The 49,282-nt window shown below is 52.5% G+C and carries 43 protein-coding genes and 1 riboswitch; of the genes, 30 read left to right on the top strand and 13 right to left on the bottom strand.

Annotated elements, in window-relative coordinates; translation table 11 throughout:
• Positions 1–933: 933 nt before the first annotated feature.
• From AN477_RS15360 to AN477_RS25505, 3 genes are all read left to right on the top strand, one after another.
• The gene (locus AN477_RS15360; protein ID WP_054970049.1) at positions 934–2,004 is read left to right on the top strand and encodes a M24 family metallopeptidase; all 1,071 of its coding nucleotides are present in this window, start codon (positions 934–936) and stop codon (positions 2,002–2,004) included.
• Positions 2,005–2,234: 230 nt separating this feature from the next.
• Entirely contained in the window at positions 2,235–3,152 is a 918-nt protein-coding gene (locus AN477_RS15355) for an acetamidase/formamidase family protein (RefSeq protein WP_054970048.1), read from the top strand.
• Positions 3,153–3,490: 338 nt separating this feature from the next.
• Positions 3,491–4,711: an SEC-C metal-binding domain-containing protein gene (locus AN477_RS25505; protein WP_054970047.1), complete on the top strand. Its 1,221-nt coding sequence runs from the start codon at positions 3,491–3,493 to the stop codon at positions 4,709–4,711.
• A gap of 172 nt (positions 4,712–4,883) precedes the next feature.
• Here AN477_RS25505 and AN477_RS15345 read toward each other — a convergent pair whose 3' ends face one another.
• Entirely contained in the window at positions 4,884–5,810 is a 927-nt protein-coding gene (locus tag AN477_RS15345; RefSeq protein ID WP_054970046.1) for an SDR family oxidoreductase, read from the bottom strand.
• Positions 5,811–6,109: 299 nt separating this feature from the next.
• Between AN477_RS15345 and AN477_RS15340 the strand changes: the two genes are divergently transcribed.
• From AN477_RS15340 to AN477_RS15330, 3 genes are all read left to right on the top strand, one after another.
• A complete protein-coding gene (locus AN477_RS15340; RefSeq protein ID WP_054970045.1) occupies positions 6,110–6,712 on the top strand; it encodes an FMN-binding protein in 603 nt (200 codons plus the stop codon).
• A gap of 147 nt (positions 6,713–6,859) precedes the next feature.
• The gene (locus AN477_RS15335) at positions 6,860–7,855 is read left to right on the top strand and encodes an RnfABCDGE type electron transport complex subunit D (protein ID WP_054970044.1); all 996 of its coding nucleotides are present in this window, start codon (positions 6,860–6,862) and stop codon (positions 7,853–7,855) included.
• 129 nt (positions 7,856–7,984) lie between these two features.
• On the top strand, positions 7,985–8,944 hold the full coding sequence (locus AN477_RS15330; protein ID WP_054970043.1) for a COX15/CtaA family protein: 960 nt from the start codon (positions 7,985–7,987) through the stop codon (positions 8,942–8,944).
• A 5-nt stretch (positions 8,945–8,949) separates the two neighbouring features.
• Here the strand turns inward: AN477_RS15330 and AN477_RS15325 are convergent, their stop codons facing one another.
• Positions 8,950–9,486, bottom strand: a complete 537-nt coding sequence (locus AN477_RS15325) for an NADPH-dependent FMN reductase (RefSeq protein WP_054970042.1) — start codon at positions 9,484–9,486, stop codon at positions 8,950–8,952.
• Positions 9,487–9,679: 193 nt separating this feature from the next.
• Here AN477_RS15325 and AN477_RS15320 point away from each other — a divergent pair, with 193 nt between their 5' ends.
• The 5 genes from AN477_RS15320 (at position 9,680) to AN477_RS15300 (ending at position 14,801) form a co-directional block, all read left to right on the top strand.
• Positions 9,680–10,423, top strand: a complete 744-nt coding sequence (locus tag AN477_RS15320) for a FadR/GntR family transcriptional regulator (RefSeq protein WP_054970041.1) — start codon at positions 9,680–9,682, stop codon at positions 10,421–10,423.
• Entirely contained in the window at positions 10,398–11,363 is a 966-nt protein-coding gene (locus tag AN477_RS15315; protein WP_054970040.1) for a fumarylacetoacetate hydrolase family protein, read from the top strand. Before AN477_RS15320 ends, AN477_RS15315 begins: the two co-directional genes overlap by 26 nt.
• Positions 11,364–11,502: 139 nt before the next feature.
• Positions 11,503–12,378: a VOC family protein gene (locus tag AN477_RS15310; protein WP_054970039.1), complete on the top strand. Its 876-nt coding sequence runs from the start codon at positions 11,503–11,505 to the stop codon at positions 12,376–12,378.
• A 54-nt stretch (positions 12,379–12,432) separates the two neighbouring features.
• Entirely contained in the window at positions 12,433–13,836 is a 1,404-nt protein-coding gene (locus AN477_RS15305; RefSeq protein WP_054970038.1) for an amidohydrolase family protein, read from the top strand.
• A gap of 239 nt (positions 13,837–14,075) precedes the next feature.
• Positions 14,076–14,801: an alpha/beta fold hydrolase gene (locus tag AN477_RS15300; protein WP_054970037.1), complete on the top strand. Its 726-nt coding sequence runs from the start codon at positions 14,076–14,078 to the stop codon at positions 14,799–14,801.
• Position 14,802: 1 nt separating this feature from the next.
• Here AN477_RS15300 and AN477_RS15295 read toward each other — a convergent pair whose 3' ends face one another.
• Both AN477_RS15295 and AN477_RS15290 read right to left on the bottom strand, forming a co-directional pair.
• Complete coding sequence (locus AN477_RS15295; RefSeq protein WP_054970036.1) at positions 14,803–15,306, bottom strand: CBO0543 family protein; 504 nt, start codon at positions 15,304–15,306, stop codon at positions 14,803–14,805.
• Between the two features lie 34 nt (positions 15,307–15,340).
• Positions 15,341–15,694: an SPW repeat domain-containing protein gene (locus tag AN477_RS15290; RefSeq protein WP_054970035.1), complete on the bottom strand. Its 354-nt coding sequence runs from the start codon at positions 15,692–15,694 to the stop codon at positions 15,341–15,343.
• A gap of 316 nt (positions 15,695–16,010) precedes the next feature.
• Here AN477_RS15290 and AN477_RS15285 point away from each other — a divergent pair, with 316 nt between their 5' ends.
• The 4 genes from AN477_RS15285 to AN477_RS15270 are packed head-to-tail and all read left to right on the top strand — an operon-like array spanning position 16,011 to position 20,645.
• On the top strand, positions 16,011–17,414 hold the full coding sequence (locus AN477_RS15285) for an APC family permease (protein WP_054970034.1): 1,404 nt from the start codon (positions 16,011–16,013) through the stop codon (positions 17,412–17,414).
• Positions 17,415–17,439: 25 nt separating this feature from the next.
• Positions 17,440–18,792 (top strand): glutamine synthetase family protein, encoded by a 1,353-nt coding sequence (locus AN477_RS15280; RefSeq protein WP_054970033.1) that lies wholly within the window; start codon positions 17,440–17,442, stop codon positions 18,790–18,792.
• A gap of 12 nt (positions 18,793–18,804) precedes the next feature.
• Positions 18,805–19,926 carry an amidohydrolase family protein gene (locus AN477_RS15275; RefSeq protein WP_054970032.1) on the top strand — a complete coding sequence of 374 codons (1,122 nt, stop codon included), beginning with the start codon at positions 18,805–18,807 and terminating at the stop codon, positions 19,924–19,926.
• Between the two features lie 2 nt (positions 19,927–19,928).
• Positions 19,929–20,645: an SDR family NAD(P)-dependent oxidoreductase gene (locus AN477_RS15270; protein WP_054970031.1), complete on the top strand. Its 717-nt coding sequence runs from the start codon at positions 19,929–19,931 to the stop codon at positions 20,643–20,645.
• A gap of 5 nt (positions 20,646–20,650) precedes the next feature.
• On the opposite strand, the gene AN477_RS15265 is transcribed toward AN477_RS15270, so the two are convergent.
• The 3 genes from AN477_RS15265 to AN477_RS25270 all read right to left on the bottom strand — a co-directional run bounded on the left by AN477_RS15265 (position 20,651) and on the right by AN477_RS25270 (position 24,645).
• Entirely contained in the window at positions 20,651–22,078 is a 1,428-nt protein-coding gene (locus AN477_RS15265; RefSeq protein ID WP_054970030.1) for a cryptochrome/photolyase family protein, read from the bottom strand.
• Positions 22,079–22,102: 24 nt separating this feature from the next.
• The gene (locus AN477_RS15260) at positions 22,103–23,167 is read right to left on the bottom strand and encodes an AI-2E family transporter (protein ID WP_054970029.1); all 1,065 of its coding nucleotides are present in this window, start codon (positions 23,165–23,167) and stop codon (positions 22,103–22,105) included.
• A gap of 443 nt (positions 23,168–23,610) precedes the next feature.
• Positions 23,611–24,645 carry a lytic transglycosylase domain-containing protein gene (locus AN477_RS25270; RefSeq protein WP_054970028.1) on the bottom strand — a complete coding sequence of 345 codons (1,035 nt, stop codon included), beginning with the start codon at positions 24,643–24,645 and terminating at the stop codon, positions 23,611–23,613.
• Between the two features lie 4 nt (positions 24,646–24,649).
• Positions 24,650–24,777: riboswitch (cyclic di-AMP (ydaO/yuaA leader) on the bottom strand.
• Between the two features lie 198 nt (positions 24,778–24,975).
• Here AN477_RS25270 and AN477_RS15250 point away from each other — a divergent pair.
• Positions 24,976–25,653 (top strand): hypothetical protein, encoded by a 678-nt coding sequence (locus AN477_RS15250; protein ID WP_054970027.1) that lies wholly within the window; start codon positions 24,976–24,978, stop codon positions 25,651–25,653.
• Positions 25,654–25,862: 209 nt separating this feature from the next.
• Here the strand turns inward: AN477_RS15250 and AN477_RS15245 are convergent, their stop codons facing one another.
• Entirely contained in the window at positions 25,863–26,144 is a 282-nt protein-coding gene (locus AN477_RS15245) for a hypothetical protein (RefSeq protein WP_054970026.1), read from the bottom strand.
• 711 nt (positions 26,145–26,855) lie between these two features.
• Here AN477_RS15245 and AN477_RS15235 point away from each other — a divergent pair.
• The 4 genes from AN477_RS15235 (at position 26,856) to moeB (ending at position 31,822) form a co-directional block, all read left to right on the top strand.
• The gene (locus tag AN477_RS15235; RefSeq protein ID WP_054970024.1) at positions 26,856–28,850 is read left to right on the top strand and encodes an acyltransferase family protein; all 1,995 of its coding nucleotides are present in this window, start codon (positions 26,856–26,858) and stop codon (positions 28,848–28,850) included.
• Positions 28,851–29,078: 228 nt separating this feature from the next.
• Positions 29,079–30,143, top strand: a complete 1,065-nt coding sequence (locus AN477_RS15230) for a WD40/YVTN/BNR-like repeat-containing protein (protein WP_054970023.1) — start codon at positions 29,079–29,081, stop codon at positions 30,141–30,143.
• Complete coding sequence (locus AN477_RS15225; protein ID WP_054970022.1) at positions 30,140–30,412, top strand: MoaD/ThiS family protein; 273 nt, start codon at positions 30,140–30,142, stop codon at positions 30,410–30,412. Before AN477_RS15230 ends, AN477_RS15225 begins: the two co-directional genes overlap by 4 nt.
• Before the next feature lie 93 nt (positions 30,413–30,505).
• Positions 30,506–31,822, top strand: coding sequence for a molybdopterin-synthase adenylyltransferase MoeB (moeB, locus tag AN477_RS15220; RefSeq protein ID WP_054970021.1), 1,317 nt, complete (start codon positions 30,506–30,508; stop codon positions 31,820–31,822).
• Between the two features lie 86 nt (positions 31,823–31,908).
• Here the strand turns inward: moeB and AN477_RS15215 are convergent, their stop codons facing one another.
• On the bottom strand, positions 31,909–32,649 hold the full coding sequence (locus AN477_RS15215) for a hypothetical protein (RefSeq protein ID WP_054970020.1): 741 nt from the start codon (positions 32,647–32,649) through the stop codon (positions 31,909–31,911).
• 264 nt (positions 32,650–32,913) lie between these two features.
• On the opposite strand from AN477_RS15215, the gene AN477_RS15210 reads away from it, so the two are divergent.
• The 8 genes from AN477_RS15210 to AN477_RS15170 all read left to right on the top strand — a co-directional run bounded on the left by AN477_RS15210 (position 32,914) and on the right by AN477_RS15170 (position 43,185).
• A complete protein-coding gene (locus AN477_RS15210) occupies positions 32,914–33,867 on the top strand; it encodes a helix-turn-helix domain-containing protein (protein WP_054970019.1) in 954 nt (317 codons plus the stop codon).
• 236 nt (positions 33,868–34,103) lie between these two features.
• Complete coding sequence (locus AN477_RS15205) at positions 34,104–35,174, top strand: FAD binding domain-containing protein (RefSeq protein WP_054970018.1); 1,071 nt, start codon at positions 34,104–34,106, stop codon at positions 35,172–35,174.
• Positions 35,168–37,522 carry a xanthine dehydrogenase subunit D gene (pucD, locus tag AN477_RS15200; protein WP_054970017.1) on the top strand — a complete coding sequence of 785 codons (2,355 nt, stop codon included), beginning with the start codon at positions 35,168–35,170 and terminating at the stop codon, positions 37,520–37,522. Before AN477_RS15205 ends, pucD begins: the two co-directional genes overlap by 7 nt.
• 116 nt (positions 37,523–37,638) lie before the next feature.
• The gene (locus AN477_RS15195) at positions 37,639–38,316 is read left to right on the top strand and encodes a (2Fe-2S)-binding protein (protein ID WP_054970016.1); all 678 of its coding nucleotides are present in this window, start codon (positions 37,639–37,641) and stop codon (positions 38,314–38,316) included.
• Positions 38,313–38,783 carry a nucleoside deaminase gene (locus AN477_RS15190; protein WP_083486326.1) on the top strand — a complete coding sequence of 157 codons (471 nt, stop codon included), beginning with the start codon at positions 38,313–38,315 and terminating at the stop codon, positions 38,781–38,783. The genes AN477_RS15195 and AN477_RS15190 overlap by 4 nt, the downstream gene beginning before the upstream one ends.
• Before the next feature lie 66 nt (positions 38,784–38,849).
• The gene (locus AN477_RS15185; RefSeq protein ID WP_054970015.1) at positions 38,850–39,758 is read left to right on the top strand and encodes a DMT family transporter; all 909 of its coding nucleotides are present in this window, start codon (positions 38,850–38,852) and stop codon (positions 39,756–39,758) included.
• A gap of 92 nt (positions 39,759–39,850) precedes the next feature.
• Complete coding sequence (larA, locus tag AN477_RS15180) at positions 39,851–41,122, top strand: nickel-dependent lactate racemase (protein WP_054970014.1); 1,272 nt, start codon at positions 39,851–39,853, stop codon at positions 41,120–41,122.
• A gap of 830 nt (positions 41,123–41,952) precedes the next feature.
• A complete protein-coding gene (locus AN477_RS15170; protein ID WP_054970012.1) occupies positions 41,953–43,185 on the top strand; it encodes an argininosuccinate synthase in 1,233 nt (410 codons plus the stop codon).
• Here AN477_RS15170 and AN477_RS24590 read toward each other — a convergent pair.
• The 3 genes from AN477_RS24590 to AN477_RS15155 all read right to left on the bottom strand — a co-directional run bounded on the left by AN477_RS24590 (position 43,182) and on the right by AN477_RS15155 (position 46,273).
• Positions 43,182–43,823: a hypothetical protein gene (locus tag AN477_RS24590; RefSeq protein ID WP_157061996.1), complete on the bottom strand. Its 642-nt coding sequence runs from the start codon at positions 43,821–43,823 to the stop codon at positions 43,182–43,184. The two genes, AN477_RS15170 and AN477_RS24590, sit on opposite strands and share 4 nt — an antisense overlap.
• The gene (locus tag AN477_RS15160; protein ID WP_054970010.1) at positions 43,792–44,397 is read right to left on the bottom strand and encodes a lytic transglycosylase domain-containing protein; all 606 of its coding nucleotides are present in this window, start codon (positions 44,395–44,397) and stop codon (positions 43,792–43,794) included. The genes AN477_RS24590 and AN477_RS15160 overlap by 32 nt, the downstream gene beginning before the upstream one ends.
• 343 nt (positions 44,398–44,740) lie before the next feature.
• Positions 44,741–46,273 carry a glycosyltransferase gene (locus tag AN477_RS15155; protein ID WP_054970009.1) on the bottom strand — a complete coding sequence of 511 codons (1,533 nt, stop codon included), beginning with the start codon at positions 46,271–46,273 and terminating at the stop codon, positions 44,741–44,743.
• Between the two features lie 233 nt (positions 46,274–46,506).
• Between AN477_RS15155 and AN477_RS15150 the strand changes: the two genes are divergently transcribed.
• On the top strand, positions 46,507–47,241 hold the full coding sequence (locus AN477_RS15150; protein ID WP_054970008.1) for a sugar phosphate nucleotidyltransferase: 735 nt from the start codon (positions 46,507–46,509) through the stop codon (positions 47,239–47,241).
• Positions 47,242–47,259: 18 nt separating this feature from the next.
• Here the strand turns inward: AN477_RS15150 and AN477_RS15145 are convergent, their stop codons facing one another.
• Complete coding sequence (locus AN477_RS15145) at positions 47,260–48,297, bottom strand: YheC/YheD family endospore coat-associated protein (protein WP_054970007.1); 1,038 nt, start codon at positions 48,295–48,297, stop codon at positions 47,260–47,262.
• Positions 48,298–48,619: 322 nt separating this feature from the next.
• On the opposite strand from AN477_RS15145, the gene AN477_RS15140 reads away from it, so the two are divergent.
• Positions 48,620–49,282, top strand: a 663-nt coding sequence (locus AN477_RS15140; RefSeq protein ID WP_281176356.1) for a hypothetical protein, incomplete at its 3' end; no start/stop codon positions are given.

The raw sequence follows: 49,282 nt of genomic DNA, 5'->3' as shown, positions 1-49,282 counted from the left end.
TATTTCTACGCTGCTTAAACAGACCACCGAGCCGCAGTTCGCCTGGGCGGAAAAAGATGAAACACGCACAAATCTTCTCCCAGACGCTGCAGCAGTACGTAGACGGAGATATTGAACACTTGGATGATCTGGAGTACGACCCAGTCTAAATACGCCAAAATATGGAATGTGGGCTATCTGCCTAAGGGGTGTTATCCTTTTAGCCCATACACATCCAGCTAACAAACCGAACATTCCGACTACGTACTGTTGCCATGCAGTGTGATGCTCTTGACACCCCAACGACTATTTAATGCAACGTTAGTGGCTGCGACCGACTTAGGTGGGGGGGGGGGATCCGTTAAGTCGCTCCGAGCGACTTAACTCCTCATAATTTGCGGTTTAAGTCGGTGTCGCCGACTAAGCGCAGGCGACGCGGGCCCATCAGGCAGGCTAAGTCGCTTTGACCGACTTAGGTGGGGGCTTGGCATCCGTTAAGTCGCTCCCACCGACTTCGCTGCGGTAGAAATCGTGTATTACAGCACCAGGTCTGCTCACGAAAGTCAAATCGACAGACCCATCATCGTTAAATCGACATTCCCAGGGCCCCGTGTAAAAACGGGGCCTGTTAAGAACAAAAAGGTGGCCGCCACGAATCGTGGCGGCCCAAGTGTATATACAACAGGGGGGTCAAAGATGAGCAGTCGTTCAAGCTGCTAAAGTCATAGTAACGCCTAAGTGTTGTACATGTGTTGAGTGCCTGTTGACGATTTATGGTGATCTTGTTGCTTTGTCTCCACAACTCGAGTCTTCAGCGTGAACGCCGGAACAGGGAGATAGATGGTCATTTGCACGGTAATTTGCATGACTATTCTTATAACACTTTCAATTTTATCCCTTAGTTGATACGCTGACGATAGAGTGAATTGCACAAGAAACTAGGGGGACTGTGCTGTGAATGAAGCAACCAAAAATCTGCTTGGAAAATTGCCGAATCCCCATATTGCTGTGCTTATTGAGAAGCCGGAGAATCGGCGTTATCTCTCCGGTTTCACTGGTACAGCAGGTGTTCTTGTGGTGACACAGGGAGGCTGTTCTCTCATTACCGACGGGAGATATGCAGATCAGGCGAGAGCACAGGCCGAGGGCTGGAACATCGTCGTAAACAGGGGAGACGTGGTTCCAGCCATTGTCGATCTTCTACAAAGACAACAGATCCGCGAAGTATGGTTCGACGCTCTTTTTACCTCTTTTGATTTTCACCAGAGACTGACTAATGCCCTCGTCGAAAACCACGTACAGTTAACCCCCACATACGAACTTGTTGAGGGTCTTCGACAAATTAAATCGTCCGACGAACTTGGCCAGATTGATCAGGCGTTTGCCATTACAAACCGCGCCTTCGAGTACATCTTCGGGGAGTTACATGAAGGACTAAGTGAACATGAGGTTGCCTGGATGCTTGAGAGATTCATGCGGGAAGCGGGTGCGGAAAAAATCAAGGAAAACCATGTCATCGCGTCTGGGCCGCGCAGCGCGTTGCCACATGGTCGTGCAACGGATCGGATCATCCAAAAGGGCGATCTGCTGACAATGGACATTGGGGCCGTCGTAAACGGGTATTACGCAGACATGACACGCACCGTGGTGATCGGCAAGCCGGACGAGAGACAGAGGGAGGTGTACCACTTAGTTCTCGAGGCTCAGTTGATGGCCTTGGAGATGATGCGGCCCGGAACCGTCTGCGGCAACGCAGATGACACAATTCGGCAGTTCTTCGCAGCACATGGGTACTCAGACAACTTTGCCCATACGCTGGGCCATGCGGTGGGGCTCGAAATCCATGAAAAACCTGGACTGCGGGGCGGTGACACTACTGAGCTTCGGGAAGGTCACGTGATCACCGTAGAACCAGGTCTGTATTTTCCCGGATGGGGTGGTGTTCGTATCGAAGACCCCGTCGTCATCACGGCCTCTGGGTATCGAAACCTCGCCACTGTAACCAAGGAACTTTTGAGTTTGTAGTGCATGGACGTGTGGCATTTCCTATCGAGCATCCGTCGATCCGTTGCCGGAGTTCATGCCCGGGGCAGTCGATCCGTTGCTGGAGTTCATGCCCGGCAGCAGTCGATCCGTTGTCCTTGTTCATGCCCGGGGCAGTCCATGTCTTGGGAGAGTTCTTACCCGGTAGCAGTCCGTGCCAGCAGCAGCCCATTCCAGTGGTCGTCACATCAAATCCTAAAGGAGCGCTGAAAATGAATTACGTCATTGAAAAACAAAATGCCATCTTTTCCATGTCCCCGAAGCATGAGCCGACCCTCCATGTGCAAAGCGGGGATACTGTCGTGTTTGAGACCTATGACTGTTTCGAGGACCAAATCCAGAATGAACAGCAGGACTTTGGAGAGCTTGACTGGAACCACATTAATCCCGCTACGGGTCCTGTGTACGTTGAGGGGGCTGAGCCTGGAGATCACCTGATAGTCCGCATCCAGAATATGGAACTCGATAGTCGCGGTGTGATGACAACGGGTCCAAATCTCGGCGTGCTCGGTGACGAGTTGACCCAGAATGTCATCCGAATGATTCCAATTCGCGATAACAAGGTGGTTTTTTCCGACGATATCGAGTTACCCCTCAGCCCTATGATTGGGGTCATCGGGACGGCTCCAAAAGAAGGAGAAATCGCTTGTGGAACGCCAGGCGATCACGGTGGGAATATGGACTGCAAGCGGATCACGGTCGGAGCGTACGTGGTGTTCCCTGTGAATGTCCCCGGTGCGCTGTTCTCCCTCGGGGATTTACACGCAAGCATGGGAGACGGCGAGGTCGCTGTCTGCGGTGTCGAGGTGAGTGGCAAGGTTACCGTGCAGTTGCACGTTGTGAAAGGGAAATCCTGGCCGGCACCGATGATTTTCGATGACAGCAGAATCATCACGATCGCTGCACAAGAAGACCTTGATTCCGCCTCTGTGAAAGCCGTCAAGAACATGGTCCGATTCCTCGAGAGCGAGTGCGGGATGGATAAGGCAGAGGCAGTGTTTCTGCTGAGTGCAGGGTCAGACCTTCGCGTGTGCCAGATTGTCGATCCGATGATCACCGCACGAGTTGAACTGCCACGCTGGGTTGCGGAGAAGAAGGGCTTTGACTTCAAGTCGGTACTTGCGGATTAGCCTTCAAGGGAGCGACCATAAAGGAACCGTGTTCCTCGGCCGCATCCGAGAGTCTCCAAGGGAGCGGCTTTAGAAGAACTCGGTTCCTCTGGTGCAGCCGGGAGTCACCATTCGCTTGACTGTACAGGAGCACCCCACCAGCCCAAAACGGCGGGGTGCTTATTTCGTACTCCGAAAGAAATAACCATAGATAACCAGCGACCAATCCTGGCATCAGTGCTAAAATCCTATAGGCGACACCCCTTGGAGCAATTTAAGTGATAAACAGTGGCCAATAAGTGACATGATTGAGGTCGAGAGGCCGGGTACATAGCAGAATGCATTACGAGGTGATTTAGATGAGCAGGCAGTGGAACAATCATGACGAAATGATCTTCGAACAGGCGATTGAAGGTGCCAAAGAGGCACGGCGCCAAATGGAAGACAAAGCGGAGGCAAAGCTCTGGCGCGAAATGACATACCCCGTGAGCCTTGCGGACGCACTTTCACAACTGACTAAAAACGACCTTACGGAGATTCGCTCCAACTGGAATATTCGGAATGCCAGTTCACTGAACAAGCAGGACCTCATTGACCTGCTTTCACGGCAGATTCCGGAGCTGCTGCACGTTCTCCTAGAAAAATTAGACGAGACAAGGTATGCGATTTTAAAGCGGATGGCAAATGGTGGTGGACAAGCCTTTGTTTCTCTTGAACCCCACGAGTACAGGTACTTTAAGCTGAGAGGACTTGCGTTCACAGGAACCGTTGACGGAAACCGTACACTCGTCATGCCCGAGGAAATTCTGCAGACGTTTCAGAGCCAGGATATTCCCTCGTTGCACTCGGCGGTCCAGAGGCACACGGAATGGCTGCAGCTCACTCAAGGACTTCTATACTATTATGGATTTCTGCCGAGGGCCGATCACTTTCGAATGGTTGAGCAGTACTTGGGTTCAGGAGTGGATGTGGAGCACTACCTTAATGTGATGTTTGAGGGGATTGCGTACGGCTGGGCCATAAGGTCTTCCACGGATGGATTTATGCACGAAGAGGTGTTTGATGAAACAGAGGTCATACAGGAACAGCAGTCACGACCAAATGTCCCTTTCTACCCGTTTACGAAGGCGCAACTGCTCCGGGCAGGGAAGCCTGGTTTTGTCGATAAAGGACAAGCTTACAAAGCGTTTGCGGACTTTTTGAGACGCAGCTACGAAATCGATTTTGCCGAAGCAGAAGAAGCGGTTGACTTGTGTGTTTACCAGATCCAGAACGGAGATCGGTTAGGGGACATTATTACAGCTGTCACAGAAGAGTTCGAGATTCCATCGATGGATGTCCTTCAGGTGTTGACACGCCTTCTTGGAGAGTTACACAACACCACCAGGCAGTGGGCTCTAAAGGGCCATACTCCGCGTGAGCTGTTTGAAGTCGAGCGCGCTTCCCTGCGCCCATTGCCCAGCACTCCCTTTGCCCCCAAAGGTCAGGTTATCGACATTGCTACCAAAAAGAAGGTAGGACGGAACGAGCCCTGTCCATGTGGCAGTGGAAAGAAGTACAAAAAATGCTGCGGACGCTGAGAAGCGCCCGCGAGGCACAGGACTTCATATACGCGATCCTTTACACTATCTGACTTTCAGATGGACTTTCAGATAGGACTTTCAGATAGGACTTTCAGATAGGACTTTCAGATAGGACTTTCAGATAGGACTTTCAGATAGGACTTTCAGATAGGACTTTCAGATAGGACTTTCAGAACTTGACGCCGGTTAACCTTTCTGAGACATTCCACAACTCTGAAGCAGTCTTTTCATCCCTGGCCCGCCGCGATAGTTTTGCCGGGACCGGGGTTCCTTTCAATTCGAAGCCACCGCTTGGACCGTAATAGGCGCCGCCTTGTGCATTCGGACTCGTGGCTCCATAAAGACTCGGCAAGGCACCGCTTGCGGCATCTTGAGAAAGGAACGAGATGAGTGCGTAACCATCCCGAGACTTTGCGCCTTCCGGCTTGCCGAGGTTGGGACCTGCGGTCTGGAGGCCGGTTCTGGCAAAGCCAGGGTGTGCAGCGCAGCTCAGGATGCCCCATCCATGACGGTCACTGCGCCGCTGTAGTTCGAGTGCAAATTGAAGTACGGCTAATTTTGACTGTCCATAGACCTTCATGGGACCATAGCGTCCTTGGCTTTGCAGGTCATCAAAGTTTATCTTGCCGTAACGGTGAACAATACTGCTCACACTCACCACTCGCGGGGCGCTCGCTTTTTGAATCAGTGGCAGCAACTGTCCGGTTAACGCAAAATGACCGAGGTGATTGGTGCCGAATTGGAGTTCAAATCCGTCTTGCGTCGTCTGCCTGTTCGGGACGGCCATGACGCCGGCATTGTTCACGAGGATATCGATGGGTCGGTCGCGATGGATCATCCGGTTACAGAATTCCGCCACTGAATTCAGGCTCGCCAAGTCTAGCAGTTCCACTTCAACTTTGGCTCCTTTGGTTAGAGACTGAATGCGCTGTACGGTGTCCCTTCCTTTCGAAAGATTGCGCACGGCAAGGACAACTTCTGCACCTTTCGCAGCGAGAGCGCGAGCTGTCTCATAGCCAAGTCCGCTCGTTGCACCAGTGACAATGACAAACCGTCCGTTCTGATTGGGTATATCCGTTTCTGTCCAACGATTCACTTTGCTTGCCCCTCTACCTTCATGACGTGGAAGATGACTAGCTATCTTCATACAAGATGACCGCCTGCCTTCATAGCGTGCAACATGAGCAGCTGCCTTCATGACGTGGAAGATAACCATACGGACTCGTAGACTTTAAAAAATCCTCGAATAATTCATCGCTTCACCACAAGAATTTAACAGTCCTTCATAAGTCCTTCAGATTCGCTGGCTAGACTATACATATAAAAGAAGACATAGGCAACGGTTTTTACTTCTCGTGAGACATACATGGGTTCAACATTTTGGAGGGTTGTAGATTGGCTACAAAAATGAGTCCGAAGTTCGTTGTGTTATCTGCGTTGGCGGTAGGGGCTATATATGCAACTGGATATTCGGTGTCAGCCGCTGGGTCTACCGCCCTGGCCGCATCGAGTTCCTCCGCCAGCAACGCGTCCAATGCCGCGTCTCAAGCTAGCGGATCGTCGTCCGGTCGCTCGAGTTCTAAGAGCGGGGGCCAGACTAGTAATACTGCAGCACATGCATCCCGGAGCAGTTCAGCGAGCAGCTCTTCAAACGCCGCACAAGGCAAAAGTTCTGGTACTTCTTCGAGTCCATCAAAGGCGGCAAATACCACGCAGCAGTACCTCGATGGTACTTACAACGGATCGGCCGCAAATCAAATTGGCGCAGTATCTGTGAGTGTCACGGTTCACGGCGGAAAAATCGCCAACGTTCAAATCACGTCCTGCTACACGCACTACCCTGAGTCGTATATCGATCCGGTATTGCCGGACTACGTGGTCGCACACCAAACGACGCAGATTCCAGTGGTGTCCGGCGCAACGCTTAGTACCGAGGACTTCTACTATGCAGTGGTGCAAGCTCTGCAGCAAGCACAGAATCCGCACTACAAGGGCTAGGAAGACGGCGCGCAATCCGGTCGCGGTCAGACGAGACTGCCTTACCTCATAAACTGCCGAATCTCATAAACGATGGATCAGTTATCAATGTCGCATGGCAGTTGTGAAAGCCGCATCTTACATGGCGATAGAGGAGAGATATGACGGATGAGTTCAAATGATCAGAACCAACGTCCGGTGAGCCAGAGAACAGCCCAGATGGGCTCGCCATCCATGCATCGCAACCAACCGGGTGCAACAAACAGCACCACAAGCACGCGGCCGACCCCGCCTCCTGGGCCGCTTCGGAAGTTTTTGCGAACGCCGAAAGGGACGGTCATGCTGCTTCTACTCGGGCTGATGGTCGTCGGGGCTATTCATGCGTCCGATAGAGCCGGTGTCGCCAACATTGTGATTGCAATGGTCACGGCTTCAGCCATTGATGTTGTCGTCGGACTGATGCGAAAAAACAAACGCATTTTCCCGGATGGCGGCATGGTTACGGGTCTGATTATCGGCCTGGTACTGAGCGGCACCGTTCACTGGCCGGTGGTGGTACTCACCTCCGCCATTGCCGTAGCTTCTAAGCACATCCTTAAGATTGGCAGAAAGCCGATTTTCAATCCGGCTGCTTTTGCGCTTTTGCTTACGCTCTTTGTTTTTCACACGGGGCAGAGCTGGTGGGGCGATCTCGCGGACTTGCCGGTACTCTTCCTGCCGCTGTTGCTGATTGCCGGTGTCATTATTACTTCCCGCGTGAACAAGTGGCCGCAGGTGTTCGTCTACCTTGGCACGTACTTTCTCATTCTGACGCTCGCGGCGTCTCTGCACTTGGGAAATGCCTCGTTCACGCCGGGTGACGCTTTGCGCGTGCCACTCGTTAACGCTGCTTTGTTTATGAGTTTCTTTATGCTGACCGATCCGCCTACGTCACCAGGCAAGTACGCCGAGCAAGTCACATTCAGCGTCGTCGCGGCAGTGGTCAGTGCAGCGGTCTATCTCGCGGTCGGGGGACTGGCGTATCTGCTGATCGGACTCCTGGCTGCCAATGCATGGCGTGCAGTTGGTCTCCTTCGTGCCAGCCGTGCCAATCAGGCTTCCGCTCAGGCGTATACACAGAACGGAACCGAAAAAGCAAAGCCGCGCAACGAGATGTTCGGGTAATCGGCAGGAGTTCACAATTCATCTACAGATTCTTCACATAAACGTTATGTGTGACTGAAGAACCATCCGGTATTCCGCAAAGGGTCATGCTATTCTGAATGATAGCTGAGCGGAAGGATGGTTCTTTTTATGAAATTTCATCATCTTGCCTGGATAACAACAGTTGTCATTGGCGTGCAGATGGTTCTGGCCGGGGTGATCGTCGGTGAGGACGCCGGGCTGGTGTGTCCGAGTTGGCCGGTATGCAGTAACTCGGGCGCGATTCCGGTTACCGGATCGCTCATCTTTGAACTGGTCCACCGGGCCGTCGCACTTCTCTTAGGGGTATTGGTGATTTGGCTCCTCGTCTGGATGCTTCGTTCCTATCGACACAACCGCGCGATGATTTGGACCGGTGTCCTCGGAATGCTTTCATTGGCAGTTCAGATTGTCTACGCTGGACTCATTGTGTTGTTCGTTTTTCCCGGCACGGCGTCTGTTGTCGATGTGGTCAACAGTATGATTATGCTGTCCCTGTTCGTTCATTTGTCTAACCTTGCTGAGCGGGAATACAATTTGAAACAGGGGATTGTATCGACAGAGCCGGATTCTGAAAGCAGAAGCCTGACCCGGATTGCGTGGTTTCTGTACGCAGCAGGCATGATTGCGGTTGCCGCGGGTGCGGTGTTTCGTCATACAGGTGCCAGTCAGGCACTGTTTGGTCAGGATAGCTATATTCGGAGTCATCATCAGTACACGCCGCCGTCACAGTTGTTGTCGCATGTCTTACTCGATGTTCATGTGGCGACGGCTGTTCTGTTGATTGTTGCGGGCGTGTTATTTGCCTCCTATGCGTTCGAACGCAAGCGGTTCACGAAAATGGCGGTGCTGGTGGTCGCACTGATCGTGGTGGAAGGGCTGTTGGGTTTGGTCTCGCTTGCTGTGCGCCTGGAACTGGTTGTCGTGACCATCCACTGGGCCGTGTCAGGCTTGATTATGGGCGTTGTCGCCTATGTGGTGTCAGAGACGTACCTCGCGCGAAAACGACTGGTCGCTGAGCACCGAAGGCAAAGTTCGGTCATCCTCCGCCACTCCTCCAAAGCAAGATGACCCGGTTACACAAAGCGGACAAACTTCTGGATGACGGTGTCGATAAAAGACACGGTCGGTTCGTCAATGAGTTGTCCGCTTTCGTCGAACTTACTTGCTGCAAATGTGACCAAGATTTCGTTTCCACCAGGGGGAAGCACCCTGCAGTCAAGTCCGGGACTGCTGAGGATCTGCCTCAAGTGCACTTGAGCGCGCAGGGTGCCCATCATGCCTGTAGAGGCACCTACAATCAGCACAGGTTTACCAACCGCGACGCGTTCTCCTCGAGATAACCAATCTAGCGCATTCTTCAAAATACCTGGCACTGACCAATTGTACTCGGGCGTTGCAATCAGCAATCCGTCCGCGTCGAGTATGTTCTTTTTAAAGTCTTGTACCGCAGCGGGGGGAGCATTTTCCTCATCCTGATTGAAAAAGGGTAAGGCAGAGATGTCCGCGACAGCGACCTCAAATTGGTCTTCATAACGTTTGGCGAGGAAGTTGAGCAGCATCGCGTTGTACGAGTTTTTCCGGACACTGCCAACCAATCCGACAAGCTTCATACAATCCCTCCGACATCAATATGACTTTATCACTGTAAGTCTCGTACTAAATGACTTTACCACTGTAAGTCTCGTACTAATTTTAGAATATTATATCTAAACTTGCGCGAAGAAAAACAGATTGTTGACCGAATAATCATTAAATAATATTATTTAATACAGAGTCCTTGATACATGGGATTGGGGGTCCGGAATGCACTCGAGAAAGTTGAGTGGCCAACTACTGCATGAAATCGGCAGCAAGATTGTCAGCGGAGCTCTGGAACCCGGTCTGGTTCTGCCAAGCGTCGAAGTGCTCAGTGAGATGAACGGTGTCAGTCGAACGGTGACGCGGGAAGCTTTAAAGGGACTTTCTGCGCTTGGCCTTGTTGCATCTCTGCCGAAAGTAGGAACGACGATCCAGCCGCGGGAAGAGTGGCAGTGGTGGAGCAGGGATGTTCTGCAATGGTCCGTTGATGCTTCGCCAAACCAACACTTCCTGCTCCAATTGGTGGAAGTACGCCGTGTAATAGAGCCGGCTGCAGTGACCTTAGCGGCCAGAAATGCGACCGAAGAAGACTTCGTAACCATCCAAAACGCGTTTCAACAGCTCGAAGCATCACTCGGCAATGATGAAGAGTGGGCGAAGGCAGACTATGAGTTTCACGACCGCATTATCGCAGCCGCGCACAATGAACTGATGTTGAGCCTGATTCGCGTCATGCGTGATGCGCTCATGTACAGCCGTCAGACGACCATTCCGATTTTGAAGGAAGCCCAAAAACACTCGCCTTCAGAGGCGCTTTTGCAGCACCGGGCGGTGATGGATGCTGTCTGCAGCCGCGATGAACAACGTGCGCACCAGATGATGACGCAACTCTTGGACAGCGTCACAGTGCTGATAGAAAATCGAGAAGACGGAGGGAAACCGCATGGGAGTTCGAGTCGCACGATTTAACAATGGCAGCAGGGTATTATGGGGTGTACTCACAAGCACAGGCAAAATAGAACCCATTGCAGGTGAGTTTGACTCACTGGGATCGCTGCTCACAGCAGGTCGAGGTGCAGTACATCAGGCAGCCGAGGTGGAAAATGGCAGTATTTCACTTAGTGACGTACAGCTTTTAAGTCCTGTGACGAAGCCGACAAAAATTGTCTGCCAGGGCGTCAATTATGCCAACCACAGGGCTGAAGCAGGCATGAAGCCCGAACGAGCGCCGTACAATCTGATTTTCTACAAATCGGACAGCGCACTTGCAGGCCCCGGCGATCATGTCGTTCGCCCTTCCAACGTGCGTTTGCTGGATTACGAGGTTGAGGTCGGTCTGGTTATCGGTAAGGACATCACAGCACGCACCGAGATCACCCAGTCCAACTTCGTTGATTACGTCGCTGGCATGGTCATCGCAAACGACGTTTCGGCGCGAGATGTTCAAATGTTAGAGGGGCAGTGGTACAAAGGCAAGAGCTACCGCACATTCTGTCCCGTCGGTCCCTACTTGTACCTGTTTGATGATAACGAGGCCGCACTCATCCATGAGCTTGAATTGAACCTGTATGTGAACGGGGAAGTTCGTCAGTCGGCGCATACGAGTCAATTGCTGTTCAAGCCGGAAGAGACTCTGACGGAGCTGTCCGAGATCCTGGATTTAGTCCCTGGTGATCTCGTTCTCACTGGCACCCCCGGCGGCGTAGCCTTGAAGATGTCTCCAGATGTGGCAAAGGTGATGAACGATCCAGCCGTATCCTTTGCGGACAAACGGGCAGCCCTGATGGAGAGCCAATCCCACATTACGAACTACCTGAACGATGGTGACGAGATGGTATGCACCGTACGCTCAGCGGACGGTCGCGCCGATCTCGGTGAACTTCGCAACAAGGTTGTCAGCTCAAAGTAAACATCACATAATCAGCCGTTGAAGCATGCGGTGTGCACCAGCGCGCATGAGCTGAAATCGTGGCTGGTGCACGGCCGCTTCGTCCGACTTGCCGCTGATTTATACTGATTATTGCAACAATAACAGGAGGAGATAGGGCATGGTACAGGTTTTTCGGTTAGCGTATGTGCACTTTGGCACCCCGGAAATTGCCAGAATGCTTCGGTATTACCAGGGTGTCGTCGGCTTGTCGGTCGTCGAGCAGGATGACGAGCGTGCGTATGTAAGCACTTCCATCGATCACCACAACATCATGCTGTCAACGTCGGATGAAAGCGGTTTAATCGGATTTGGTCTGCAACTGATGCCAAACATCTCAGCCCGGGAAGCTGCGCAGGAGTTAAACCGAAACGGTATTAAGGCTTCCTTGAAGACCAACGCGGTGTCCGGGATTCCTGAACTCGTTGAGTTTCACGATCTCGATGGATACGTCGTCCACCTCTTCTCTGAGATGTCTGTTGCCGCACCCGGGTTTCAGGCCCACGGGGTTCGGCCGAACAAAGTGGGGCATCTTTCCGTGCGCGTGAAAGACGCGAAACAATCGGTCGAGTACTACAAGCAATTTGGCTTTACAAATACAGATTGGATTGAGGACTTCTTCGGGTTTATGACCTGTAATCGCGATCATCACGTGCTGAACTTTGCCACCTCAGACCACAAAGCGATGCATCACCTGGCCTTTGAACTGCGGGACTACACTCAGCTCATCAGTGCAATGGACCACCTGGGAAAAAATGATATCCCAATTCTGTGGGGCCCGTCTCGCCACGGTGCAGGCCACAACATCGCAACTTATCACCGTGATCCCGATGGAAACATGATTGAACTCTTCACCGACGCGGATATCTACATTCCTGAACTCGGGATGTTCGAGCCGCGTCCTTGGCATGAGAACTTCCCGCAAAAGCCAAGAGTGTGGGGAACCGAGGAGTGCATGACGCGCTGGGGAACTTCGTTCGAACAGTCGCTCGTATAAACGGTCGCTTGTACAGGCAGCAGCGCGTGGTTATGCAATCAAAACGAGAGAGGAATGGTTACTCTGAGTGAGAAGGTTCTGATCCGAAACGGTTGTGTGCTCACAATGGACGACTCCTTGGGCAATTTCGAGAACGCAGACATCCTCATCGAGAATGGCAAAATCACGGCTGTACAGCCGGGCCTTGACGTTTCTGACGCCGAGATTGTTGATGCAACCGGGATGATTGTGCTGCCTGGATTCGTCGATACACACCGACATGTCTGGGAGTCAGTCATTCGTAACGCCGGTGCAGATTGGTCTTTGCAGACTTACCTCGGTCACCTATACTTTGGCGGCCTAGGCGGCAAGCTGCGACCGGAAGACGTGTACATCGGCAACCTGCTCGGCGCCCTCGAAGCTCTTGACGCTGGCATCACGAGCTTGCTCGACTGGTCGATGGTCAACTCGCCGGAGCACGGCGACGAAATGGTGCGGGCGCTCCAAGAGTCCGGTATCCGTGCTGTTTTCGCACACGGGACACCGCTTCTTGGAGCGGGTGACTTCTGGTCGCGGGACAGTCAGTTGACGCATTCGCATGATGCAAAGCGCCTCAAGGAAAAGTATTTCTCCTCTACTGATCAACTGCTCACCATGGGGCTTGCGATTCGAGGTCCGGAGTTCTCCTCTTGGGAGGCGACGCTCCACGACATCAAGTTGGCACGGGAACTCGACGCCATCTGTTCCATGCACGTTGGTTTTGGTTCCTGGGGATTTGTCGATCACTCAATTGAAAAGATGTACGAAGCAGGCCTCCTCGGTCCGGACATGAACCTGGTTCACTCGAATTCCATTACGGATGAAGCCTGTCGGATGATTGCCGAGACCGGAACCTCCGTCTCCGTCACACCGGAAGTCGAGATGATGATGGGACACGGCTATCCCTTGACCGGGCGGTTGTTTGAGCAGGGCGGGCGTCCGACCATCGGGATCGACGTTGTTACGTCCACCGGAGGCGACATGTTCGCACAGATGAAGTTTGCAATTCAAGCGGATCGCCAGCGGGTGAATGCGCCAATCCTTGGGCGAGGGGAAATGCCCGACAAACTGAATATCAGTGCGAGAGAGGTGTTGAAGTTTGCTACGATTGACGGAGCCCGGGCGCTCGGGCTCGAGTCCAAGGTCGGTTCTCTGACGCCTGGTAAACAGGCTGACATCGTGATGATTCGCGCGACCGATATCAACCTCACTCCGGTGAATGATCCGATTGGCGCCGTCGTCCTCTGCGCCCACACAGGCAACGTGGACTCCGTCTTCGTGGCGGGTCGTGCGGTGAAACGGGGCGGACGCTTGCTCGATGTGGATATGGGCCGCATCAGTGCACTCGCGGCAAAGACGCGCGACTACATCTTCGCGGAGTACGGCGTGCCCGAAGGTGCATGGCCCCTGCAGCAAGGGACGACGACCGCACAGAGTTGATTGGCCGGACGTGTCCAGCCATCCATAACGCGGACGTTGTAAGCATTGGAATACCAATCCGATGACATAAGATAGGCTGGCATGAAGGAGTGAAGGAGACAGACTCTTCGGAAGAGGGCCGCCGGTTCAAACGCCGACAGACCTGTCAACGGTTTAGACACCGACGGACCTGTCAGATAAAGAGTCTGTTTTCTCCATCCTATTTCTATCCTATCCCCATCCTTGAGGAGGACGTCGAAGTGAGTCGAGATACTCTCCCTTTTCTATTTATCCATGGTGCTGGCGGAACACAGTCCAAGTGGAGGTCGATTCGAGACAGACTCTCAGACCCGGCAGACGTGTACGTCGATTTGCCAGGTCATGGCACCCATGAAGGTACTCCATCCGAGACGATTGAGGCGTATGCCGAAGGAGTCTCAGAAATGATGAATACCGATGTCATCGTGGCAGGTCACTCAATGGGGGGACTGATTGGCATTGAGGTTGCAGCCAGAAATCCGCACGTGAAAGGGCTGGTCTTGGTCGCAAGCCATTACGTATTGCCGGTGCATAGCAAGATACTGTCGCAACTGGCAGAAGGAACATTTCCGGAGTCCCTGTTTTACGCGTCCTATCGAAAGCCGTTGGACCCGGAATTGCTGGAACACGAGCGTAAAGAACGGTGTCTCGTGTCGCCACGGACGACCTTTTTGGACTATCAGGCCTGTAATGAGTTCACCCATGGTCGTGAGGCCATTGCCAGGTTGAATATCCCGGTTCTCGCGGTCTACGGAGCCGATGATAGACTGCTTCCACCCACCGCGAGTGCGGATCTTCAACAAGTGAGTGGAACTGCATCGGCTGTGGTGGTAAACGAGGCTGGTCACTACGTGATGCTCGAGCGCCCTGAAGAAGTTGCAGGTACACTGCGAGCGTTTCGCAGGAGAGTCTCGGATAGGCTTAGTGACTGTAAACTGCCGTTCTGAATCATACATCTAAGGGCACTCGGAACCACACCATCAGAAAGGCGATCATACAAGCTGAAATGGGCACCGCAATCTTCCAACTCTTTGCGTGAACCCATTCCACAGCAAATAAGCAAAAGTCAATCAATACGGACCAGAAGAAGCTCCAATTGTACCGATAGATGATTTCATGATGGAGGTTCAGGAATACCTCCATCAACACGTACACTGCAACAAATCCGAGATAATAGAGAACTGCATGGAATCTCTTTCGTGGGATATGACTCAAAAACAGTACAGTGCTAAAAGGGAACATCAAAACGAATTGGGTAAGGGAGGACAGTTTATCCGTGAAAAGCCCCCACGCTTGAAACCACCACAGCAAGTGCCCTCGGCAGAGTAATTGAAACAGGACCGACATACAACTGATGAAAACCGCGGTATCGTAGTATTCGTCAAAGAACCTGTAGGACCTGGTCAGGAAAAAAGCGGCAACGAAAACCAGTGTGAATATTAGGATAACCATATCACTGTCTCCCTGGGCAACATGATGATGGCGGTCAAGTCCGCGTTTCTGAACCGTCCTTAAACCCGGATGTCGGAAATGTAATCCACGTCCAGAAGTCGAGAAACAACGCGACGATGCCGGGCACCACAATGCCCCAGAGTCCCCCGTTCTCGTAGTGTCCCAAAAATGGCTGAATCACAAACCACAGTGCGCAAGCCACAGAAATGACGAATCCCCAAATACTCCAATTATCTGCAACGGCCCCCCAGATGGATACGAGACACAGAACGACGCCGCCCATGACACAGGATGCAAGCACATTGCCTTGATGTGAAACGCGAAGCATCCATGGAGATACGATAATCCATAGGCCCATAAAGGCATTGACAGTATTGCGCCATCTCATGAAGAATCCCTACTTTCCCCTGAATTCCCCATATTATTGCCCAGTCGTTTCCGATTTAAGCAACTCCTGTTGTAACCCGCATCTGTTGTAACCTGTCCTAGTGGTGGATGTGAGCAATGTTTACAACCTCTATTGCTAGGAAAGGAAAGATTGCTATGATGTTTAATATAATTATTTGATGAGTATGAATATTTATAAATATGAAAGAGGGTGAATGAACAAATAAGTGTCAACATATAACAGTTTTCTGGATGTCGATGCAATGCTGTTTGATTGGCCGTTAGTTTTTGCAAAGCGATAAAGGGGAGGGAAGACGATGGCTGAACAGAAGTTAAGGAAGAATTACCTGTCCATGATTGAAGTGCTGGCCTTATCGGTATCCATCGTTGCGCCCACCATGGCGATGGCGTTCAACACAGCTCCTGCAGCGGGGGCTGCAGGAGCAAGTGTTCCGCTGTCCTTTTTGGTCGGAACGATTGCCATGTTGCTTGTGGGAGTGTCATTCTTTGAGTTTTCCAAGCGCATTCCACACTCTGGGTCCGTGTACGCGTACAACGCACAAGGTCTTGGGCCCAAAACGGGCTTTGTCAGCGGATGGGCCCTCACTGCAACCTATTTTTGTTACTCAGCTGGATGTGCAGCACTGTTTGGAAACTTTGCAAATGCGTTTCTGCTTCACTTCGGCCTGCACGTCCCAGAATTTATTCTAGTCTTGATTGGTATTGCACTTGTATGGTTCTTTTCCTTTCGAGATATTCGGCTTTCGACGCGGGCAGCCTTGTTGCTCGAGGGCATCTCGATTGTCGTCGTGTTGGTTCTCTCCTTCGTGATTGTTGGCAAAGGGGGCCATGCAGGAAATACTGGGGCTCCGTTTACGTTTGGTTCTGTTGGCATTTCGGGCGTCGGTGCTGGCATGATTTTCGCCGTACTATCATTCGCTGGATTCGAGGGTGCGTCAACGCTTGCAGAAGAAGCGAAAAACCCGCGCAGAGCGGTTCCACTAGCGATTTATGGAACGGTTATTGCAGCCGGTATCTTCTATGTTTTTGTAAGCTATGCGCAGGTGGTCGGTTTTGGTGTGGGGAACGTCAGCAAGCTCGCAGGGTCTAGTGCACCGCTGGATACACTTGCATCTACGTACATAGGCAGCGCAATGGGCACGTTTGTGGACTTTGCCGCACTTATCAGTGCATTTGCCTGTTCGCTTGGTTCTGCGAATGCAGGTTCACGGATGCTCTTTGCACTGGGGCGTGACGGAGCCTTGCCAAAGTTTTTAAGCCGTGTCCACCATCATCATGGAACACCGCATACAGCCGTACACACCATCAGCATCTTGACTGTCGTACTCTACGTAATTGTTGGATTGCCTGTCGGCGCATCGAACTTCTATGCCTACTTTGGTACTATCGGCACCTTTACATTGCTTGTCGCCTATCTGTTAATCAACCTTGCTGCCATCCGTTACTTTAGGCGGCGAAAGTTGGACGGATCGTATTCGGTGGTCCGTCATCTCATCATCCCAATTGTAGGATTTTTGGTCCTGTTATGGCCGGTCTATGGAAACGTCTATCCCGTTCCGGCGTTCCCGTATAACCTGTTTCCATACATTGCACTGGTCTGGATTATCGTCGGGATTGTCATCATCAATCTGCAATCTTCACGTGATCCCAGCCTGGCAGCACGCATTGTGAAGGACCTTGAGGTAGAAGTAGGCGGTTGAGCAAGTACAAGAGGAGGCAGACACAATGAATATGGATGATGTCGTACGTCAAGCAGAAGAAGCTGGAGTAGAACTCGTCGAATTCCTCTTTGTCGACAACGGTGGTACCATCCGCGGTAAATTGACACACGTAGACCACCTGAGGAGCAGGATGCAAGGGGGCATTGGCTTAACCCCTGCCATGATGGCGATGAATATGCTCGACCAACTGCAACCCATTCCGGAGATGGGACCTGTCGGTGAGGTACGCTTGATGCCCGATCCCGATTCGTTCCGCGTTCTCCCGTACTCACCAAAGGTTGCTGTGATGATGTGCGACCAGATTAGCCTCAATCACGAGCCGTGGGAAGCCTGTCCGCGGAGCTTTCTGAAGTCAGTGATTCGACAGGCTGAAGCAATGGGCATCAGCATCATGGCGACGTACGAGGACGAGTTTACGCTCGCGCGTATCGATGACAATGGACAGTACGTCCCAATTGATGAAGCCTTGTGCTTCAGTTCCATTGCGATGGACGTCGGCAACCCAGTGATTCTGGACATTATGCGTGCACTCAAAGCACAAGGCATTCAGCCCGAACAGTACTACCCGGAACTTGGTCACGGGCAGCATGAGCTGTCCATCAGCCCGACGGACCTTCTGACTGCAGCAGACAACCAGGTTCGCTACCGTGAGACGGTACGGGCTGTAGCAAAACAACACGGCATGGTTGCCTCCTTTGCGCCAAAGCCGTTTGCGAATGAGGCGGGGAACGGCGCGCATATTCACTTTAGTCTGTGGGACCGAGAGGGAAAGAAGAACCTCTTTTGGGACCCGAGTGACAACTACAAATTGAGTCAAACCGGTTATCAGTTTGCTGCCGGGATACTCCGCCATTTGCCGGGGCTTGTCGCCATCACCTGTGCGAGCTTCAACTCCTATCGTCGACTGAATCCGAGGTCGTGGAGCTCAGCGTACACCGCTTTCGGACCAGACAACAGGGAGGCAGCGGTTCGTATCGCGTCTACATTTTGGGGAAATGAGGAGAAGTCGATGAATATGGAACTGAAATCGAGTGACTCCTCCGCAAACCCTTATTTAGCCCTTGGCGCCACAGTGGCGGCCGGGTTGGATGGGATTCGCAACAATTGGCACCCTGGAACAGGTGTGGAGGTTGATCCCGCGACGCTCACCGAACGAGAGCGGGAAGAGCGGGGCATTGTTCGCCTGCCATCAACCTTGCGGGAAGCGGTCGATGCCCTTGAAGCAGACAGCTTTTTTACGAAGACCCTCGGCGATTTGCTGACGCGATCCTATACAGCTGTAAAGCGTTCAGAGTACGCTGCGTTTAGTGAACAGGACACCGCGTTTGAGCTGAAACACCATTTTTACAAGTTCTAAGGGAGGTACGAGATGGCTACAACAACTGCAGACATCCCATTGATTGACCATCATTGCCACTCCATTGTCAGCGAAACACGCAAAGGGGATGCCGAGGCACTGCTGCGTGTGACATCGGAAGCGCCCTCGACATACCCGCTTCGGGATCTGTTGGAGCGTCCCATCTGGCATGCCGTCCTTGAGTATGTGTCTCGCTACACTGGGCGAAAGGTGACATCTTACGACGATGTTGCGAGCGTCTTGGCAGAGGCAGATTATCAGGCCTATTGTCAGGCACTCTTTCAGGACGCGGGTTATGAGGCACTCTACGTTGATACTGGTTTTGCGCCACGTGAAGCGCTTGGACTGAAAGAGCTGGGGGAAGTCACCGGTACACGTACTTACCCCGTCTTACGGCTCGAGTCGGTCGCGGAAGCCGCATACGAAGATAGTTCGTCGTTTGCTGACTGGTGGGAGCACGTTCGGGCCGAGGTCAGTCAAGCAAGGGTGCACGGGTATATTGGAGGAAAGTCGATTGCCGCCTATCGCTGTGGACTCGGTCTACACAAGGTCTCTGAAGAGGATGCCAAAGCAGCGTATGCACAGTGGAAGGCATCGGGATCGCCCCGACTAACCAGTGAGACCTTGCTCAATTTCCTGGTCTGGGAATCGGCACCGCTCCTGGCGGAACAGTCGTTGCCGCTGCAGTTTCACACAGGTTACGGAGACCCGGATACAGACCTTCGTCTTGGCAATCCGCTGCACATGAAGGACTTTATCGAAACTTTCACACCGCAAGGATTGTCCGTTGTGCTGTTGCACACCTACCCCTATCAACGTGAGGCGGGATTTTTAGCAAGTGTCTATGAAGGTGTATATTTTGACACTTCTTTGATTCTCCCGCTCGGACTCAGTGCCTCGCGACGGGTGGTAGCAGAAGCCTTGGAATTAGCGCCGTATAGTCGATTTTTGTTTGCATCGGATGCCCACACGAGGCCGGAAATGTTTGCAGTGGCCGCAGAACTGTACCGGGATGCGTTCGAGCACCACATGCAGTCACAACCTCTTTCGCGCTTTACGTCGGTCGAGACACACGAGTACTGGGCCCAGATGGTATTTCATGACAACGCGCATCAGCTGTACCAGGGGAGATGAGGATGACGAAGCCAGTTGCTGTGGTCACCGGGGGAAACACCGGGATTGGCAGGGCAGTGTCGGTTGCACTCGCTGAGGCCGGATTTCATGTTGGGATATGTTACGTCACGGAGGAGCAGGCCGCTAAAGATTTAGCATGTGAAATCAGCGGTGTCGCCGTGTACGTTGATGTATCCGATGAAGCATCCGTCAAGGACGGCGTCAGGCAGATTCAGGAGCAGCTTGGTTCGCCTGAGGTTCTGGTGAATAACGCTGGTATTCAGGAGCGGGTTCCATTTCTCGAGATGACCACGGAGCAGTTTGACCGCATGTTGGCAGTGAATACAAGAGGCGCCTTTCTCATGATGAAAGCTGTTGTACCAGCCATGATGAATGGACAGTGTGGAAGGATTATTAACATCGCATCGCAGACTGCGCTTCTTGGCCGAAGCGAGATGGTTCATTATACGGCATCGAAAGGCGCACTCATTTCAATGACGAAGTCCTTGGCCAGAGAACTCGCTCCATATGGTATTCTCGTGAACTGTGTGGCTCCAGGGCCGGTTACTTCTGGTCCGGCTCTGTCAAGCGTAAAGGAACGGACTGCCTACATGGCGTCCATCCCTCTGCAACGTTTTGCAGCGCCGGAAGAAGTCGCCGATACCGTTCGATTTCTCGCAGTGAGCGGGGACTATTTCACGGGTCAAGTCCTCAGCCCAAACGGCGGCGAAGTGATGTGACGCCGTCAGCGGATCGATTGAAATGCGAGCAAGGCACGTGCTCGGGCTGCAGCGTGATCGACCATTGGGAGTGGATAATTTATGCCGAGTTCGATTCCTGCATCCCGCAGCACGTGCCTTGGTGCCTCCCATGGACGATGAATGAAACGCGGATGAAGTTGGCGTAGTTCAGGGACCCAGCGGCGGACGTAGTTCCCCTCTGGGTCAAATTTTTCCCCTTGCGTGACAGGATTAAAAATTCGAAAGAACGGGGATGCATCAAACCCGCAGCCGGTGACCCACTGCCAGCCCATGGTGTTGTTTGCCACGTCTGCATCCACCAGTGTGTCTTTAAACCACGCGGCCCCCTCTGTCCACGAGATAAGCAAATGTTTGACCAGAAATGATGCCGCCACCATGCGCACGCGGTTGTGTATCCATCCGGTTTCCCAAAGTTGACGCATTCCGGCGTCAATCAGGGGATACCCTGTTCGCCCTTGTTGCCACGTCCTCAACGCATCGTGATCGCTTCGCCACGGGAATCGTTCAAATTCCCGGCGCATCGGCGTATGGACCATATCCGGTACATGAACGAGGTTGTCATAGGCGAACTCTCGCCAGGCAAGTTGGCGCAGGAACCCCTCAATGTCTGTATCGGGGATCTCGCGTGCTTCACGCATCGTCAGCAGTTGGTGCCAGACCCACCTTGGGCTAAGCGCACCGGAGGCGAAATAGGGTGAGAACCGTGAGGCGTGATCATGAGCCGGAAAGTCACGGCCCGATGCGTAACCGTAAAGGACGTGATCGATGAAGTGCGACCACTGCGTCATGGCGCCCTGTTCTCCGGGCTGCCAATGCTCGGACAGCTTTTCATACCAAGGAACAGAGTGCAGTAAGCCGGTTTCACCGAGACTGAGTGACTGCACTTGGTCTGAAACCGGCACTAGGTGTGCAGGTGCAGGTAAGGGTTTCATGACGTTCTGCCTCATAACCTGACGCCAAAATGCTGTAAACACCTTATACGGCTGCTGTTTTTCACTCAGGACCGCACCTGGTTTCATCAGCATCCCCGCATGCGTGCGCTCAACGGCGAGGCCTGAAGCACGAAAATGCTGAACAATATCTGCGTCTATTGCCCGTGACGGGGCTTCGTAGCGAGCGTTGAAGTAGAGTGCGTCAGCACTCGTTTCCTGCACCAGGTCTTGCAGCACCGAGAGCACAGGACCTCGACGGATGACGAGAGGAGTACCGAGTTTGCGGAGAGAACAAGCGAGAGCGGTTACAGATTCGTGGATGAACCATGCCGCTGCCTCACCAGCGTAACCATAGGGTGCGCCGTCCGGAGAATGAATAAAAACCGGAATGACGGGTCCTCTTTGTGCGGCCCGCCAGAGTGCCGGATTGTCAGTGATGCGCAGGTCGTTGCGAAACCAGACGATGGTTGCTCTTGCCAATGAATGACCTCCTGAAAACACGTCTTAACTCGGGAAGTGAATCCACTTTTTGAGGTACCCTTCCGTGTACAGTGCCTTGATAAGAATGGTCAAAAACGGTGAGAGAATGGCCCCAATTAGTCCAAATAAAGAGGTAAAGAGAACAATCAGTGCCAGCATCGTAAAGCCGGACACGCCGAGTGAGTCACCAATGATTTTGGGATCGATGATTTGTCGAAAGAGACCAATCCCAAGGTAGAGGATCCCAATGAGAATCAGCAAATGTATCTGGTGCGTGATAAGCAGGTAGGAAAGCCACGGGATGAACAGGGCGCTGATGCCAAGAATGGGAACGATGCTGGAGATGGCAATCAGTGTTGCAGCAATGAAGGCACTCCCGACTCCCATCAGAAGCAGTGTGATATATGAGATGCCAAAAGTGATGCCAATCAACAGCAACTGTGCTTTGATATAGTGTACTATCCCCACCCACACATTTTCTTTTAAGAACCCCATCATGTCTTGCAGGTCTTGGGGAGCTTTCTGGTAGACGCGTAACCAGGTCTGTTGCTCAAGACTGAGAAAATAAGCTAGCAGAATGCCAAGTGATAAGTCTGTCACGATTTTGGACAGAGAGGTTGCGGTCGACAATAGGCCGCCGAACAAATGAGACAGGAATGTTGTGATTTGGTGAAAATACTGTTGAATGTACTGAATCAGTTTTGGCAGAGCAGGAGAGTGTACCCCGTGCGCCGCCAAATATGCTTGAAGACCGTCGTTCCAAGCATTTTGCAGAAGGGTACTGTAGTAGGGCAACCGACTGACAAACTGCGTCAATTCTGACGCAAACACGATACCGAGCAAGGCGAGCAGCCCAATCAACACGAAGGTGAAAATGAGCACCGAGATGGCGCTCGCGATTGACTTACGCATGCCTCGCCGATGAAGCATTGCAGCAAGCGGTTCAATCAGCAAAAAGATAGCAAACGACCAAAAGATCGGAGCAGCAATGTGGTACAGATACGATGCCACCTTCAGGATGACGTACACCGAAACCGCCAGCACCACAATGTCAAAGATCGTTCGTCCGTATTTTTTATAAAACGTCATGGGCTGCACTCCTTCGTCCGATTCTCTGTAATCTACCACTTCCCGGTCGGGATTCACAAGTTGCTGGTCAATGTTAAATCTGTCAATTTGTATGAATTAGATAAATGTGTGATTAGACACAATAACGCCTTCATATTGCACTATCGGCACACCAACTGTGACGAAGAGTTGTCTGTTGTCGACAGAGCAGGAGGAGCATAAAAAAGGACCGCCACAAAAATGTGACGGCCACGCCAAGTGTGGGGGTCAAACCGAAGCAGTCGAATCTTGCTGTTACGTGAATGATACAGTGTAAATATCAATTATTTGTGAAGGGTGTGTTGACTGTTTGTGGTGAATGAATGAGCCGTTTCCGAACAGTCCATGGCATGATCTCGTTGCTGGATTTCATAGACCTGCTCTCATAGACCTGCTCTCATAGACCCGCTCTCATAGACCCGCTCTCATAGACCCGCTGTAGTTTCTACCTGCTTCACATATTGATTCGAGTGATTGTAGGCAAAGATGGCCCTTGACGGACTGCGTGAAAAACCGTCTACCGCAAGCATATGAGCTGCTGTGTAGATGGAGTCGTCCACGTTTTGAATGTTCGGCGGTCCGCTCTGTCCAGGAGCTTTTACGGCGTATTCGGCGAAGGTGGCAGGGAGAAACTGCATTGGGCCTTTGGCGCCTGCACTGCTTTCTGGACAATTGGAGGTTCGAAAGTCAGTTTCCGTTTTGTGGATCGCTGCGAGTACAGTCCAAGGGATCCCGTACCGTGCGCCTGCAGATTGATACACTGGAATCAAAGTAGACGGAGCACCCGGCACAGTCGACGACGGATGCACAGACGATGGATGCACAGACGATGGATGCACAGACGATGGATGCACAGACGATGGATGCACAGACGATGGATGCACAGACGAAGTCGAAGTCCGAAGGGCCGAAGCGCGAATGTTGCCGGTGTGATGGGGGGGCTCTGTGGCTCGAGGTGTGTTGTTTTTTTGAGAGACGCCATTTTTCACTGGCACGGGTGAGCTTTTTGTGCGTAAGCGTCGTTGCTGGTCAATGTTGTTGTTCCTGTAGCTGGGTTCAGCCTCGCCTGTGTTGCCAGTATTCAAAGACGTCAGTTGATGTTCTTGTTTCAGTACACTGACGACCAATTTATCCGTGTTTTCGGTTGCAGCCATCAGAGGCTCCAGATGATTTTGGGTTGCCACGGGCAACGATGAGGCTTCCAATGAGGCTTCCGATGAGGCTTCCGATGAGGCTTCCGATGAGGCTTCCATGGAAGGTGGTGCAAACGCAGTCTGGGCTGCTGGGACAGATGTTGTCGTTACAGCATTCCGGATGGCTGGAAAAGATGCGGTACGAATAGCAGACAGGGCGGCTGTGCCCGAGACGGTGGGCACAGAGGGCGCCGCTGCTGCCATGGCTGACGCCAGGACACATAAAGCACCCGCACCCGTTACAAGGGCATAATTGAACTGATTCATTTGTTGCTCTCCCTTCTATCGCCTGCGAGGTTAGTTGACGGATTCGGACAGAAAGGTTGCCCGGGACGCGTTGGCGTCCTTCACCCCAGAAAAGATATCCCCCGCCCAATGATGGTTCGGCGTATCACCGTTGTTTTAAGACCCAGATAGACAGTCGTCGTGTGGTGGCACTCAACAAACCTGTCAAAACAAATTTCGACTGCTAGAATCGCGGTTATGTCCGTTTCAGAAGCATGCAAATTGTGGAATGGCCCCAGAGAATGAGCGAACGTTCGCGAAGAGTGGATGGAGAGACAAGCTGCCTCATACAATCTAGTGGAGGTGGCCCGGATGCTCAAGCGATTCTTCTCGGCTGTACCCTTTATGGTTTTGATTTCCTCGGGATTGTTTCTGCACTACGATGTGGCAACTCGTGGACAACTTGTAAATCGAGTAGGGATACGGGGGGGCACGGCATCCTCATCGTTTGTCGTCACAGAGGACGAAGGCGTGTCTCCGGCGGGGGGGACCATTGCATTGACTGGGTTTGAAGGCTACCGCTTGTACCAGATCACCCTGATTGGGGTAACGCAGACTGGCAAGGAGTACTTTCGAATCTCCAGTCCGTCAACCAGGGTCGGTGCTATCATCTCAAACACGCTTGCACCGGGCACCGTTGTCTATCGTATCCGTGGGGTGAGTCCTGTTGAAGCGGTCGCCGTACCCTGGCAGGGTGGGTATTTAAAAGCGGTCAATGTTCCCGTTCGTACTCTCGGTACGATCTCGGTCTATTCGAAGAACGCGACCCACAAACAAGGATATTACGAGGTACAAAATATCCCTGTGCCGAATATCGGACAACATTATGGGGACGTAAATGTCATTGGTGAGGGGTATATTGAATTTGTATCCAGAACATTGCCTGGTGGAACCGCACTCTACTCCGTTCCAGATTCAAATCCAGAGCGGACGCTGGCCGTCAAAATTCACGGAAAGTATTTTCGAGCGGTTTGGGTCAATGATTTTTGATGAAGAGCCTCTGATTCAGGTCATTTTGGACCTGTGAATACACCGTTGCAAACGAAGAATGTTGTACTGAAATTTCTTTTTCGGGGTGGCGCAGTGTGACAAATTTCGCGCATTTGGCATGGTACTCTTAGTTCAAACCTGTTGCAAGGTACTCCATGAGAAGCCACCGATATCGGTGGCTATTGGTGTGTTTAAGAGGACCATCAGGGTTAATTCAGTTCTACATTCACGTAAATCTTGTCAATGGTCTCACGCTCAATAGGCTCTTCATGTTGTTCGAGGATGAAATACCCCCCGTCTTTGAGACGAACCAAGTGACGTTCGTATTTTCGAGTTGGTAAAAAGGCTGTATTCGGTGATTGAGATTCCATATACAGTCCTTCGATAGACACGTCCGCAAGTTCTCGTAATGCTTGGTATCTATCCACAGCCAAAACAGGGATGAATTCCCCGGTATCAGCCGTTTGTGCGACGTATTCTCTCTCCTCCACACGTTTGTCCCCCTGAGATTGATGTTCTATGTCCATCAAGAGGGTTCCCAATTCCCACAGAGTGTCATACACCTTCACCCTGGGTGTACACTTCCGCTCCCGTTCTGAGGCAGGAGATGTGAGCCAGTTTTCCTGTAACCCAAATCTCGCACGTATATTCTCACTACTTGAGGATAAGAAATAAAAATACGAATCCAAATGGAGTGAGTGAGACTGAGTATGATGCGATACGCGTTTCATATGTACAAGATGCGTTTACAACGACGATCCAAGGTTGTGTCCTGGGTGTTTCTTTGCATGTGGACCTATTTTCTGATTGGAGACCTTGTGCGGGGATATGTCTTTTTTACTGCAATGACAGCTTTATTTGTTCTAGAGAACCTGTATTGTATCACCAGTCGAAATGCGTGAAGAACGTCCCACGTGATAGTAATCTCGTAAAAAGTCTAACGATGACGAAAAATTTCTGTCATAGATCGTCACATTATCTACTGTTCACGCGTCTAAGAAGTTGTTACGCTAAGAACAGTTAGGGTTCTAATCCCCGTAATGGAACACACGCTTTGTACCTCTGTTGCCCGTCGATTCAATATTTCAGGACCCTGTAGCAGCGAGATTCTGAAAGTCCACAGAGTTATATATATTGGAGCATGTGGAAGATGTGGAAGCAGATTAATCGACAAGCCGCGACCGAGGAGGGACATCGACAGCATGGAACGAAAGGGAAACGGTCGATACATAGCGGGGTTAGACGGACTCCGCGCAATTGCCATTTTGTCTGTGATTGCATACCATCTCAACTTGAGTTTTGCACCGGGCGGGTTGCTTGGTGTGGGTGTGTTCTTTGTTTTATCGGGTTATCTGATAACCGATTTGCTGATTGCAGAGTGGCAGGTACAAGGAAGGATCAGTCTCAAGCATTTCTGGACTCGAAGGGCGAGACGCCTCCTTCCTGCGATGCTCACGATGCTGATTGTAGTTCTTCTTTGGGTAGCGTCGTTCCAACCAACACAACTATTTGCTTTGAAAGAAGACGCGTGGTCAGCCATCTTCTATGTTAGTAACTGGTGGTTTATTTTTCACAAAGTTTCCTACTTCGCTTCTTTTGGTCCGCCAACGCCCCTGGGTCATCTCTGGTCATTGGCTGTTGAGGAGCAATTCTACATCGTTTGGCCCCTATTTTTATTGCTTGCGTTAAGATTTTTGAAACGCAGAGGTTGGCTGCTCACTTTGGTTTTGATTGGGGCAGCAGCATCCGCCACGGCGATGGGTGTTCTCTATCATCCTGGCACAGATCCCAGCCGAGTGTATTATGGCACTGACACACGCGCCTTCAGCTTGCTGATTGGTGCGGCATTGGCTATCGGTTGGCCGAGTCGAAAACTGTCTATGTCACTTTCGAGAGTGGGCAGAAACGCGCTTGACGCAGCAGCCTTGTTGAGTCTCATTGGGATCTTCATCTTATTCTGGCAGACAAATGAGTATCAAACGTTTTTGTACCGCGGGGGCATGATTGTCTTATCCGTACTCACGGCAATTACTATCGCGGCGGCAGCTCATCCAGCGTGCCGATTCGGCCGGATTATGGGCGTTCAACCTCTGCGTTGGTTAGGGCTTCGCTCGTACGGGATCTATTTGTGGCATTATCCGGTGATTATATTGACCACTCCGTCAGTGGACACTGGTCACTACAACGTCTTGCGCGCTGTTCTCCAGGTCGCGGCTAGTTTTGTACTTGCTGAGCTGTCGTATCGCTTTGTTGAGAAGCCGATTCGCTATGGCCTGACAAAACATCAGACGGGAATCAAGGAAGGCGGCAAGCATCGTAAGCAAACAGGTTGGCGCAGGCAATTGCTATCGGGGAATACTGCAGTCTTGTTGCTGATTGGTGCGAGTATGGGTATGACGGAGCTTTTACCGCAGGCCGCCGCCAAGTCTAGCGAAGCGGTTGCTGTGAACACTGGCGCGTCTGACAAACAGGGATCTGGTCTGGCGACAGGGGCGTTGCCATCAACCGGCGCAAATGAAACTTCGACTGCGTCCGAAGCTGGGGCCGGACAGCCGTCAACGGTTTCCAACTCGAGTCAGGGGGGAACTGCGAAGGCGGGTTCGTCAGTATCGCTGACACCGAGCCAAATCAACCATAAGCACAAGGCCGACGTCAAAACATCTTCCCCGCCCACAAAGTCTAGTTCGGGAGAGAGTGCACCTTTGCCCACCCAGCAGTTATCTCCGCTTCACTCCGGCAAGGGTGTAACTGCAATTGGTGACTCTGTCATGGTGGATGCAAAGCCGTATCTGCAACAGCTTCTTCCAGGTATCGTAGTCGATGGATTGGTCGGACGTCAGATGATTCAAGCACCAAGTGAGATTGCAAGGTTAAAGGCAAATGGAGAACTCGGTGACCGGGTGATTATTGAATTAGGTACAAATGGTCCGTTTACCAAGGCGCAACTCGTTACGGTGATTCAAGACCTTGGGCCCGTAAAGCAGATTGTCCTCGTGAATACACGGGTTCCGCGGCCATGGCAGGACGTCGTCAATGCAACACTAGCCAGTGTGGCGGCAAGCTATCCAAACATTACACTGGTCAACTGGTATGCTCTCAGCGCTAACCTAAACAACGATTTCTACCCGGATGGCGTGCATTTGAATCCACAAGGTGCGGCATATTACGCATCCATACTGGCGAAGGCCGTGCAGTGATAATGTGAGTTGTGGAAAGACCCGGGCCGTCGATATCATCGGCAGCTCGGGTTATTTTTGTTGTTGCAATCGTTCGAAAGCTCATGTCTTCACACCACGACTGAACCCACAGAAAGGAGTACCTAATTTCTTTGTCATCCCTTATACTCAATCTAATTGTACATACACCAAAAATGCGGAAAAATCAAAATTTGACAGCCCCTATCTGGGCGAAAGGATGTGCCTGCAGTGTATCTATTGGTAGGTACCGCGAAAGGATTATTTCGATATCACTCCGATGACCGGAAGAACTGGCGTGCGTTGGGACCCGTGCTGTTGGGTGACGCAGTCTACACCAGTGCGTACAATCCGGTCACAGATACGGTGTACGCTGGCGTTAACTCCGAGTTTTACGGCCCATCTGTTCGGCGTTCGAAGGACTGGGGCGAGAACTGGGACACAGGCGGAAGCGGGCTCGAATACGGCCCTGACGACGAGGAACGCGTGACGAGGGTGTGGTCGATTAGACCAGTCGGGGAAAGCCTTGTTTATGCCGGCGTAGAGGCGAGCGGCCTCTTTCGTTCCATGGACGGAGGCGACACATGGACGGAGGTGCAGGCTCTGCGCGAGCACCCCACCCATGCCACCTGGGAGCCCGGGTACGGAGGCAAGTGTCTGCACACAATTGCGCCCGATCCGTTCGAGCCCGATCGCCTGTTCATCGCCTGTTCTGCGGGTGGCATCTACCGGACGGACGATGGAGGCGACCATTGGCGACCGATTAACCAGGGTATTCGAGCCGAGTTTATGCCGGAAGATCAGCAATATCCTGAATCGGGTCAATGTGTCCACAAGTTTTGGCTTTCGCCAAGTCAGCAAGGCCGTATCTGGCTCCAGAACCACGGCGGCGTCTATCGATCCGATGACGCAGGTGACAGCTGGGAGTATGTCGGCGAGGGTCTGCCGTCCGACTTCGGATTTCCGATTGTGGGTCACCCAGCCGATGCCGACCGCGCTTACGTGCTCCCGGTGGAGCGCTGGCCGCGGTGGGCTCCAGAGCACCAGTTAGCCGTATATCGTACTTCTGATGCTGGGCGACAATGGGAACGACTGAATAACGGGCTGCCCGAATCCTTCAGCGGGATCCTTCGCGATGCGTTTACAACAGACCACCACGAATCACTCGGACTCTACTTCGGCACAACTTCCGGATCGGTCTATCACTCTTTTGATGAAGGTGCCAGTTGGCATTTGATTGCCGAACATTTACCGAGGATCTACTCGGTCGTCGCAGCGGAGGAAGAGGAATCATGATTACGATTCATCTGTCGGTGATTCTGACAGAGGAGTTTCGCGCGGATTCAGTGATGATGCTCGAGGCGGCAACCTGCAGCGACGCCTTGCAGGGACTCAACCAAAAGTATCCAGGGATGGCTTCGCGGTTGGTTGAAGCCGATGGACGCTTCCGTGAAAACCTGAGCGTGTTTATCTCCGGCAGGAGACTGCCACCGCGTGCGCATGCCTCGGTAGAATTGACTGACGGGTCGGACGTATGGATTCTTCACGCAATTTCCGGCGGATAACCAACAGGCTGAGACCGACTTAAGTCCTCCTTAGGTGAACCATCTCGGAGACGCATGAATAAAGAGGTTAGTTACGATGCGGGGGAAAACGTGATGGCAGAGGAGACAACAAGGCCGCCCTTGACGGCCCACCATATCGGCCGATATCAGCGGCAGATGGTTTTGCCGGAGGTTGGGTTTGACGGTCAGCGACAATTGCTTGGCAGTCGGGTGTTGGTGGTGGGGGCAGGAGCCCTCGGTTCGGCTGCAGCCACCTATCTTGTTGCAGCCGGCGTTGGAACCGTTGGGTTGGTCGATGGGGATAGGGTCGAGCTGTCCAATCTGCACCGTCAAATCCTGCATGACGAAAGCCAAATTGGCCGGCTGAAAACGGAGTCTGGGGCGGAGCGTCTGAAGGCCGTGAACCCCGACGTGCGTATCATGGAGCACCCGGAATTTTTGTCCTCAGAGAACGTGATGGAGCTGTTTGACCAGTACGACCTCATTGTCAATGGGAGTGACAACTTTCCGACCCGCTATCTGGTGAATGACGCAGCGGTGCTCACGAGAAAGCCACTTGTCGACGCTGCAATATTGCGGTTTGAGGGTCAGTTGAGTGTGTTTCGACCAGGGCATGGTTGTTATCGCTGCTTGTTTCCATCTCCGCCGCCTCCAGGGACCGTACCTGACTGCGCCGAAGCCGGTGTTTTTGGCGCTGTGGCGGGTGTGCTTGGGAGCATGCAGGCGGTTGAAGCCTTAAAGATCCTGCTACAACTGCGTCAGCCTGAAGCGAGTACATTGTTACTCTACGACGCCTTAAACAGCAGTTGGCAGCGGATGCCTTTTTCTCGCGATCCGGAGTGTGCTGTCTGCGGCGACTTTCCAAGCGTTACGGCGCCGATTGATTATGCGGACTTCTGCGGCTTTGCGTCCACAACCGCTGTATCAACGGCTGGCGTCTCGGTAGCATGGGATGTATCAACGGTCGGCGTATCACCAGCATGGGATGTGTCAGCAGCCGGTGTGTCGTCGTCGTCCAGCGTCTCTCCAGCTGCTGACGTATCGCCAGCAAGGGATGTGTCAGCGAAAGCGCGGAAAGCTGCTGAAGCAGCCCAAGGTGCCGGAGCATTTTCAGTCAATGTGGAGGAAGCACTGCAGCTGATGCAAGACCCGCGTCTCACCATAGTCGATGTGCGCGAACCGGAGGAGTTTGCGACAGGTCACATGGCAAACGCAGTCAACTGCCCCTTACAAGACTTGGATGGCCTGTCCTCTGAAGAGTTGCTGCAAGCACCAGTGTTGGTCGTCTGCGCCGCAGGGGTCAGAAGCGCACATGCAGCCGAGTACCTTCGCGCACTAGGTTACCAAGCCTGGACACTCACCGGCGGAATGCAGGCGTGGAGAGCGTCCGGCTCTCAAATTATCACGTAACATCAAAATGGCACCCTGTCGAGGGGTGCCATTTTTGCCGATTCAGGGTAATTGGGGGGTAATTGGAAGTCATCGAGATTGTGCTGTCAGTTTCTTTTGATTCGCAGAAGTGGTATCGCAATCAACACGGCAAATACGGCGAGAACAACGCCCGCCAGCAGCGGCGTTGGCAACACATTTGGAATGTGCCAGTGGCTCCATGGGGCCGACACTGGGAGCATCACAATGGCAGCAATCAAGCCCACAATGAGGGCAAGGATATTCAGCCCAATCCGTCCGTTTCGACCCGATACGCGGTAGCCTCGCCGGTTGGTCAAATCATTCGCTACAAGACGCGGTACCTTTCTAATGTGTGCATAGATATGAACGGCAACAACCGGGATCCACAATGCAACGCTTGCAGCGTGCACATCAAAGAAAATTCCCATGTGCTCTGGTCCCACAAATGCGAGTGTAAACCCGCTCACAAAAACCATTATCGTCAAGAGCACCAGGAATGGAGCTGCAAGTCGCAGCAACCAGTGCGGTGGACCCTTTTCTACGAATACAGGCGATCCGCTATAGTAGCGCATGAACCGGTATCCAGTGCTGCCCATCTTTACAAGCAGCGGACCAGATAGGAGGACGCCGACAAAAATATGCACCGTAATCAACTTGTGCAGGTTCGCCGTGATGACGAGTTCAGTCGCTATCAGCAGGAAGAGGATAGCAGCCGCCATTGCCGTCAGTCGTTCATTGCGTAAAATCGCAAATTGCCTTCGGTTTTTGTAGGTACCTTGTTGGTTGTAAGTACGTTCCTCGTTGTACGTATTTCGTTCATTAATCAATGCCCTTCGCTCCGCTCTGAGATCTGTTGTTATTGATTGGAGAATATCACGTGAATGTCGAAGATCAATGAAAAAATCATCAAGAAGTCATGGAGATTGTCTTCAATGTTACGAGTGTATCATGTTGTTACTGGAGCATGTTTATGCCGTTGAGTGCTTATGCTTTGCTAGAGTATCTTCGTTCGACGCCAGGTTGCGACAGAATTTTCTGCGAACGTCCGTTATGCTTTTCCTATGAGTCTGCATAACGGGAGGTTGTCAAGAATGGGAGTTGAACTGATTCCGATGTCAGAACTGGCGAAACGGGCAGGCGTGCCTTTGAGCACAGCCAATAAGTACGTACGGCGATACTCTGATCTGTTCCACCCCGTAGCGACTGCACGCGGTAGCCGGTTTCCTGTGACGGACCTGCAGATACTCAAAGACATCTATGAAAACTCCCCCAGGCGAAATCAGAAGCCACCCATCAGACCAAAATCACGCAAATCGGATAAATCGGTTCAGCAGCCAAAAGCAGACGGACGCACGTTACCGTTGGAGCGGCTGACTGAGAAACTACCTGTGCCCCAACCAGAGGCCGACGCGCAGGAAGTATCGATGCCAGAAACTCAGCCGGACACGCCGGTGGCGTCTGTGCCGGAAGGGCAGTCGGAGACACCCATCGTATCGGTGTCTGTGTCAGAAACGCATTCGGATGTGCGTACAGACTCTGATGCTGACGAATCTGTGCCAGGGGGTTATCCACAGCTGTCAGTTCAGGCCATTGTGGACGCCGTCACTTCCTCCGTTGCCGTAGACGTTGAAAGTCTGCTGCGGATGGAGCGACAGATTCTCACGGTGCTTGGCAACATCGATGAACGTTACCGGTTCATGTTTGATCAGTTCGATCAGCTGAACCGTATCATCGCGCGGTCGTGGGAGACACAGCAGATGTTTGCGGAGACCATCAATCAAACACTCGATAGGTTTAAGCAACAGGACAAGATCATTGACATGCTGATGGAACACAACAAAAAGCTCGAGAAGGAAAATTCCCGCTTACTGGAACTGTTCTCCGCTGCAAAGGAGGCAGCCGCGGCAATCGAACCCGCGGGCCCATCGAGCCCGGCTCCCACGGAACGAAACACCCCACCCCAACTTAGTCCAGCTGTTCGCCCTGCCCCAGCCGAGGAACAGCAAAGTCGCGGTTTTCTGCGCAGGCGTCGCAGAAAGCGGTGACGCCACCAACATCAACATCAGTTCTCGCGATGCAATTGTCGTTTGCCTAATCGTTGCCTTGCCACCATTCAGATCCGATAGAAAGATAGTCATCTGCCCCGAACCTATTGGATAGGCCTTTTACCCCGTTTCTTCATCCACGCCCGGCGAATATGCTCAAAGCAGTCGGGTGCGCTTTTCAGCGCCCTAAACCAGACATACGGCTGAATGTCAGCATAGAGGAATGGGACGCATCGATGACTACTGAGAATCCACTAGGAAACTCCCCATACGTATGGAGACCGCATACTGTCGAGGAGGCATGGGCTATTAAACAACGTTTCGGCGAAGATGCCTGCTATGTTGCCGGGGGCACACTGCTGCAACTCCAGTGGGAGGGTGGGGCAGGTAAGCCAAGGCATCTCATCAGCCTGGAGGGGATTCAGACACTGACTCAAATCAGGAAATCCGCTGATGAAGAAGGACTGGTCCTCGACATCGGTGCTCTGTGCAAGTTAGGCACCTGCAAAGCGCACCCGTTGGTGGTTCGTAACTGGCCGTTGCTCGCGGCTGCATGCGGTGCCGTTGGATCACCTGCTGTGCGGAATCGGGCAACCCTTGGCGGTAATGTTGCGAACGGACACGGAGACACCTTAACGGCTCTCCTGGCACTTGACGGCGAACTCCTATGGTTTGACGAAAATAGTCGTACGTCTATCACGACTGCACCTGTGCACTCCATGGTCGTGTCTGCTGATATGGACGAAGACATAGGCCAGTCTGCTGATATGGACGAAGACATAGGGCAGTCTGCTGATATGAATGGAGATTCATTCGGCCGGTCTGCGGATACTGCAGGTCCACCCAGCCCGTCGCGGTTGCTGATGGGGGTTCGACTGCGCCGCGAATCCAACGCGGCCATGAGCGGTTTACGGCATATCTCGATCTTCCGGAAACTCGGTCGCAGAGCGGCATTTGTGCCGTCCTTGGTGACGGTGGCAGCTTCCTGCGTGCAAAGAATGGATGAAAACGCCGGGTCCGGTCAAAAAAACACCGTCCATGCCACACAGATAGACCACGTGCGCCTCGTCGTCGGAGCCATCGATTTTGCTCCGCGGCGTCTGACAGCAGCCGAGCGCTTGCTGGAGGGGGCGGTGCCGAGTCCCGACCTCTGGCACCGCCTTCACGCCAACATCATGGCAGACCTTAATCCTCCTGATCATGCGTTTGCGTCCGCAGACTATCGCCGCCTTACAGCAGCCAACGTGCTTGTCGCACAGCTCGCCGAAGCATGCAGTGGGTTCGTCAAGGAGGGGATACAATGTTAATCCGTCCAGAAACGATGGGAGATACGTGGCGTCCCCGGCCAGATGGTCCAGCCAAGGTGACTGGAAGTCTTCCATATTTGACCGATCTCGTTTTCCCAAACATGCTCATCGGCAAGGTTTTGCGCAGTGCGTATCCGCATGCCGAACTAGAGTCCATCGACACAGACGAAGCAAAACGATTGCCCGGTGTTCACGCCATCCTAACGCATGAAGACGTGCCCCGTATGAACCGGTTCGGGATTGTCATGCCCGATCAGCCTGTGTTTTGCGAAGACCGCGTGAGATTTGTCGGCGATGCCATCTGCGCAGTTGCAGCGGACACCGCTGAAATCGCGACGCAGGCCCTTCGACTTGTCAAGGTGGTGTACCGCCCGCTTCCCGTCGTGACGAACCCGGAGGCGGCACTCACGGAAGATGCACCCCGACTGCATCCAAACGGAAATGTCCTGCACAGAGCGGGATATCGACGAGGCAAGGCACAGGATGCGATGGCGGACTGCAGCGTGATCGTCGAAGAGACCTACGAGACACCCCGCCAGATGCACGCCTATCTTGAAACCGAGGGCGGAGTCGTGGTGCCGGAGGAAGACGGGAGCATCACTGTCTATATGGGCACGCAGCATGGCTATCGCGATCGACAGCAACTCGCTCGAATCCTCGCCATGCCGGAACACGCAATCCGGATTGTCTCGAGCCCGATGGGCGGGTCTTTTGGCGGCAAGGATGAGCTGAACGTGCAGCCTTATGCGGCACTGCTCGCCTTGGCGACGGGGCGCCCGGTGAAGATTCACCAAACGAGGGCTGAGTCTGTGCGATCCGCTCTGAAACGCCACCCGATGCAGATTCACATGCGGACTGGGGCAGATGCAAACGGGCACATCTTGGCGCATCAGGTGTCGATTGTTGCGGATACCGGGGCATACGCGACGCTTGGGCCAGCGGTGCTTGATTTTGCTGTTGAACATGCCACAGGTCCCTACCGAATCCCGAACCTCGAAATTGAAGGCGTGTCTGTCTTCACGAACAACGGCGTCTCTGGCGAGTTTCGCGGTTTTGGCGGCAACCAGGTGACGTTTGCGGTGGAGGGTCAGGTGGAACGGCTTGCTGCGAAGCTTGGCATCGACCCGTGGGAGATGCGTCGCCGGAACCTGAGACACGCGGAAGACCTCGGTCCCCTTGGACAGCGGATCGCCCCAACGGATGGTGCGGCACAGGTGCTTGAGGCCATACGCAGATCACCGGTGTGGCCAGCGCAAACGGGCGCTGCCGGCCCCGTCGGCGTGGGTTCGGGTGCAGATGTGGGTTCGGGTTCGGGTGCCACGGGCGAGGGATTACCGCTGGGTCTTCCGTGGAAGCGACGAGGCGTCGGCATGGCTCTCGCGATGCATGGGAGCGGACTTGGATTTGGCCGTCCCGATCCGGCGGGCGGGCGCCTCTCACTCATGCCGAACGGCAAGGTTGAGGTCGCGTTTGGTTTTGAGGAGGTCGGGCAAGGGTTGCTTGCCGTCATCGAGCAGCTTGCGACGAGTGAGCTTGGCTGTGCACCCGAGGACCTTTGCATCCGCATCGGAGATACAGCGGTGGTGCCTGTGTCGGGATCGACCACGGCTTCACGGGCTACAAACGTCGTGTACCAGGCGATCCGACGCATGAAACCGTCCTGGCAAGCAGAGATGGTTGCCGCGGCGGCTCGCCTTACCGGATTGCCCGCCGAGCGTCTCAGACTCGGCCCAGGCGGGGTGTGGGATTCAGAGCGGATGGGTGCAGACCGCCCTGTTCTGTCGTATCGGAGCTTGGCTCAACAACGGTCGCAGCATCTCCCGACCGCCGAGGCTCACTTCTCTTTTCCGACTACGCCGGATGCAGTAACCGGGGGTCACTACTTGTACACATTTGGCGCTGTTGTGGCACAGGTGGAGGTCGATCTCCTCACAGGCAGCATTGAGGTCCGTCGCCTCGACCAAGCGATAGCGGCAGGTCCCGTCATCCACCCGATGGGGTATGCCGGACAAATCGAAGGGGGAGGTTCGATGGCCCTCGGGTTCACCTTGATGGAGGATGTACCCATGACAGAGGGCTTTTACGAAGTCGGCAACTTCGACTCCTATCTTATCCCGACCATCGCAGATGTACCGCGAACGGTGGACGTCGACGCGATTGAGCAACTCTTGCCTGGCGATCCGTTTGGGCCTCGCGGCGTTGGTGAGATTGGCACAGTTGCTGTGGCGCCGGCTATCGCTGCGGCCGTTCACAATGCATGCGGTTATGTGGCCCATCGACTGCCCATATCTCCAAAAGAAATTGTTCAGAGTTGGGGAGACGGTACCGCAGGTATCGGTCATCTTTGAAAAGGCAGGCGGGTTGACAGGCTAAGAGGCGAGTTCGGGTTGAAGATGTGCGGATGGCGCAAAAATGTCCGGCTGGCGTTGACAGCAAGCGTAATCACAGAGGGGGAGGACTCACGGTGGAAGAACTGGCGATCTCGTTTACACTAAACGGTACTTTGCGGACCATACACGTCCCTCCGACACGCCGGTTCGCAGACATTTTGCGGGACGACCTTGGACTCACAGGTACAAAGATCTCATGTGGGATTGGACGTTGCGGAGCTTGCACCGTGCTGCAGAACGGCCTGCCCGTGAATGCCTGCCTTCTGATGGCCTATCAAGTCGATGGATCGTCGATTCTCACCATAGAAGGATTGGCAGAGGATGGGCAAGAGCAGGAGGCAGCAGCGGACCGCGTGCAGCACGGGGACGCACCAGCGAAGAACGTCGGGTGCCGAGAGCCGGTAGGCGAGTGTGCCGAGACGCACGGGGACGCAGCGGGTGAGGGTGCCGACCGACACGGACTATCACCGGATCGGACAGTATCACAGGCACTTCATCCTCTGCAACGGGCGTTCCTCGAAGCAGGCGGGTTCCAGTGTGGATACTGTACGCCTGGCATGATCCTTGCCGCGAAGGCCCTGCTTGATGCATCACCCAATCCGACACAGGCGCAGATCCGTGAGGCCTTATCGGGAAACCTGTGTCGATGCACAGGATATACAGGGATTTTTCGTGCCATAGAGCTTGTTGTCAACAGCGGGCATGCAAAACCCCACACCGCCATAGATATGGAAGGAGAGGATGTCCATTGACTCGCGAGGACTGGATGCAAATGGCCATCCGTATGGCCACAGAGAATGTACTCGAAGGGCGCGGTGGTCCCTTTGCGGCGCTGGTTGTGAAGGATGGAAAGATGGTGGCTGCAGGTTTTAATGAGGTGACGACATCGCACGATCCGACTGCACATGCCGAGGTTCAGGCCATCCGTGCAGCTTGTCAAATGCTTGGCGACTTTCAGTTGACCGATTGCGAGATTTACACCAGTTGTGAACCGTGTCCTATGTGTCTTGGTGCAATTTACTGGTCTCGCCCGAAGGCCATCTACTACGCATGCACCAAAGAGCAGGCTGCGGGGATTGGTTTTGATGACGATTTCATTTATGAACAGATCCCCCTGTTGCCGGAAGACCGTTCCATCCCGATGGAACAGGTCTATCCTCCGGAAAGCGACCGGCCATTTCGGGAGTGGGAAGCAGCAGAGCGAAAAACGAGGTACTAAGGGGAAGAACTAGTTGTCCGTGGACCTGAGCTTCGGAGGAGCTGGACATGAGAGGAGGGTGGACCAGTGTACGGTGAAATCATGGCCCTCGTCTCCGTCTTTGCCTTCGGGCTCTCTTATCTTTTCGTCAATCGAGCCCAGGCGGATGGGGAGACCTGTGACAACGGACTTCTGCCGACGCTCATCATCAGTACGACTGCACTATGGATAATGAGCATCATTGGTTTTGTCACAGTGCCGACAGCATTCCGTCTGTCAGCCGGTTGGCAGCGTCCCTTGCTCTACTTCATCCTTGCCGGAATCAGTTGGAATTACCTGAGTCGGATGGCTTTGCTTGCGTCCATCTCGAAGATTGGCGCCACACGCGGACTGGTCGTGAAGTCCATCGCCCCGATGCTCACCGTGGCGCTCGCCGTAGTACTCTTTAAGGAACGATTGGATATTGGCGACCAGGTTGGCTTTCTCCTCATGTTGGCCAGCATTGGCTTGTTGGTCGTGGAGCAAAAGCGAATGACCCATCGCTCTTGGTTTCAAAGTATCACAACAAAAGGGATTCTCCTTGGGATCGCGGCGGCGCTCTTTCAGAGCCTAGGGCACTTACTGCGGAAGGTGGGGGCAGATGCCATCTCACCTCTGCTCGGAGCCACCATCGATATGACAGCGGCAACCCTGACTTACATCCTCTATTTAGCGTGGACAGGCCGTCTCCGTCCTCACATCGATTTCTATCTGCGCCACACGAGCCGTGCGATCCTGATTGCCAGCCTATGTGCAGCAATCGGTGTCGCAACGTCGTTTGCATCCATCGCGGCTGCTTCCATCTCCACCGTTGCGATGATTCTCGGCATGCAGCCCGTCATCATGCCCATTCTTTCATCCGTATTTTTCCCTGGTTTTGAGCGATTTACTTGGATCTCATATCTGGCGACCGCATTCGTCTCGCTCGGGGTTCTTTCGATTATGATGTGGAGGTAGTCGAAATAAATGAAGTTCCACGGACAACCCCTTCAGCATCACTCGGATAGGTGTAACATAAAGGCACCTAGCATCATGAGGAGTGTCACCAAATGAAGACGTCACTGTTGTACGGCAAACAGGAACTTCTTGTAGAAGTACCTGACGGATCCATCGTCATTGAACCGAATGACCTCGAAGGCTTGGCAGACGATAAGCAAGCCATTGCTCATGCACTACGAAATCCAATTGGAACACCCGCTTTACGGCAGATGGTGAAATCCACCGATAAAGTCGCCATTGTGATTAGCGATATCACCCGTCCAACGCCAAATCACAAGCTGGTACCATGGCTGATTGAGGAACTGTCACACGTCCCTTTGGAGAACTTTGTGATTATCAACGGAACAGGCACGCATCGAGATCAAACCAGAGAAGAGTTTATTCAGATGCTTGGCGAATCGGTCGTTAATAGCGTCAACATCATCAATCATCACTGCCATGACAAAGATGAACTCGTCCATCTCGGGCGGAGCCGCTTCGGTTGTGATGTGTACCTGAACAAGGCCTACGTGGAAGCGGACTTTCGCATTGTGACCGGATTCATCGAACCTCACTTTTTTGCAGGCTTTTCGGGTGGGCCGAAAGGGATCATGCCAGGGATTGCTGGCATTGAAACAATTTTGACGTTTCATAACGCCAGGATGATTGGAGACCCGCTTTCAACCTGGGGAAATATGGTCGACAATCCCTTGCAGGAAATGGCGACAGAAGTGAATCGGATGTGCAAGCCTGATTTTATGCTGAACGTTACGCTCAATAAATCGAAAGAAATCACACAAGTGTTTGCAGGTGAACTCTTCGAGGCCCATCGGCGAGGGTGCGAATTCACGAGGGAGCACACGATGATCCCCGTTGAACAACGCTTTGATGTCGTACTCACATCAAACTCTGGGTATCCGCTTGATCAAAATCTGTATCAAGCCGTCAAGGGCATGAGTGCCGCCCAGAAGATTGTCAAAGAGGGAGGCACTATCATTTGCGCCTCGGAGTGTTCTGACGGTATCCCGAATCACGGTAATTATGCCGAGATCCTACAGATGAGAAAGACCCCAGCTGAGATACTGGACATGATCAGTGACCCGAGTTTCAAGAAATTCGACCAATGGCAGGTACAGAAGCAAGCGGTGATTCAAGTGTGGGCGGATGTTTATGTGTACTCTTCCTTGCCAGATGAGGATGTTCGAAAGGCCATGTTGCACCCCACGCATGACATAGAAGCTGCACTTCAGGATTTGGCCGCGAAGTACGGCCCGAACATGTCAGTCGCTGTGTTGCCGCTCGGACCGTTGACCATTCCTTACGTAAGGGACCAGGAATCGTAATTCCATCGAACGCGAGTGAAAACCATCGGTTCAAATGTTACACCAGAGAGTTGCGTTGGTTTTCGCGGCTCTCTTTTTTATCGTCACCAACAGGTGCGCCTAATTGTTCAGAAGGTTGATACAAGCCTTGCCAGTCCATCTCCTTCCTTCATTAACTGAAACTACAGTGATGAAGTAAGGGGGAATGGATAGTGGATGCGATCTCGATGGATGATGTTGTAAAGTATGGTCCCGTTTTCGTGCTGCATCACCCTAAGACGTTGTCGTTGACGTGCGTTGGACCTGTTCATACGGTCCGCAATATCACTTTGAGTCCCGGAGAATTTATCATTGTGTCTTGTGACCTGTCCCCTGTCAGGGCAGTCGTGGCATGTGAGCGGTTCACGCGTTTCCGAGGATTCGTGCATCTTTTGCCGCATCAACAACTGAAGATTCACTGTTAAAGATTCACTGTTAAAGATTCACTGTTAAAGATTCACTGTTAAAGATCCACTGTTAAAGATCCACTGTTGAGGATTCACTGTTAAAGATTCACTGTTGAAGATTCGCTGTTAAAGATGAATCTCATGTGACTGTCGCGTGCAGCATGCGGCAGTCCTTTTTTTGCCTTGACGCGCCATCCATCAAACCAGGCCTCAAAGCTGTGCTAGAAACTTACAGCTAAGTACAAACTGAAGAGTCTGGTCACCTGCTGTAGCGTGGTATGTACTGCCCCCTTGCGTGGAATGCGTTGAATGAAGTAGTTTCAGTAAGTAACAATAAGGCGGAGATTGGACAAACAAAATGTCTTGGGCGGAACAGCAACCGTTGAAAATCAGGGAGGAAATCAAATGGGGAAGCGTAAGATTGTCCTTGCTTACTCTGGGGGATTGGACACGTCCATTATCTTGGCATGGTTAAAAGAGCATTATGAGGCAGAGGTCATTGCTTTTACGGCGGATATCGGCCAGAAGGATGAGTTAGACGGACTTGAAGAAAAAGCCCTGCGTACCGGTGCCAGTAAGGTATACATTGATGATTTGCGGGACGAGTTTGCACGGGACTTTATCTTCCCAATGTTTCAAGCTGGAGCGCTTTATGAAGGTCAGTACCTCCTTGGGACAAGCATTGCACGTCCGCTCATTGCCAAGCGGATGGTTGAGATTGCAAGAGCCGAAGGTGCAACGGCGATTGCGCACGGGGCCACTGGGAAGGGGAACGATCAAGTACGCTTTGAACTTGGCGCCGCAGCGCTGGCCCCTGAGCTCGAAGTGATTGCGCCATGGCGGCTTGAAGAATTCCGTGCGCAGTTCCCTGGACGTGCAGAGATGATTACCTACGCGGAAGAGCATGGCATTCAGGTCAAGGCTACCGCGCAAAAGCCGTATTCAACGGATCGCAACCTGTTACATATCAGCTTCGAAAGCGGCATCCTCGAAGACCCCTGGTTTGATGCTTCGGCTGAGGAAAACAAGGACATGTTTGTGCTCAGCGCAGCTCCCGAAGATGCGCCGGACGTACCGGAGTACCTGGAGTTGGAGTTCGAAAAAGGCATGTGCATCGTATTGAATGGAGAACGCATGAGCCCATTGCAGGTGATGGAGGCTCTGAATCAGCTCGGGGGCAAGCACGGTATTGGCCGCGTAGACATGGTGGAGAACCGATTCGTAGGTATGAAGAGCCGCGGTGTCTATGAAACGCCAGGCGGTGCTATCCTGTTTGCAGCGCACCGTTGGATGGAATCCCTCACTATGGACCGTGAAGTGATGGCCATTCGGGACTCTCTCATTCCGCGCTACAGCTCGATTGTGTACAACGGATTCTGGTTTGCACCTGAACGCTTGGCTCTGCAGGCGCTGGTCACGGAGAGCCAGAAAAATGTGACCGGTACGGTCCGCGTCAAGCTGTATAAGGGGAACGTGACAGTGGCCGGCATCAAGAGCCCGGTCAGTCTCTATAACCCGAACATTGCCACCATGGAGGCAGACCCCAGTCAAGCTTACAACCAGTCCGACGCGGAAGGATTTATTCGCCTCAATGCACTTCGTTTGAAAGTGGCTGCAGGTGTAGACAAAAGAGTCTAAAAAACGTCCTGAAGGGCACCTGAAAACAGGTGCCCAGAGGAACTGAGTTCCTCTACAGTTGGAAGCCTGTCGATTCCCAGGGATTTAGAGGAACTGAGTTCCTCTGCAGACGGACGCCTGGCGACTCGGAGAGATTTAGAGGAACTGAGTTCCTCTGCAGTCGGACGCCTGGCGACTCGGAGGGATTTAAAGGAACTGAGTTCCTCTGCAGTCAGGCGCCTGGCGACTCGAAGGCATTTAGCGGAACTGAGTTCCTCTGCAGTCGGCCCCGTGGCGACTCGGAGAGATTTAGAGGAACTGAGTTCCTCTGCAGTCAGGCGCCTGGCGACTCGAAGGCATTTAGCGGAACTGAGTTCCTCTGCAGTCGGACGCCTGGCGACTCGGAGGGATTTAAAGGAACTGAGTTCCTCTGCAGTCAGGCGCCTGGCGACTCGGAGGGATTTAGAGGAACTGAGTTCCTCTGCAGTCGGACGCCTGGCGACTCGGAGAGATTTAGAGGAACTGAGTTCCTCTGCAGTCGGACGCCTGGCGACTCGGAGGGATTTAGCGGAACTGAGTTCCTCAACAGCCTGAAGGGCACCTGAAAACAGGTGCCCTTTCTCACACCTATGGGTTAGAGTATTTTGCCTCGTCGGCAAGGACGGACTCTACATAGTGGATGGTTTCTGGATATGGAGGGACCCCTCTGTATTCATCAACGACGGTTGGCCCGGCGTTATACGCTGCAAGTGCAATCCTTTCATCCCCATGATAACGTTGCAACAGCTCCGATAAATACTTCGTTCCCGCCATAATGTTTTGCCTTGGGTCAAACGGATTTGTCACGCCGAGAGAACGTGCCGTGTCTGGCATCAGTTGCATCAGGCCCATGGCGCCAACAGGGCTGACCGCCTTTGGATTCATCGTCGACTCTTGAGCAATAACGGCCTCGACCAAACTCTCGGGTACATCATATTTATCACTTGCCTCTTGAATAATTGAGGAAAGATTGGTTGGCAAGGTGACAGTCTTGGGGCGGGGATTTACTGCATGTGCAAGAAGCATCCAAATCAAGATGCCAACGACGCCGATACTTACAATCCATTCTCTTTGGGTCATTTTAGTTTTTCGAAATCGCTTCTTACGCCGCATCCTCGCACCTTCCACTAACTCCGAGCGAACATCTTCAATCATTCCCGATGGGACAGTTCGGACAGGTTGTAAATAACCCATTACCGAATTCCAGATATGTTTAAATCAGTCCAGTGGTCTTGGAATACGGAGGGTCCTTGGGTCTCTTGTCGATAACTAAAACACTATCATAGTAACTCATAGACCATGTCGAGCGGCTGAACTCATCTACAGTCAGCCGGCTATCCCTGGAATGCCACGCATTTAAATAATCGATTCGTCTTTTGGAGTATTATACAAAAGTATCAGGTTTTGCAAATCTCCCACGTTTTAAACCACCTCGTTATGGACTTTTACCCAACAAGCACTTCTTTGGATTGATGCGTCCTGGATGTTCGAATACTTTTTCTAAAGTGCGCGCCCTCTCGATTTGTCAGGCATCGACCTATTCTGGCACCACAACAACGAGTTCTGAACCGGAAGCGCACAGTTTACCATACTCAATGCACACTTCTAATGAATCATTGGGCTCCATTTGCCACCACCGGATGGCTCCCATGGGTGCTTTGGCAGCAAAGGTTTCGATCTCGGTCGGAACATTCCCCACAACGACAACCTCCATGTTGTGGAAGTTGGTATCTAGTCCTTCTTGTAAGGTACGAAGCAATTCAGTGTAGTCATTCGCACTGGAAGAATACGGAACAGGAAATAAAATTGACGTTTTGTCCCGATCACGATACGTGATATGAGCCGTCATCCGACCTGGATAATTAGCGGATGATTCCCATATCCGTGTATAGGGGAGTTCCTCGACGGAAGGTAAGCCGAGTTCCTGCATCCGATCTTGAATTCTCTCATGATAATAGTTCTCAAGGTGCAGACAGAGGGTCTGAATTTGTTCGTTTCGTTGGAAGGTTGAGTTGTCCCCATCGGCGTTCCGGTATTGGATGTAGAGCAAATCGGGTATGGCCACATACTTTGTGGACAAGAAGGTCCGAACGAGCATGTCATAGTCATCTGATACCAATAATTCTGGACGGTGGCCGCCAATGAGGTGGTAGCAATCTCTCGTCCAGGCCCGTGGGTGGTTTGGTAAGCCGACCAAGTGACGGATGGTTTTCCCATTTAACGTTGTCTGATGCATGACATTTTGCCAGCGTCCCATGTCATGAACCCATACCCGATAATACATACAATAACCAAATCCACAGTCCCATCCATACCAATGAGCATGATGGTTCGTGACGTACACTTCTGCGTTATCTCCAAAGGCAAAGCCGCAATCGGGGTGTTCCTGAAAGGCACGAACGATTTTCTCCAAACAGTCCGGGGTTAGATCGTCGTCATGATCGAGTTCCACTAAGATCTCACCGGTACATAGCCCGGCAGCATATCGTTTGATGGTCCCAATGTAACCATTGCGTGAATCTTGACGATACCGTCTGACTCGTGGGTCATCAAGTGGGAGGAGATATTGATTATAGGTCTCATCGTCGTCGCCGGAGTCGTCTACAATCACCCATTCCCAATTGGCGTACGTTTGTCTTAACAAGGAGTTATAAGGTCGCTTTATTTTATCTTCCGACCGATAACTGGCAGTGAATACGGATACTAAAGGAGTGTCCGAGGTGAAACGGGTCTGGGGTATCTCTACGTTCGTCGGCAGAGGATCCGTATAACTCAGCCAGCAGTAAAAAAGTTGAAACGGTTGAATGGATTCTACGGAATCAAAGTGCAGCCAACGTCTCCGTTCGTGTAACGGCAACCTATTTAGTGTAGGAAAATCGCCGTCCTTTTCGCCTAATGAAACGTACACGCGAGGTTCCTTTACGTTTGTAATTAAGGGAGGCTCGGTAGGACTATACAATTTGACCGTTATCCCGCTGTCGCGGATCTTCATCAACATTTCATCTAACCCATTCCACGTGTTATCCGTGGATACAAATAGATGAGCTGTCAATAGTGAAACTACTGACATTTCTGCTCCCCCCAAAGCTCGATATCTCCCTGCCGAACGGATATGATTCTCGTTTGCTTGACGGTAGTCCGATGAGAATACTCCCGGGCTTCTTTCAAGAGCCAGGTAAGGTCATTGTCATTCCATATGCTGTCTCTCGAATAAGTGTGACTCTGGGGGGCTGTAACCGTTGTTTCGAGGCGTGAATAACATGGTGAGGATCATAAACGGATCGAATGCGGGTGGTTTGAAAAATGAAAGGTATTATCCTTGCCGGTGGTACGGGGTCCAGGCTTTACCCCTTGACCAAAGTGACGAATAAGCATCTGTTGCCAATTGGTAAATACCCGATGATCTATCACAATGTTTTTAAATTAAAGCAGGCGGGAATCAATGAAATCCTGATTGTTACCGGAAGAGAGCACATGGGAGACGTTGTGAATTTACTTGGGAGCGGTGAAGAACTAGGCGTGTCTTTTATTTATCGGGTGCAGGATAAACCCGGCGGCATTGCCCAAGCTTTAGGTTTAGCCCACGGACTCATCAAAAATGAGCCTGTTGTTGTGCTCTTAGGCGACAATATTTTTTCAGAGCCTTTGAGCCATTATGTAGATAGTTTTCGAAAAGAAGGCGAACAGGGAGCCAGAATTCTTATCACACAAGTAGATGACCCATCAAGATTCGGCGTTCCTGAATTAGATGGAAATAGAATTCTTTCGATTGAAGAGAAGCCCAAACAACCGAAGAGCAGCTATGCTGTAACAGGCATCTATATGTACGATGGGTCTGTGTTCGACATTATTACAACGCTCAAGCCATCAAAACGTGGTGAACTTGAAATTACGGATGTCAACAACGCCTACATTCGGCGAGGCGAGCTGACGTTTGAAGTCTTGCAGGGGTGGTGGACTGACGCAGGGACACACGAATCCTATTTCAAAGCAAACCAATTAGCAATGAATATTACGTACGATACAGAGGCGACGTAATCCATAGCGTCTCAGGGCTCAACGATGTGACATTAAGAACTGAGCATAGTGGATTGGGTTTCGGTATACATCCTGATAGTTTTCAAGTTCTTTATACATCGTCCGTTGCGGGTTTCCATTGACTTCGATAATCCATAGCTTTCTGTTATGATCTAAAGCTAAATCTACACTGAGTTCACCAAGGTGACATTTTCCATTCTGTTCGAGCAACGCGGCAGTCTTCCAACTGATTTCAGAGAGAGAAGAAAGCAGGACCTGTGTATCGCTCGCAGAGAACAAGGAATTCAGACGCTCCTCACCAGTGGTCACACGTTCACAGACACTCGTATTGAAGCACCCGCTGTAAGCTGTTCGGCTCGTAACATTCGTAACACCCCACGCCCCGCTTCGATCCTTTTGCAGAAGTACTCGGATATCAAAGTTTTTCTCGCCAACTTGCATGAATGGGATGCCTTGTTGAACGACATATTGTTTTGACTGTGTAAGCTTTTTTATCTCACCTTCCCATGAATGATCCTCTCTGCAAATCAAGTGTGGTGCAAAGTAGTGTTCAGAGATGTGGACTTCCCCTGTCTCGGTTTTGTTGACTCGGTAAACTCCTCTTCCGCGATTCCCTAGAAGGGGTTTTACATATAGCGTTCCATATTCCGTAAGCAGAGTATCCAGGTTGGCTTGATTATATGGAACGGTACGCGGCAAGTGTTTGTTCAGCTCTGTCTGGCAGAGAACATCATACGTGAACTGCTTGTCAAAGTGATTCACATGATTAAAACACCGGTTTCGACCAATGACCTTCTCAATACGTTGAAGTAACCGACGGTCAGCGCCGTAGCAGCGATTATATACAACGTCAGGGAACCGAAACCAATCGGTCAGGAATTGTTTGTTCGCGAAATGGAGTCCACTTATCTTTTTCGTCACCCAATTGATGGATGAAGGTGTAAACGTAAAGATTTTGATGCCCTTTGGTGCGACCTTTCGATAGGTCTGAAGAACGCGTTTTTGTTGACGTCGGTTGAAAACCATAATGCCAACATATTTCAGGTCTCTCTTCATGGCAGTCACTACTCCACTGTGGTATCGAGCTATCTAAAGTACGTGTCTGAGCAAGCGGCGCGTATAGACGAAAGTTCGTGTCCGATAAAAATCCACTTTAGCCTGAGAGCAGGACTCAATGAGGACGCATAATTGGAGGGCATTAGCACAGGACCCAATGGTTGCCCGTTTTCACATAGATTGAACAAGCGCCCACGCTAGTCAACTCGGCAGGGAATACCATGTACTACTTTTGGGTGAAGAGGAGTGTATGGTGTGGGTAAAGTAGGACCGCCAGGACCGCCAGGGCCAAGAGGCCCGCAAGGCGCACAAGGCGCACAAGGTGCACAAGGCGCACAAGGCGCACAAGGAGCCCAGGGAGCCCAGGGAGCACAAGGCGCCCAAGGCGCCCAAGGCGCACAAGGAGCCCAGGGAGCCCAGGGAGCCCAAGGAGCGCAAGGCGCACAAGGAGCCCAGGGAGCCCAAGGAGCCCAGGGAGCGCAAGGAGCCCAGGGAGCCCAAGGCGCCCAGGGAGCGCAAGGAGCGCAAGGAGCCCAAGGAGCCCAAGGAGCGCAAGGAGCCCAAGGAGCCCAAGGCGCCCAAGGAGCCCAAGGCGCCCAAGGAGCGCAAGGAGCGCAAGGAGCGCAAGGAGCGCAAGGAGCACAAGGAGCACAAGGCGCCCAAGGAGCGCAAGGAGCCCAAGGCGCCCAAGGAGCGCAAGGAGCTCAAGGAGCGCAAGGCGCCCAAGGAGCGCAAGGAGCGCAAGGAGCCCAAGGAGCCCAAGGAGCCCAAGGAGCACAAGGAGCACAAGGAGCACAAGGAGCCCAAGGAGCCCAAGGAGCCCAAGGAGCCCAAGGAGCCCAAGGAGCCCAAGGAGCACAAGGAGCACAAGGAGCACAAGGAGCACAAGGAGCACAAGGAGCACAAGGAGCACAAGGAGCACAAGGAGCACAAGGAGCACAAGGAGCACAAGGAGCACAAGGAGCACAAGGAGCACAAGGAGCAC

Origin of the sequence: Paenalicyclobacillus ferrooxydans (assembly GCF_001399675.1) — a bacterium.
Taxonomy (GTDB): domain Bacteria; phylum Bacillota; class Bacilli; order Alicyclobacillales; family Alicyclobacillaceae; genus Alicyclobacillus_B; species Alicyclobacillus_B ferrooxydans.
Note: the sequence above shows the minus strand (reverse complement) of the source record. Positions and strands in the feature narration are given on the sequence as shown.

What these genes read in the sequence shown, in the direction of transcription:
- AN477_RS25270 (WP_054970028.1), bottom strand. Translation starts at nt 24,645, where the DNA reads ATGAATCAGTTCAATTATGCCCTTGTAACGGGTGCGGGTGCTTTATGT.
- AN477_RS15260 (WP_054970029.1), bottom strand. Translation starts at nt 23,167, where the DNA reads ATGACGTTTTATAAAAAATACGGACGAACGATCTTTGACATTGTGGTG.
- AN477_RS15155 (WP_054970009.1), bottom strand. Translation starts at nt 46,273, where the DNA reads ATGTCAGTAGTTTCACTATTGACAGCTCATCTATTTGTATCCACGGAT.
- AN477_RS15275 (WP_054970032.1), top strand. Translation starts at nt 18,805, where the DNA reads ATGGCTACAACAACTGCAGACATCCCATTGATTGACCATCATTGCCAC.
- larA (WP_054970014.1), top strand. Translation starts at nt 39,851, where the DNA reads ATGAAGACGTCACTGTTGTACGGCAAACAGGAACTTCTTGTAGAAGTA.
- AN477_RS15285 (WP_054970034.1), top strand. Translation starts at nt 16,011, where the DNA reads ATGGCTGAACAGAAGTTAAGGAAGAATTACCTGTCCATGATTGAAGTG.
- AN477_RS15210 (WP_054970019.1), top strand. Translation starts at nt 32,914, where the DNA reads ATGGGAGTTGAACTGATTCCGATGTCAGAACTGGCGAAACGGGCAGGC.
- AN477_RS15280 (WP_054970033.1), top strand. Translation starts at nt 17,440, where the DNA reads ATGAATATGGATGATGTCGTACGTCAAGCAGAAGAAGCTGGAGTAGAA.
- moeB (WP_054970021.1), top strand. Translation starts at nt 30,506, where the DNA reads ATGGCAGAGGAGACAACAAGGCCGCCCTTGACGGCCCACCATATCGGC.
- AN477_RS15330 (WP_054970043.1), top strand. Translation starts at nt 7,985, where the DNA reads ATGAAATTTCATCATCTTGCCTGGATAACAACAGTTGTCATTGGCGTG.
- AN477_RS15160 (WP_054970010.1), bottom strand. Translation starts at nt 44,397, where the DNA reads ATGGGTTATTTACAACCTGTCCGAACTGTCCCATCGGGAATGATTGAA.
- AN477_RS15315 (WP_054970040.1), top strand. Translation starts at nt 10,398, where the DNA reads ATGGGAGTTCGAGTCGCACGATTTAACAATGGCAGCAGGGTATTATGG.
- AN477_RS15295 (WP_054970036.1), bottom strand. Translation starts at nt 15,306, where the DNA reads ATGGTTATCCTAATATTCACACTGGTTTTCGTTGCCGCTTTTTTCCTG.
- AN477_RS15310 (WP_054970039.1), top strand. Translation starts at nt 11,503, where the DNA reads ATGGTACAGGTTTTTCGGTTAGCGTATGTGCACTTTGGCACCCCGGAA.
- AN477_RS15150 (WP_054970008.1), top strand. Translation starts at nt 46,507, where the DNA reads ATGAAAGGTATTATCCTTGCCGGTGGTACGGGGTCCAGGCTTTACCCC.
- AN477_RS15325 (WP_054970042.1), bottom strand. Translation starts at nt 9,486, where the DNA reads ATGAAGCTTGTCGGATTGGTTGGCAGTGTCCGGAAAAACTCGTACAAC.
- AN477_RS15320 (WP_054970041.1), top strand. Translation starts at nt 9,680, where the DNA reads ATGCACTCGAGAAAGTTGAGTGGCCAACTACTGCATGAAATCGGCAGC.
- AN477_RS15270 (WP_054970031.1), top strand. Translation starts at nt 19,929, where the DNA reads ATGACGAAGCCAGTTGCTGTGGTCACCGGGGGAAACACCGGGATTGGC.
- AN477_RS15290 (WP_054970035.1), bottom strand. Translation starts at nt 15,694, where the DNA reads ATGAGATGGCGCAATACTGTCAATGCCTTTATGGGCCTATGGATTATC.
- AN477_RS15235 (WP_054970024.1), top strand. Translation starts at nt 26,856, where the DNA reads ATGGAACGAAAGGGAAACGGTCGATACATAGCGGGGTTAGACGGACTC.
- AN477_RS15305 (WP_054970038.1), top strand. Translation starts at nt 12,433, where the DNA reads ATGGTTACTCTGAGTGAGAAGGTTCTGATCCGAAACGGTTGTGTGCTC.
- AN477_RS15170 (WP_054970012.1), top strand. Translation starts at nt 41,953, where the DNA reads ATGGGGAAGCGTAAGATTGTCCTTGCTTACTCTGGGGGATTGGACACG.
- AN477_RS15205 (WP_054970018.1), top strand. Translation starts at nt 34,104, where the DNA reads ATGACTACTGAGAATCCACTAGGAAACTCCCCATACGTATGGAGACCG.
- pucD (WP_054970017.1), top strand. Translation starts at nt 35,168, where the DNA reads ATGTTAATCCGTCCAGAAACGATGGGAGATACGTGGCGTCCCCGGCCA.
- AN477_RS15335 (WP_054970044.1), top strand. Translation starts at nt 6,860, where the DNA reads ATGAGTTCAAATGATCAGAACCAACGTCCGGTGAGCCAGAGAACAGCC.
- AN477_RS15225 (WP_054970022.1), top strand. Translation starts at nt 30,140, where the DNA reads ATGATTACGATTCATCTGTCGGTGATTCTGACAGAGGAGTTTCGCGCG.
- AN477_RS25505 (WP_054970047.1), top strand. Translation starts at nt 3,491, where the DNA reads ATGAGCAGGCAGTGGAACAATCATGACGAAATGATCTTCGAACAGGCG.
- AN477_RS15250 (WP_054970027.1), top strand. Translation starts at nt 24,976, where the DNA reads ATGCTCAAGCGATTCTTCTCGGCTGTACCCTTTATGGTTTTGATTTCC.
- AN477_RS15355 (WP_054970048.1), top strand. Translation starts at nt 2,235, where the DNA reads ATGAATTACGTCATTGAAAAACAAAATGCCATCTTTTCCATGTCCCCG.
- AN477_RS15145 (WP_054970007.1), bottom strand. Translation starts at nt 48,297, where the DNA reads ATGAAGAGAGACCTGAAATATGTTGGCATTATGGTTTTCAACCGACGT.